A 57,671-nucleotide genomic window follows, 5' to 3' on the forward strand; every position below is an offset into this window, starting at 1 on the left:
TTGCTGCGCATCGAATATTTTTTGATATCCTTCATATTCAACCATATTAAGCATCTCACGCGACTCCTTGTACGATGAGGGGTAGGCACTAAATTGCCCGTACCATCGTCCAATGCCGACATTGGCATTCAACTCCAAATAGGTTCCGATGCTCCCGATTAGCTCTTCTGCAATTTGCTTTGCCCTATAGAGTGTCTCCTCCTGTCCTCCGAACAGTAAGATAGGCAATCGATCTTCCATATAGCGAAGTACATATCCTTTTCCCGATTTCATCACAATCTCATGAGCCACATTATAGGCAGCAAATTTATACAATTGCCAGTCCTTCTCCAACTCAGTTTTCTCTTTATCCTCGCGATGGATAATTAAACTCATCACTAATCCGCCGTTAAAAACAAGATCCTCCAAATGAAGAAATCGAATTCTGCTGTCTATAAGGTCCCTTTCCTTCATTCCTACTGTAAGCATGTCATATAAAAATTGCTCACGTAAAATCGGCAAGCTCTGCTCCAATTGACTTATGACCCCGTCGAAATATTGGCTCTTTCTGTTGGCAACCGCTTTTTCATTTAAAACATCCTTCAAAACAGTTTCAATTTCCGTAAAAACCGCCGGTTTCAATATGTATTGCGCTACATCTAAATGAATCGCTTCCTTGGCATAATCGAATTCGCCATATCCGCTTAAGATAACCACGGGCAATTCCGTATCTACTTTTCTAATATTTTTAATCAGCTCAAGTCCGTTCATTCTTGGCATGTACACGTCGGTAATCAATAGGTCGGGCTTGCGGTTTTGGAATTTATCCCACGCTTCCACTCCGTCCTGTGCAATCATGACCTCGTCTATGCCCAACTGGTCCCATGCAATCATACTTTTTAATCCATTCACCACATAATTATCATCATCCACCAATAATACTTTCACTCCAATCCCCCCTTATATCAATTTATTAAAGTCGTTTATTTTATCAAGAGAATCCAAATAAGGTAGTTTAATGATGACCCTTACGCCTCCGCCTTCTCTATTCTCGATTTGCAATCCGTATTGGGAACCCAGATACAATTCCAAACGTTCCCTTACATTTTTAATACCGTATCCACCAGATCCCGATACATAAAGCGAGCTTTTTTTCTGACGGTCGCTTTCATTTTCCGATTGATGAAGCCCGATTCCATTATCATCAATGACAATTTGAAATCTGTTCTCATCTATCCTTTCGGTGGAGATCACAACCTCAGCTTGCTTGTCTTGTAAAACTGAAAAGCCGTGGATGATCGAATTTTCGATAAAAGGCTGCAAAATAATTTTCGGCACATAGCATTGTTTAAAATAAGGATCGATATGTTCACTGTATAAAAACCGGTCCTGTAACCGGGTTTGTTGAATTTGTGCATACAACCGGGCATGCTCCAATTCTTCATTAAGGAGAATAAACGTACTGCCTCCGCTTAAGCTGATTCTGAATAGCTTGGCCAATCTGGACACCATGAAACTGACCTCCGTGTTGCCTTTCATCGCAGCAGCCCAATTGATCATATCCAGCGTATTATAGAGAAAATGGGGGTTGATCTGGCTTTGCAAAACCATTAACTCCAAATCTCTTTTCAAGCGATTTTTCTTATCCAGCTCTTCCATCATCTGCTGAAGCCGCTGTGCCATGAAATTAAAACCAATGATTAATTTATTAAATTCAACGATAAAATGATTTTCCACGCTTGCGTCAAAATTCCCGCTTTCTATTTTTTGAAATCCTTTTAACAAGGAAGGAACAGGTCGTATAATTCGACTTGATAAATAAGAGGCGACCGGAAAAATGAAAATAAGCACAAACACTCCGATCATGATTACGATGTTTCGAATCGTATTGACATCCTGATACAACTCGTTGGTATCCAAGAACTCGACAATTCTCCATTTCTCCTGATGTTGAGTCGTATAAATAAGGAGATATTTGCTGCCGAAAAAGTCGATATGCTTAAATCCAGCCTGCTCGCTTATGGTGCTTGCGTAAGTTTGAAAGGAATCTGTTAGCTGGGAATTGACTTGTGCAGCCATTCTTGACATGACTCTGTTATTGGCATCAAGAAAGAGCAGAGATCGATTCGTTGGAGAGGACTTCACATTATCACTGAAAAACATACGGACTAAGGAGTCTTCCTCCAAATTGATAGCGACAAAACCGGCTGTGCCTCCCTTTCGGTTATACATCTTTAATACATAAGTGAGCACTGACTTTTCGGTATCCGCATTCTGGTCTTTGTGAGAGGGTAACCATAACGCGTCCACATCTGCGAATTGGCTCATGTCTACAGGCAGCTTCGACATGGGTAAAATCGTGTTTTTACCTACCTGTCCAATTTTCTGATAATCGACATACTGATCCGTGAAAATTTGGATACTATTGATAAATGGTTTAACAAATGTGAACGTGCTTAACCACTCATTTGCTGTACGTTGGATGAGAATATAATCGTATAAATCAATACGGTTATTGTCTTCCAATACTGTTTTCATCGTTTGATGAGTGGAAATCGATAGCGCCGTGCCTTCAATATCCTTCAATCGTTCAATCAGCTGCAGTTGATTACTGTAAAGGACCTGAAGACGCGCTTCACTAATTTGTTTTGTGAAAAAATAGCTCACGCTGAAATAAATCGCTACCGTAATCACGATCAAGAAAAATATATTTGACAGCACTAAAGAAAAAAATAAAAACGGTTTCAATTTCCATTGCTTCATTGTCTTAAATGACCGCCTTTGGGGGAACTGTTTACGTGAATTCGTTTTTCATACAAAACAGGAGGCGATACCCGGTTGTTCACCCGATATCACCTCCGTTGCACGTATCACTATGATATAAAACATATGAAAGAAACACAATTACTATTATGACTTCAGTGTGACTGCTTGTTGTTCATGATCCGCGTCTTGGATAGCTGTAATCACTTCAAGCCAATGACCCGGAATAACTCCCTGAAATTTTTCCTTCAAATTGAAGGAAGACACCAGCTTCAGCTTCTCCCGAATCGCTTCGGACATAACAGAGTTGATATTGGATTCCTGCAGCATTTCAATGGAACCTTCCAACTCAATGATCCTCCTTTGAGCATGAATAGAGGTGCCTGTTACCATCCGATTCAACGACCATTCGAAGCTTTTACCGTCCAGCGAATCGCCAATGCCGCTGATAACCAGATCTTCCACATTAAATGTATGGGCAGCGTCCAGCAGCTCAATCCCAAGAGCGGCATAGCCTTTCATGAAAATGCTGCGAATTAATTTAATAGCGCTGGCGTCTCCGGGAGTTTCGCTCACCTTTGTAATATTCATATGGAGTGGAGCCGTCAGCTCGATGAACCGATCCGTTCCGTTACCGCTCGCCAGAATCGGAACCTTATGTTTATCAACCAATAAAGCTCCTACCATGGCGGCATCAACCATCAAGACTCCCGCATCTTGTATCGTTTCCCAAATCGCCTTTTTCACTTTGGGGCTGGCCGCAGACACATCCACATAAAGGTCCCCTGGTTTTAAGTACGGTTTCAACATTTCGCTGACTCCAAGTGCTTTATCGGCAGGTACTGCGACAATAACAACATTAGCATGCTGAAGTACCTCTTCTGGTGTCTTCATCAGCTCCACCTGCGCTTGTGCAGCTCTACCTTGAACTAGAGCACCGTAGGTAGGGTGGTCCCAAACTGGATCGTATGCCCATATGGTTTCAAAACCTTGTTCCTTCAATCCGCTCGATATAGCAAAAGCCGCTTCTCCAAATCCAATAAATCCTAATTGCATAATAAGTCATCCCCAGTCCTATCGACTATATTTCGTTTTATCCTTTGACCCCACCTGACGTGAGTCCTTCTATTAAAAACTTTTGGAGGAATACGAAGATCGCAAATACGGGAACAAGCGATAAGACCGACATCGCAAACAGCGAGCCAAAGCTTGATTCTCCACTGGAATCCAAAAATACACGTAGTCCCAACGAAACGGTGAATTTTTGGGTTTGGCTCAAGTAAATGATCTGACTGAAAAAATCGTTCCATGTCCATATAAAAGTGAAAATCGCCGTAGTCACCAGAGCTGGGAGAGCCAAGGGCAGAATAATTCTCCAATAAATTTGAATCGGTCCACATCCATCGACAATTGCCGCTTTATCCAGCTCCCGAGGAATATTCCGAATAAACTGCACCATCAGGAAAACAAAGAAGCCTTCGGCTGCGGTAAACTTAGGAACGATCAGAGGTAAATAAGTATTGATCCAATCGAGCTTATTGAAAATAATGTACTGTGGAATAATCGTCACATGATGCGGCAGCATCATAGTCATAAGCATGACGGCGAACAAAGGAGTCTTAAAGCGAAAATCCAATCGAGCAAATGCATACGCCGCTAACGAACACGAGATGATGTTTCCGATTATCGACATTCCGCTAACAATAAATGAATTTTTGAAAAATAATGCGAAGGTTTGGGACCCTAAGCCCTTCCAGCCTACGATATAATTGTTAAGCGTAAAATGCTCTGACCAGAGTCCTGTATCCGTAAAAATACGTTCCGGCAGCTTAAAAGAACTGAATAACATCCATATCAATGGATAAAGCATAATAAGCGATACCGCTATATTTATGAAGTGTCTGATGTTTTGCCATTTTCTAGAACCGATCTGAGCTGAATGATTACTCATAATGCACCCACTTTTTCGATGAAAGGAACGTTAAGCTAGTGAATATGGCAATGATAACAAGCAATATCCATGCCAAAGCTGAAGCATAGCCCATCTGAAAGCTGACAAACCCTTTTTGATATAAATATAACGTATAGAATAAGGTAGAATTCAGAGGTCCGCCTGTTCCCCCGCTGATCACATAGGCAGGTGTAAACGCTTGAAATGCGTGTATAATTTGCATAACCAAGTTGAAGAAAATAATAGGTGTCAGCATCGGAATCGTTACCCGCATGAATTGAGACGTTTTTCCAGCGCCATCGATCGAAGCGGCTTCATATAATTCGTTCGGTATTTGCTGCAATCCAGCCAGAAAAATAATCATCGGTGATCCGAATTGCCAAATTTTCAATATAATTAGCGTATATAGAGCATACTCCGGAGTGGCAATCCAGCTGACGCCATCAATCCCAAAGTAGCCCAATACATGATTAAAAAGTCCTTTTGCGCCAAACACCTGCCGCCATAATAAGGCAATAGCTACGCTTCCCCCAAACAACGAGGGCACATAATAAATGGCACGATAAATCCGTAATCCGGACAGCCCCTTATTGAGCATCAGTGCAACCAAGAGAGCAAAGGCAAGCTCGAAGGGAACCGCCAGAAACACATATCGAAACGTAACGCTTAAAGATTCGAGAAATTGTTCATCATTCGTAAAAATATTTTTGTAATTTTCAAGCCCAACCCACTTCGGTGTATTAAACATCTCGTAATTCGTAAATGAAAAATATAAAGAAAGAACCATGGGAATGAGTGTAAATGCTAAAATACCGATAATCCATGGGCTAAGAAACAAATAGCCGATCCCGTTTTTTCTAAAAAAATGGCTTATGCGCATGTCGTTCACTCCTGTTTTGAAGCGGACAGAATGCGGCGACCACATTCTGCCCTTATCTATTTCTTGGATTACATTACTTTAAAATTTTGTTCGCCTCATTAAAGAAATCTTCCACAGCCTTCTCAATCGGTTTCTTTCCAAACGCAATGGCCTCGCTAGTTGTCGTCAGCTGTTTGAATATTTCGTTATTACCAGCTGGAGGAATATTCGGAACGTTAAAATACTCATTGGCTTTTTGCTGGAACTCAATCATTTTCACACCGGACGGTTCAAGAACCGACTTAACGGCTTCATTTATTTTTTTAGAAGGACTAGGGCCTACATCAATTTTGAAAATCTTGGCCCCTTCCACATCATTGATGAGATAGTTGACAAAAAGCGCTGATTCCTTCGGATATTTTGATTTTGCTCCGATGGCCAAAAATAAACCTCCAATATCTTCCCCATTTTTGCCTTTAGGATCTGTAGGCACTCTTCCAAACTCCAGTTGATCCTTCATATACGTTTGATAAATCGGTAAATTACTGCTGCCACCTGCTGAAAGAGTTGCCGCTACCTGTCCTTTGACAAGCATCGATTCCTGCTGCGATTTCCCTTTGTACTCTGCAGTCAGTGCTGCCGGTGGAATAATCCCCTCTTTACGCAGCTTGTCCCAATATTGGAACCATTCGATCATATCCTGCTTCTCAAAACCCAGTTTGCCGTCTTTGGTATAAACATCTTTGCCTTTTTGGCGAAGGAAGAATCCGAAGATTTCTTTCCCTGCATCGATGCCTGAAGGATCTTCTACAAAATACAGATCCGGGTTTTTCGCCGCTTTTTTATATTCAGCACCTAAAGCAGCAAACTCTTCCCAAGATATATCGAATTTGGGCAGCTGTACATTCGCTCTTTTTAATAGATCTGAATTGTAAAACAAGCTTTTGGATGTGTTGCCATTTGCAACCATGACGACCTTCCCATTCGCTTTACCTGCATCTATCATCTTCTGATTAAAATCAGAGACATCGATTGCTTTCGATTGAATCATTTCATCCAGCTGGAGCAATTGATTACGGTTCGCGTAATCCATAAACCTCGTAACTTGCAAACTCATTACGTCCGGTAAGTTGCCTCCGGCTGCTTGGATCGCCAGTTTATCATAATAAGGATTACTGTCTGCAAATTCCTGCTCAATCTTAATATGGGGATATTTTTTCTCGAAATCGGCAATCGTTTGTGTATATTTTTTATTACGAAGTTCTCCGCCCCAATAAGCAAATCGCAGTGTTACTTTCTCTTTAACCGAATTTGCGGAATCACCATTTGCAGGTTGTTTTTGCCCGCTATCGCTACCCCCACAAGCCGATAAAGCAGCTACAAGCAGAACATTAACCGCAATTGTAAGCCCTTTCTTAAAAAACATTGTTTGTCCTCCCTTAATTCGGTAATTTGTAATTTGTTTTTTTCTTACACTTAATATAACGGCGACGGTTTTTTTTGTGAATGGAGAAAGTACCACTTTTCTTGTAAAATTGTTAAGTCACAGGACAAATGACAGCTTAATTCGTAATAAGTAAAAGCGGGCTTTCGCCCGCAGGTCTGCGTAAGTAACTTTTTTAAGTGAGTTCTGTCTCATCTTCGATGTACACCACATTCTCTTTAATCAGCGTTTCTCTTAACCCATAAAAATCGAGACTCAGCTCTCCGCGAGATATTTTTTCCTTCGTTCCTTCCTCTTTCAGGAGCCTTTGTTTGGAAGCTTCCAGCGATGCCTGCAGGTCATCTTTCCTAACCACGACTACACCATCATCGTCTGCAATAATGAGATCCCCGGGAGAAACCAGCGCCCCACCGCATACTGCAGGCGCGTTCACCCAACCGCCTCTGTTTTTCGTCGTGCCTTGCGAATAAATCGCTTTCGTCCAAACAGGAAACTCCAGCTCTCTGAGCCTTGCCGCATCCCTAATGCCCGCACTCATGATCACACCTTGTACCCCGCGCTTTATAAGCGCTTTGACGATGAGCTCGCCTATCATTCCACACTCGCTTTCACCGATTGTCGTGATGACAAGCACATCTCCCGGTTGGCACATTTCGATGGCTGCATGGATCATTAAATTGTCGCCTGCTGGACAAGTTACGGTCACTGCAGGTCCGCAAATCATCTTGTTCTGTTGAATTGGTTTAAGGTCTGCGCTCATCAGGCCAATTTTCCCCTGGGCTTCGTATACCGTGGAAGTATCGAGTTGTGCATATTGCTCCAACATTTCTTGAGAGGGTCTTGCGATATTACGAACTATGTACTTCTGCATTAAACCAATTCACCTCCAACATAAGGGAAAAATCTACTGAAAGCTTCGGCATACTTGTAATCATTATTTCCAGAGCAGCGACGGGCGTGATTCCCTCTTAGACTCGCCTTGGCTCCATAATAGTCAATCAAATGCTGCTGGGCTTTGAAGCAATTCATCGCTGCTTCTTTTTGCTCATACACATCGGTAATATCGATAATGACCTCAGGCTTGAAGTCACTGATTTCGGACTGATGGGGCTCAAATCCAAACAAACGCGCTTGCTTCGCTGTCGGAGAACCTTCCAATTGAACACCATTCGATGTGGATAGGACGCTCGCTTTGAAGACATAGTCGGAGACCATTTCGTGATCGGGATTAAAAGCGTCTTTCGGGCCATGAGTAATAATATGATGAGGCTTCACCTCGCGAATTTTCCGAGTCAAACGTTCCATGCGATCTTCCGTAATTTGCATGTGGTAATCATCGAAATCCCAAATCTCCATATTGGTCACACCTAAGTGATTAGCTGCTGCTTCAACCTCGCTCTTCCGAATTCGCTTCACATTATCCACGGTTTGCCCTTCGACATTCCACAAATCGTTGGATTCTCCTCTAACGCCATAGCTCAAAATGACCAAAGAGACGTTGGCACCTTGTTTCACATACTTCGCAATCGTTCCGCCAGACCTCCATACAAAATCGGCTGCATGCGCGCTTACTACAAGAACATTGACATGGTGATCAATCATTTCACTAACCTCCAGATTTAGTTTTCAACTATATAAGATGAACCAAATATTCGGACATCAGGGAGACGCTGCGAAAGCAGAAAAATCCGTCTGCAAAGGCGAACATTTTGTTTCTCCAGAAGGGTCCGCTTTCTCCTCTTCGGCTGTATGTTTCTTTGGTTCATCTTATATAGACATGCTTTGATGTCATTGTTTTGATTTCAGACATAGAAAAGTCTTTGTTCATCAAATTGGTGACAAGAACCTGAAGCCCTTCATCAGGGTACGGACCGTTTGTTGACAGTCATTTTCAAGTTGTCCACTTTTCTGTCCAAAATATCGGGCCACAAATGAACATAAAAATCATAAGCTCCTTGCAGCATTTCCACCGCTTCCATTGTTAATCCTTTCTCCATGTATGAAAACCGCGAAATTAAATGATCAATATTGTTGAACAATTTTGATCATTTTTTTAGATTATACTTAGCTTTTATATTTATTGTCAACACTTATTGCCTTTCCTTAGTAAAATAGAATGCAAAAAAGACCGCTGCTTGCAGCCACATTGGAAGATATACCGCACATCTCTTTATTTGGAGAATAGGTTTCGCGACATTATACAACATGAAAAAAAAACCGACAGCGGTAATGACTGCTCTAACACAGTCAATCACTCTGTCGGTTCTTCTAAATTATCGAAACCACTCATCATCATAATAGATACTGATAATTTTCTTGGATGGTTCGCCTTACGTTAGCGACATGCTCCTTAATCACTTTTTCCGCTGCCAATTCATTACGCGACATAAGCGCATTATAAATTTCATTGTGCTCGGCGAAAGATTCGTGGTTTCTTCCGGGAACTAAAATTGTCTTAAAATGGAAGCGATTCAGTTGTGTTTTAATCATATTAATCATCTCTACAGCTTGCCGATTATGAGAAGCCGAATAAATGATATTGTGAAAGATTTTGTTTAAATTGGAGTATGCGTCAAACTTATTGTTCTGCAGCAGTGAGCTCATTTCGCCTAGTATTTGTTCCATACTGCCCAATTGCTCTTCCGTTATGCTGCTAACGGCTGACCTAATGGCTAGACCCTCTAGAACTTCCCTGATCTCCAAGTAATTAATTACTTCCTGCAAGTTAAAGGCCTTTATTGTTGCTCCTTTATTTTTTTCTATTGAAATTAGATTTTCTTGCTCCAGCTTTAACAAAGCCTTAATAACGGTATTTCTACTAACGCCGATTTCCTCTGATAATTGAACTTCGGTTAATTTTTGAGAAGGTCCATAGGTGCCGTCTAATATTTTACTTCTAATAAATGCATACGCGGTTTCAAGTGGCTTATTCATGTAGGTTACCTCTCCACAATATTGTTGAACTAAATAGCTCATCATTATCAATAAAGCTATATTATTTTTTTTGTTATGTCAATCCTATTAACTATCCATTTGTTGGCAGGATTGTCTAACTAGCCCTCGAATTACTTAACCATCCCTTCTCGAGACAGGAGTTCACCACTATGCAACTGGAAATGAGTCCATCCACACACGGCTTTGATGAACTTAATCAGTATATGCGAACCACCCAGCATGTAATCTCAGCTACTGCCGCAGCAGTTGTTGTCATACAAAATGGACATATCGTTAACGAGTGGTATTCCGGCTACCATGGAAGCTCAAGCAGCAGTCGACCGGTCGATGCCAAATCCAGGTTTAATGTGGCCTCCGTTCGCAAAACTTACCTCGGTGCGGCCATTAGTCTAGCTATATACGAAGGAAAAATAAACAGCATCGATGACCCCGTAACCGATTATATAACGGATTGCGCCCCCGACATTTTAAGTCATACTACCATCCGTCATTTGTTAACTCATACCCATGGCCTTCAGGGGCACAGTAAACGAATATTTCCTCCCGGTACCGAATGGAAATACAATAATGCAGGTGTCAATCTGCTCATCCAAATGGTCAAAAACCTGTTTGGTCGGCCGCTCGCTCAAGTTATGCAGGAGCGTTTTTTTGGTCCTTATGGATTTACAAAGACGGGCTGGATACAAGAAGAACTTGAAGAGTTGGTTTGGCTTCATGAAGCTTACTCAAACGATCAGGGTAGTGAAGGGAATCTTTTTGCCAGTACGCGGGAATTAGCCTATTGGGGGTATCTGCACTTAACACAAGGATTGTACAAAGGCAAACAAATTATGCCAAGTGCCGTATTCGATACTTGTAGTACCATTGCTACGCCAGTAGCACTCGATCCGGCAATGCCCAGAAACGGCTTCTTTTGGTGGGTGCAGGACGCACCGCGGCCGTTATCCGAGCTCGGGACTCAACTTCCTGAAGGCTCCTATCAATCTCTGGGGTTGTATGGGAACGCCATTCTGGTTATTCCTGTCTATCAAATCGTGGCTGTCCGCATGCTGAATCAAACGGAGCCGAACCCACCGACATATGATTATATCCAGGGCATCCAAACCTTCGGCAATCTCGTTGGTCAGTATGGTGCTGCAAATAACCAAAAACCATCTTGATGTTTCAAGATGGTTTTTGGCAAGCTTGAGCTATTTTAATTGAAAAAGCATATACATAGCGCTGTGTTATTCCCGCTGGTTACGGCTTCCATCCCTGCTGGTCTGCATGAGTAATGACCTCGTCAATCTACATGCATACCCCGGTCTGTATTTATCGCATCTCACAGCTAATCATAAGCTGCTGCTTCTTCATTTACACAACGTGAGCTGATCCCGCATCCGCCGCTGCAATTTTCAGTGCAACTTCCCCTGCCTGTAAGGGTTCCAGCACACGAAGCTGCAGACGATATAACGTGTCCCCCCATATCGACTGCATTCTGGCATCACTGACTGTAATCGTCTCGACCGCAGCTTCCAGCCGGTTCGCTTCATATTGAATCCAGATACGCTCTCCGTGCTCATTCGCAAGCTCAATACGTCCATCCTCTAACAGCTGTGGCATCGGCAGTGTCAAGCAGTTAAACACCAAATCGGTCGATACCCCATTCAATTCAAAAGCATCCTTGATCTCAACATAAGCCTGTTCTCCCTCCTTGCGATGCAGGGCCATGCTTCGTCTCCACAGTTCGATCCCTGCCGCCTCGGGATATGCAGCTGCCAGATTTAAGGAAAAACTAGCCGCTGCATCCGTAAGTACGTATGCAATGTCTGATGCCCTGTATGCCTCACCATTCTGCTGCTCCACGCCATTCACGGTTGGCAAGCTATGATAACCGGATTGCATCGTCCAGATCTCGTACCTCCGCTCGCTGAAGGTTTTGGCTGTATAATTTTCCGTGCCTGCATCAATGAAAAACGGATGTCCATTGTAGTAAACGATATAATGGCCGACATCATTATGGTTATGACTCTCTTCGTTATGCCCGCCCTTCGCTGCGAGATACAGTCCGTCCGAGCTCCCCTCTTGCTCTCTTGCTACAAAAATATGGGTATCCTTCAACCATACATCCCGTTCGTAAGGAGCCTCTGCCTGCTGCTCAGTTAGCTCAGCGTAATTCGCGAACTCCCCTAGGATTCTTGCACATGAAAAAATCCGATCACGCGTAATGCCATTAGCCTGGAAGGTGTACGTGCCCAGCGTGCTCATTTGCGAATCGTCGATTCGCTTTCCATAACGGTACACCACATCAGCAGACAGGCTAAGCCGTGCATCGCCGTCCGCGAAGTTAACAAAATCATTGCCGGCAATGTGCACCCGATAAATGTACTTGCCCATTTCCTGCACAAGCGGCTCCTTGTAAAAATCGATGTGTCCTTCTGACCCTGCATAAAGAAGCTCCAGACAATCGAACAAAGATGCGCCTGCCCGTCCCCAATAACCCGGTCCTTCGTCACAGCCGCCGTCAGGATGATAAATCCCCATAAAGCTATCAAGACTTTGCATGGCTTTCGCTACCGCCCGGCTCCTGACTGACGCATCCTCCTCCAATATTAGAAAAGCTGCCAGACAATTGGAATGAATCCATGGATTCCAGTTGTTAACGCGCTTCGGTGTATAGCCCATCCACCAGAAATCCCTGCGTTCCAAATAAGGTTCAAAAATACGCCTCTTCATCTCATAACGAATACGCTTCAGAATCATTGGGCTTTCCGTCTGCAGTTTATCTTCGAACAAGTAAGCTGTCCAAGCCAACAAGCCGCCGGTGTCCGCTGCAAATAAGTCGATTACCTGCTCCGTGATATCAGGCAGCGAATAACCATCGCTTTGCGTGGACAGCGTCATGTGGGCAGGAATCACCCAATACGATTCCTCACAAATGCACCACAGTCCATTGATGATTTGCTCTAAGAATCGGCCCTGCCCCTCGACACATTCACCGAACAGCAGATCACCCAATACTCTTCTTCTTTCAAAATAAGCCTCTTCATAGCGCGTACGGTTGCCATTGCGTACATAATCCATATAACGAACGGCCGGCAGTGCCGGCCATGTATAATCAAGTCTTTCCTCCGCCCAACCGATCCAGGTCGAACGTGCCGCCTCGGGAAGCTTTTCCCAAAAATCACGCTCTGAAGCTTTCGGATACGGGTGGAACTGCTGCGCTGAAACCAACAGCTCACTTAAATTATGCTCGGTTGCAAATTGATTAAACATCCAATGTCATCTCCTTCAAAGGGTATAGTTGGACTTGCTTTCAGCCTCATCATACACCTTTCAAGAGAGAAGAACTACAACCATCTATATCTAGGGTGAATAAGTGGCACTGCTGGGCGGAGCTGTTCCTCCACGTTATATTCACTGCACTTCTAGCCGCAGCAATCCGATGCATCCCATCAGACGCCCGCCAATCCTTCCGGTCCCGGAGTGCTTGCACTTTGGGCTTGAATCAGATAATAAAAGCCGATCGTTTTCAACCCTTGTTCACTGCGGTGCAGATCAAACTGGCTGCGTATTCTTTCCAGACAATTCTCTTTTACGTATTGAATAAATCCCTCGGTTTGCCCAAATCCGATGATTTGAAGCACATCCTCAACAGCAGGCAGGTACGACGTTTCCCGCAGTCTGCGAATAGAGAACGCCTCAAGACCGCTTTGCGAGAGCAATCGATTAATTTTATCCAGAATGGGCGTACCCTGCTGCGGTGGCGCAAAAAGTCTGGGGAAGTAGCTCCCAAGCTCAATGCCTTCCCCATTTGCATCGCCAGGATGCAGAGAACATAGATGACCTCCCGGCTTGAGAATCCGGTTCGCTTCAGGATACCAGCTGGTCGGGCCTTTTTTCGTATAAATGAGATCAAACTCATGGTCCTTGAAAGGTAGACCCTCTTTCGTATTACCCAGCACAAAACGAACATTCGGTTTACGGTTCTGTTCTGCTGTAAGCAAAAAGCCTTCCGTCATATCATAACCAACGACTTCCTCAGCCTGGCTCGCCCAACGATTCGCAAAAACTCCATGTCCGCAGCCTACCTCAAGAGCTTTACCGCGCACCACCTTCGCCAGCTCCTCACAGAAGATATCTTCCGCTGCCGCCCCTTCAATGATCGCATTCCACGGGTACTCATATTTTCCGGTCTGCTCAGCAAGTCGATTGCACCATTCTATCGTTTGTCCCCGCAGCCATTCTGGGTGCTGTGTTAAATCAGGAAACATATGCTATGCCACCTCTCCAGTTTTGGTTATTGATTTCATGCACCAGTTAATTCGATGTATCCACGCGCCCCGATTTCTATGCATCCATTTCATATTACAGTTGAAGTACCTTGGCTTTCTTTACTCCGTCAGCATAACGTTTGTCCTATCCATTCGGTAGGCATTATCCGTACACCCGATGGATAACCTCCTCAAAATCCGGCTCCTCCATATGTACGTCCTCAATAATTCCCCAAGCGCTCATCGTCTGCAGCACCTCCATCGCTGTCGTTTCCTGCCGATTGCAGGCCACAGACATCATACGCGAATCAATCATTTGAATCTCATAAGGAGCTGTATGGATGGCAGGCTGTTGAATAGCTTCGCGAAACGTTATTTTCATCCTCGTTGGAAGTCCAATTCTTCCCCGCAGCTGCTGCAGCGTGCCATCATAAATCGCCTGACCCTGATTAATAACAATGACTCGGCTGCATAACTGCTCGATATCGTCCATATCGTGAGTAGTTAGCAAAATCGTTTTGTTCAACTCTCGGTTTAACAGCCGCAAATGCTCACGGATTTGCTTTTTGGCGAGCACATCCAGCCCGATCGTCGGTTCATCAAGAAACAGCAAATCGGGATCATGGAGCAGAGACGCAGCCAGATCGGCTCGCATTCGCTGACCAAGTGACAGCTTCCGCACCGGGGTGTCGAGAAATTCCTGCAAATTCAATACCTCACTCAGCTTCGCCAGTTGGCGTGCATAAGCCGGCTTTCCGATCTTGTACATCGCAGCGAGAATCTCGAACGAATCCTTGACCGGAAGGTCCCACCACAGCTGTGTACGTTGACCAAACACTACACCCAGCTGCCTGACCAGCTCCATCCGATTCTTTTGCGGACTACGCCCATTAATTGTCACTTCTCCAGAGGTGGGGTGCAAAATGCCGCAGAGCATCTTGATCGTAGTCGATTTACCCGCTCCGTTCGGCCCAATATAACCAACAAATTCGCCTTTTGGTATCTCAAAGCTGATATCCTTTACGGCTTCAACCAAGCGGTAATCTCGCGCAAGTAAAGTTCTCAGCCCCTGCAATCGACCTTGTTTGACGATAGGAATTCGAAATGTCTTATGCAAGCTTTTGGCAATAATCATACGTTTCCTCCTTTTAGACGCCCAATGAATGAGTCTCGCTGCGGTCGTGGCATAGCTTGCGTACCCTAATTACGTTCCCGTGCTCTGATAATGCGAAATCCCGTACCGCCAGAAACGCAGCGCCGCGAGCAGGAGCAGGAGCGCTACCGTTAAGGTGGCAAACACCACCCAGGGTCCCAGCTCACCGCGAATCACATACAGCGACGGCACATAGGCGGTAAAGCCCATCGGCACAATCGTCAGTAAAACGACCCGCATCCACTGTGGATAAATAGTCAAAGGGTACTGCCCCGCAATAGTGGCTGCATTATCCGTGATCCGCTGCAAATCATCGATCCGATGTGTCCAGAAGCCTACCGCTGCTGTTGCCAATCCAATTGAAAAGGTGATTGCCGTCCCACTCACCACAATCACGCAGGTAAGTGGGATCACCCACCAAGACACCTGCCCGCTCGCGATCAAATGCTGGAGACATATACTAACCAGGATCAAACCAAGAATGAGCTCCCCTAGCATCGGACGAAAATTCCGCGTCATTAACACGAGCAGCACTGGCGCCGGACGAATTAGCAGGCCGTCCAGCAGGCCTTGCACCAGGTATTTTTCAAAATTGTTGACTTCCGAAGCCAACATCCTATAGAAGGCTCGGGTGAACATCATGATCGTAAACAGGTACCCAACCTCATACACACTCCAACCCTGAATACCATTGAAACGATAAATAACTGTTGCCACAGTCAGGAATTCCAGCGAGAACATGAATAAAGCCATCATTGTAGAAAAAATAAAATTGAATTTGTACTGCATCTGTCCGCGAAGGCTAGCTCCCGCCATACGGGCATACAGCTGTATCCAGCTCATCCGCCCTGCACCTCCACCTTGCGACGCATCGTATGGGTCAGCAGCAAAGCCGCGGTTGTCAGTCCGAAGCACCAAATCAGAGAATGACCGAGAACCGTAACAGCATCTAATTCAAGATAAATTCGTGTCGGATAATATTGCAGACAAGGATAAGGAGAGAACAGACTAATGGTCTTAAGCCACCCGGGCAGCCAGGTTATAGGAATAAAAAATCCGGAGAGCAGCATATTCAGCGCATGATGCACATGCCATAACCAACGTGACTCCGTGGTCCATAAGGCAGTGATTCCAACCAGGTAGGATATACAGAGTGAGAGATAAGCGGATAAAATGAGGGCTATGAAGGTCCACAGCCAGGTTAGCGGATGCTGAGGTGTTTGAATTTGCAGGAAAATAACATAGATGAGATAGATGGGTATAGTACTGTACAGGAACTGATAGACCAACTGTCCCCATTCCCGGCTGAGTAAGTACCAGAAGAACGGCATCGGCTTCATCAGTTCGTGAGCGATTTGTCCGGTTCGAACCATGCCGTCAATCCCTAATCCCCCTGACGGAAATAAAATCCAGATACAGGCTTGATTGAACGCAATATAACTGATCATTCCATGCAGTCCGTATTCACCAAGCGACTGATCATGGCTGATACCCGCCCAGATCGACATGTATACATATCCGATCGCGACACTGGCGAGCATCCGAAGTAAGTGCGCTTTCCGGTACTGCAATTGATTCAGATACCCTTTGCGGGCTAACGTTAAGGAAAACATGAGCACCTCCAGCTCTTTCCACTCTGAGATCTGCTTTCAAACGGTGACATAATCGAAGCAACATGTAAAATATAAAGTAAATTGGAAAAAAAGACTAGACTGTTTCTTTTCCGTGTGTTATTCTATTATTATAGAGAGCGGTTACATTTCTATTTCTAGTTGAACTTTGAAAAAATCAACTCTAGTTAAAATTTACCTACGGGGCCTATGCGCGTCGTTTATTTTTGTTTATATGGATTCTAACTACAAATTGAAGAGCAATGCTTTTCAATTCCTATCCACCTTTGGACACTCGTTCCAAAGGTTTTTTTGTACGTTTACCAATCATTCTTTCATTCTTATACTGCCTACTTTCCACGCGCGAGTAATGGGATCCAGATGCGCTGCATCCTACAAAGGGGCTACTCTCTTCAAAACCGTATGATGAGGTTATTGCGTTCATTGTAACGGTAAATAATTATTTCTCTTGAGACACAGTGAATCACTTCGGTCGATCCGTTATAATGGTTAACAAGAGGAGGAGATAGATAGTGGGAGAACCTTTAAAGGCGATGTACAATGAACATTTTTTGCGCAGCTTTGGCGAAAAAGTACGTGCTGCTTACGGAGCTTTCCAAACGGAGAGTTTCATTGCAGCGTCAATGGATGATACGTGGGAGGGGCTGGAATTGAAGGCCCGGATGCGGCGGATTACCCAGACGTTAGGGGCGCATCTGCCGAACCGATATGAAGAAGCAATAGACATCCTGTTTGCCATCGACGAGACTTGTGTTGGCTTTCCTTACCTGTTCTTTCCTGATTTCGTGGAGACATTTGGCCAAGCGGATGAACATTGGGCGCTTTCCATGAAAGCTCTGGAACGCTTCACACCGAAGTCCTCAGCGGAATTTGCCGTAAGGCCGTTCCTGCTGAGCGAGCCGGAGCGAATGATGTCTCAAATGGAGATCTGGTCCACTCATCCGGATGAGCATGTCCGAAGGCTGGCGAGTGAGGGCTGCCGACCACGGCTGCCGTGGGGACAAGCACTCCCTATGTTTAAAAAGAACCCGGCTCCAGTGCTGCAGGTGTTGGAGCGGTTAAAGGAAGATGCTTCGCTTTATGTACGCAAAAGTGTTGCCAACAACCTGAATGACATCGCGAAGGATCACCCCTCGGTTGTGCTGGATACTGCTCGTCGCTGGAAAGGCATCCATCCACATACAGACTGGATTGTACGACACGGCTGCAGAACCATGATCCGCAAGGCTTATCCTGAGGTGATGACGCTTTTTGGCTATGCGGAAGCGACAGAGTCTGCGGCTCTTACTAGCGGCGAGATATGGTCGGCCATGCCTTCTGTGCTGCCAATTGGCGGAATCTGCGAGCTGCGGTACGAGCTGCGCATTCGGGAAGGCGAACCGGCTCATGTCCGCATTGAATACGGAATCGAATTTATAAAATCCGGAGGACGTACATCACGCAAGTTGTTCCTGCTATCCGACAAAACTGTGCCTGGCGGCACCTCTCTAAACGGCACTCGAACTCATCGCTGGTCGGATCTCACCACCCGTCGTCATTATCCGGGCGAGCACCGAATAGCCTTGCTGGTAAATGGACACGAGGTTGCTTTTACGATGATCCAGCTTGAAGAGACGCCTACAGCTTGACCTCAGAAGAAGCACAGAAATAATAGGGCTGTTGATTTCATGCACCTTTCATTCATAGGGAATCCAGCCTTTGGCACCTATTTGATTGGAAAGCATGAACAACAGCAGTATAATAAAACGATAATGTCCCATTGTGCTTAGGCTTTGATCAGATTAATACGTTAGAGGGGTTGCGTAGTGGACGAGAAAGACTGTAAGGTTTTACTCATCATATTTGAGGAACAAAATTTGTCCAAGGCAGCGGAACGCCTTTACATTACCCAACCGGCCCTAACGTATAGAATCCGGCAGCTGGAAAAGCAGTATCAATTGCAAATTGTTCAAAAGGTAGGCAAGAACATCAAGTTCACAACAGAAGGCAAGCATCTTGTCGACTATGCAAGGAAATCACTGCAAGAGGACCAGCGGTTTAAAGAATTCATTATTAACTTAAAGAGCGAGATTCAAGGGACGCTGCGGCTTGGAGTTTCCAGCCATTTTACGCAATATAGGCTTGCCCCTGTTCTTCAACAGTTTCTTGAGCTGTATCCCAAAACAGAAATATACCTGAACACGAGCACGAACCAGGAGATCTTTCAGGCTCTCGAAAATGGCGGCCTTCATGTCGGGATTGTTAGAGGGGAATTCAACTGGATTGATCAAAAATATTTGATGAGTGAGGACCCTTTTTATATCATTTCCAAAAATGAAATTGATCTGGAGCAGCTCCCATTACTGCCTCGGATTAGCTATCGAACGAATACGCCTCCACTTAATAAGTTCGGCTATAAACCCGACACGCTTCTTTTGGAAGCGATCGATGGGTGGTGGAAGGATCGGTATAACGCTCCTCCACATATTACAATGAACGTCAGCAACTATGAAACGTGCAAGCAGCTTGTCACGCATGGGCTCGGCTATTCTATCGTTCCCCAGCTCTGCTTGCATCCGCAGGACACCTTTTACAAATATCTCATGACCTTCCGAAGCGGACAGCCCTTGGTCAGAAAAACATGGCTCATTTACAAGGAGCCTTCTTTGGAAATCAATCTGGTCAATGAATTTATTAACCATATCAAATCCTTAAACCTTCAAGAATTAATAGGACGAAATCATGAAAAAGAGACTCAAGGATGATTAACATCTCTTCAGTCTCTTTTGGGTTTATGTTATAAGCTGCTCATAAATGCACTTTTGGCTTTATCGAATTCTTCTTTCACTTCAAGAAGCAGATTAGGTACCGTAATTAAATCATAAGCGGAGCACGCAAGAGCTTTCGAAGCCAAGATTACAGCCTGATGCCCTTCTTCACTCGTTCCAGCTTCAACCCATTCGGTAGAATGACTGGCCGTACCGAAAGGAACAAAAGCGACCCGCAGACAGGCACCGGGAACAATATATGTCACATTGCCAAAATCAGTAGAGCCTGTACTCGATCTTGGAGGAGATATTTCCTTAATCCCTGCTTCTTCGGCGTTTTTCAATAAGACTTGATTCAGTCTGTCCACGTTGACTTTATTTTCACATCTTTTTACTTCTTTAATCGTTAATTTGCTTCCTGTGGCAAGAGCCGCCCCACGTGCCGCATTATACACCCGCTCCAATACCGTGTCCAAATAGGGACGGTCTGCTGCCCGCACATAAAACTGAGCTGTAGCCAAATCAGGAACAATATTCGCTGCAATGCCCCCGTTGGTAATCACTCCATGCATTTTAACGTCTGAGCGGACATGCTCACGTAAATATTCTATGGCGTTAAACGTCATAAGAACCCCGTCAAGTGCACTAATCCCTTTCTCCGGGGCTACGGCAGCATGCGCAGCTTTTCCTTCGAATATAAAATCGATCAAATTCATAGCGAGCGATTTGCCGTCTACTGTCGTGCGGTCGCCTCCATGCATCATTAAGGCTACGTCTATGTCATCAAAAACACCGGCTTTGATCATAGGTAATTTACCACTGGTTGTTTCTTCTGCAGGAGTCCCATAAACAACGATCGTTGCCGGCACATCTCCCAGATTTTGCGAAAGCGCAATGGCTGCCCCTACTATAGAAGAGGCTTGCAGGTTATGTCCGCATCCGTGCCCCAATCCTTCCAAAGCATCGTATTCGCACAGTAATCCAATTATCGGACCGCCTGCTTGATTGGCATATGTGGCCTTAAAAGCTGTCGGCAAGCCGGCAAGCCCCTGCTCCACTTGAAAATGATGGGCAGCTAAGGTACGGGTCAATAATTCCACTGCTTGAAACTCATTATTGCCTAATTCCGGGTGATCGTGTATAAAATCGTTAATTCCGATTATGGTATCCCGAAGGCTATCCACCGAAGCATATATGTTCTGTTTGGACTTACTCACACGCTCTACCTCCAGATGACATTCTCATTAATTATACAAATGGCATGCGACAAATTGGCCGTTGACTTCCTTAAGCTCCGGCTTTTCTGTCCGGCAAATTGCCATACACTCGCTGCAACGGGGATGAAATGTACAGCCTGAGGGCGGATTGGCAGGACTTGGAACGTCCCCTTGCAGTACAATTCTTTCTTTCTTAATTAAAGGATTCGGGATCGGCACGGCAGACAACAAAGCTTTCGTATACGGATGTTTAGGCGCATTAAATAACTCGTTTTTATCGGAAAGCTCCACAATTCTGCCTAAATACATCACGCCGATCCGATCACTGATATGCTTAACGACGCTCAAATCATGGGCAATGAATAAGTACGTTAATTGAAACTGCTCCTGCAAATCCTGAAGCAAATTGATTACCTGGGATTGAATGGATACATCCAGCGCAGAGACAGGCTCATCCGCAACGATCAGCTTGGGATTCAAGGCCAAAGCCCGTGCAATCCCGATCCGCTGACGCTGCCCACCGCTGAATTCATGTGCATACCGTTTGGCATGATAGCTGCTTAAACCGACGACATTCAACAATTCCTCGACGCGACGGTCCATCTCTTTTCCTGAAGCGATGTTATGAATCTGCAGCGGCTCTGCGATAATGTCGCCTACCGTCAAACGCGGGTCCAGAGAGGCATAAGGATCCTGAAAAATAATTTGCAAATCTTTGCGAAGTTTTCTTAGCTCTTGCGGCTTCATGCCAACCAGATTTTGCCCTTCGTATAGGACTTCACCCTCGGTAGGCTCCAGTAATTGGAGTATCGTTCGCCCGGTAGTCGACTTGCCACAGCCGCTTTCCCCTACCAAACCCAGCGTTTCCCCTTTGTAGATGGTAAAGTTCAATCCATCCACAGCTTTAACGTGATTAACGGTTTTACTGAAAATCCCTTTTTTGATCGGGAAGTATTTTTTTAAATTATGGACCTCAATTAGCGGTTTTTTCATCTCGGGTCTCCCCCTGACTGTATGAATGAAGCCAGCAGCGGCTATAATGTCCTGGTTCGACTTCCTCCAGCAGTGGTGCATTTGTGCGGCACATGTCCATGGCAAATTCACATCGAGGAGCAAACGAACAGCCTTTGCGTAAGCTGCCAGGAACCGGCACGTTGCCCTGAATGGAATACAATCTTTTTTCATCGCCATCCAATGTAGGTATGGATTTCATTAATCCTTGCGTGTAAGGGTGCTTGGGGTTCGTAAAGATTGCGATAACATCCCCTTCTTCCACGACTTTACCGCTGTACATGACCACGACACGATCGCACATTTCGGCTACTACACCCAAATCATGCGTGATCATCATAATCGCCGTATTTTGCTCAGCTCTTAATTTTCTCATCAAATCCAAGATTTGCGCCTGAATCGTTACGTCCAGTGCAGTAGTCGGCTCATCGGCAATGAGCAGCTTGGGCTGGCACGACATCGCTATCGCAATCATGACACGCTGCCTCATCCCACCAGAGAGCTGATGCGGATAGTCATCTACGATTTGCTCAGGCCTCGCCATACCTACCAATTTGAGCATCTCGATCGCATGTTCTCTTGCCTTTTGCTTACTATATTTCAAATGGATTTCCACAGATTCACCGATCTGCTGACCTATCGTGAACACCGGATTTAATGAAGTCATCGGTTCCTGAAAGATCATAGCCATTTCATTGCCGCGAATGCCTCTCATTTCCGCTTCCGTAAGAGCCAATAGATCCTTACCATTGAATTCGATGGAGCCCCCGACCACTTTGCCCGGTGTAAGCCTCATTGTGGTTAATGAGGTTACACTTTTTCCACAGCCGGATTCACCAACGATTCCTACCGTTTCTCCCTCATAAATCGTGATGTCCACACCATCTACAGCCGGAACTACACCTTCATCGGAATAAAAGTACGTTTTGAGCTCTTTAATATCCAGCAGCTTTTTCTTCAATGTTTGACCTCCCACATCACAGATTCATTTCATTACACCTTGAAGCGAGTCGATTATAGCTTCATTTTAGGATCTAGAGCGTCGCGCAGACCGTCGCCCAGCATGTTAAATGCTAGCACCATAAACATGATAGCCAGCCCTGGTATCGTGCTGACGTGGGGTGCTGTCCGCAAATATTCGCGGCCTGTACTTAGCATAGCTCCCCATTCCGGTGAAGGAGGTTGTGCGCCCATGCCCAGAAAGCTAAGCCCTGAGGCTGTCAAAATCGCCGTGGCGATGCGCAGTGTAGATAAAACAATAATAGGTGCAATGCTGTTGGGAATGACGTGTTTAAATATAATGAGCGCATTCGTGGCACCCATCGCTTTGGCAGCTTCAATGTATTCTTTGTTTTTTACAGAAATGACAGCGCTTCTTGAAATCCGTGAGAAGGTCGGCACAGAAAAAATACCGATCGCGATCATTACATTGACCATGCTTGGTCCCAAGACACTAACGATGGCAAGCGCCAGCAGGAAGCTCGGGAAAGCCATGAAAATATCCATAATACGCATAACTATAGAATCAACGAACCCGCCAAAATAACCGGAGATCGTCCCGAGTGCTACGCCGAAAACTACAGAAATCAATACGCCGACAATACCGATCATTAGCGAAATTTGGGCACCGTAAATGACTCTCGATAAAATATCCCGTCCAAACTCGTCATTCCCAAACGGATGACTCCATGTCGGAGGCTCCAGCATCAAATCCATGTTTTGAACGAACGGATCATAAGGAGCAATAAAACGCGCAAAAAGAGCTACGATGACGAAGATCACAACCATCCACAGTCCGACCATGGCCCTTTTATTTTTTTTGAATCGGCTTACCATCATCTGTACAGGTGAGCGCGGCGTATAGGATTGCTCAAATGGATTGCTTTCAGCTTGTGATGCCGATGCTGACTGACTCATGAAATGGCTCCTTTCTTAATCATATCTCACCCTCGGGTCTACAAGACTGTAGCATAGATCAACAATCAGGTTGACAATGACAAATATCGTGGCGATAAACAGCACGGTGCCTTGAATCGCCGGATAATCGCGAAATTGAATCGATTGAATCACATATCGTCCTAGCCCGTTCATGGAAAATACGGTTTCCGCGAGTACCGCTCCGCCCAATAAATGGCCAAATTCCAAGCCGATGATCGTAATAATCGGGATAAGCGCATTTTTCAAGGTATGCTTATAAATGACCAGGTTTTCCTTGACGCCCTTCGCGCGGGCCGTACGCACAAAGTCCTGATGAATGACCTCCAGCACGGAAGATCGGGTAAGGCGAGCCAAAATAGCGGAAGAAGAAAGTCCGATGGCCAGCGCAGGAAGAATAAAATACTTAAAGCTGTCGCTGCCGCCTGAAGGCAGAATACGAAGATAATATGAGAAAATTAAGATCAGCATAAGACCCAGCCAGAACACAGGCATGGAAATCCCGAATAACGAAAACATCATAGTCGCATTATCTCTCAAGCTGTTAGGCTTCGTAGCAGAGAAAATTCCGGCAAAAAGCCCTACAATAATCATAATGACAATAGCCATTAGGGTTAGCATAATCGTCGTTGGAAAACGGGTTAAAATTTCCGTCATTACAGGCCTGTTGGAGCGCAGCGACGTACCCAGATCTCCTTTTGCCAGGTTGACCAGATACGTTCCGTATTGCGCATACAAAGGCTCATTTAATCCCAAGCGATCACGAACTAGCGCAACATCCTCTTCAGTGGCATCATTTCCCGCAACCAGTCGGGCAGGATCTCCCGGGACGGCGTGAATCAGGATAAATACAAGAATGGATACACCAATCAAGGTAGGAATCATCTGGAGCACACGCTTTATGATATAACTAAACAACTGGATGCCTCCTTTACAAAAATAGGGGGATATGCTCCCCCTGATCCGCTAAACCTTATTATTTTTTGACAACATCACGAAGGATGAGTCGCTCATTGTTCCAGTTATACACATTGTCAAGATTGCTTCTATATCCTGTGGTTTGTTTGTAATCCAGCAGGAAAATCCATGGAGCTTGATCTTTGATCAGCTTGAGCGCATCATTATAAATCTTTTTACGTTCATCCGGATTGGCCGATTTCATCCCTTTGTCGATTAAAGCATCCACATCGGGATTTGCCAGTTTGGAATAGTTGCTTGCGCCTTTGGTTGCCAAGATCGGTCTTAGGCCCCAATCTGCATCGTTCGTAGAAGTACCCCAGCTGTTCAAGGCTAAGTTAAATTCTGCTTTTGGATCGCGTGTCGCTTCCTGGAAAGCACCGAATTCCCATTTACGGTATTCGACTTTCAGTCCTACAGCTTGAAGATTGCCTTGAATGTACTCAGCAATTTGACGGTCCATCAAGTAACGTCCGTCCGGTGTCCATAATTTAATCGTGGTTCCCGGTGCCACTCCCGCTTCGGCCAACAACTGTTTTGCTTTCTCCGGATCATAAGGATAAGCGCCAACAGAAGAATAACCCCACACCATGTCCCCAATTGCCGCATCGGCTACTTTTGCCTGGCCGGACATGATTTTCTTAACTATCGTTTCTTTATCCACCGCATAGTTCAACGCTTGACGAGCCTTCACGTTATCAAATGGTGCGCGTGTCGTATTAATCGACATATATAAGTTTCTGGAGCTTGGCTCCACATTGATTTTAATTTTATCGTTAGTTTTAAGACGTTCCACATCGGTAGTTACAACCGGTACGATGATATCCGCTTCACCGGTTTCCAGCATGATGGAACGCGCGGAATTTTCAGCTACAGTTTTAAACGTAATGGTTTTCATCTTGGGCTTGTCGCCCCAATAATCGGCGTTAGCCTCAAATACGACTTTGTTGCCCGGGACCCATTCCTTAAGTTTATAAGGACCGGAGCCAACTGGCGATTTGCCTACATCTTTACCTTTTTCTTTAACATTCTTAGGGCTATGAATTCCGCCGTTTGTATGGGCAAAGGTAATCAGTGCAGGTCCAAAAGGGAATTTCAAATCAAAGCTCACCTTGTATTCACTGTCTACGGTAACTTTATCGATAAACTCTGCGTACAACGAGTAGCGATTCAGCTTATTATCTTTGTTGATAACCCGGTCAAATGTGAACTTTACCGCTTCCGCATTGACAGGTGTGCCATCCTGAAATTTCGCTCCTTCACGAAGCGTAAACGTAATTTTCTTGCCATCTGGCGATACAATCCAATCTTTAGCCAGCTGCGGGACAATATTGTTCGTTTTATCCAAGGTAACCAGCTTATCGAATAAAAGCTCGTTGGCATTATTGGATATACCGTCGCTTGTATCTTGAGGGTCCAAGGTAACCGGTTCAGAGCCTAGAGCAACAATCAGATCCTTTGGCACGTTGGCACTATCTCCCGCGGACGGAGCGCCGCTGCTACAGGCAGATAGGAGAAGAACGAACGCTAAAACAAGTAGTAATGATGTCTTTTTCAAAACAATTTCCCCCTTTTAAAATATAAATGACTCTTATATATGGTCTAAAAGTCCGGTGGATAATGAGCGGATCGACCAAATGATCTTGGAAAAGCGTCAGCGATCGGAAGGATATTCGGCCGTGCAGCGGGACTTATTCATCGGACTTTTAAGCAAACTCGTGAATAACCGCAGCAACCATCTTTATACCATAAATATAGTCACTGACCAAAATATTTTCATTAGGAGCATGCTTCCTGGAATCTCCATTTCCCACTCCAAAGCCAATCGTCGGAATACCAAACTGCTGACAAAGCTGGTACATCGGTCCTGAACCGGGATTCATCAAAACCTTCTGGGGCGCTTTACCGCTTACTTTCTCCGCTGCCTGCATCACTTTCTGAACAAGCGGATGGGTGGGATCGGTTTTGGCCGCTCGTGTTCCTTTTCTGGCAATAATCTCAATGTCCTCAAAGCCGTGACAGTCCAAATGCTCTCTTAGCAGCTGCACAATCTCCTCGGGATCTTGATCAGGAACAAGACGAAAATCAAGCTTGGCCCTCGCCTCTGAAGGTAGAACCGTTTTGGAGCCTTCCCCTGAATACCCGGAGTATATCCCGCAAATGTTGCATGTGGGCTGAAAAATCAGCTTTTCCTTCAAGGACTTGCCGGTTAGATTCAATAAAAATTGATCGATTCCGTATCTTTGCAGCGTTTCCTCCTCGGGATAATCCATCGTTTCGAGAATTTCACTCTCTGCCTCCGACATCGGCAATACCCGATCATAAAACTTATCTATCTGTATTTGTTCTTCCTGATTTTTTAAGGTACTGAGCGCCCATACCAATCGCCATGCAGGATTCACGACTACTGCGGCATTCAGGGAGTGCATATCCGAGCTAGCGCCTTTTACGACCAATTCAATATAAAGAATACCCTTGGTCCCCAATTTGAGTTCAATGCTTTTATCTGCATAAATGATCCCATTTTCCCAAATGCACAAATCAGCTTTCACTTTATTCGGATGATTCTCTATAAAATCAGGTAAATTGAGGCTGCCCTTCTCTTCCTCCCCTTCCACAATAAATTTGATATTAATGGGAAGTTCACCGTACACTTGCTGATAGGCATGAATAGCACAAATACGTGCCATAAGCGCACCCTTATTATCAGCGGAGCCTCTGGCCGTCAGCACATCACCCTGAATGTCAGCCGCAAAAGGATCACACCGCCACAATTCAATCGGATCCTCAGGCTGGACATCATAATGGTTATAAAATGAAATCGTTTTCTTGTTACCGGAAAAAAAATGCCCATACACAACCGGGTGACCTTTGGTTTCAATAATTTCAGTGGAACCGCCCATTTGCTGCAAGTAGTCCTCTACCATCCGAGACGCTTCCTCAATCCCTCTATTCTGGGTCGAGACACTCGGAATCTTACATAAATCCTGCAGCCATTTCACGTACATGTCTTGATGTTGTTCGATATAGCGATATACAAGCTCCATAGGGTGTCCTCATCTCCGTATTTCTTGGAAGAAGCATATACGCGCAGTCTGCTTAACGTGATCCCCCTCCATGTAATGATTCGTAACATGATATTTGTACCCTAGTATAACACCCCACTTTTTGAATGTATAATTTATAATTTTATCAATAATCGATAAAAATTTTTTTAATTATTTACTTTTGCTTGCTTTATCGCACGAATAAATGTAGTGATTCTTATTGAATATAACAGCCTCTTCTTCCTTGCTAAAACCAATCTTCTCTGCCACACGTATAGATGCCATGTTTCTTGGGTCTATAATGCTAACTAATTTACTCAAGCCTACTTGATAAAATCCATACTCCTTGCAAGCTAAGGCTGCCTCCGATGCATAGCCTTTGGACCAATGCTGTTTACTAATGTGGTACCCGACCTCAATTTCTGTTTTGCCGTTTATTTGCTGTTTAATCAGACCACAATCGCCAATACATACATGGGTATCCTTCAAACAGACAGCCCAAAGCCCAAATCCATCCTTATCGTACCTTGCTATATTTCTTTGAATCCATTGTTCTGTTTGCTGGAAACTGAAAGGAGATGGATAAAATTGCATCGTTTCCGGATCGGAAAAAAGGTGATACAAAGCATCGATATCCTCATTGATATAGTGTCTTAAATACAGTCTGGGCGTTTCAAGTATCATCATTTGGCTTTCTCCTCAATATAGGAATAGTTTACTGCTGTTTATTGTTCATTGTCTAAATCTTCAGCTTCCGATTAACTTGCACTTGAACAGAAAAAAACCGCAGTTATTGCGGCAGCCTTTACATGGATAGCGTCCTCACCATTGTCGATATTCTCCTCTTCGGAGCTTAATTGGGGTCAGCCCCCGCTTCATACAACTTACTCTTTTACTTCAACTGCTGCAGCATAGCTTCCGCGATCATCACCAGACCATTTGCCCCCCACAGTAAGTACGTATATGCCCGGCTTAGATGGAAGACGGATCATGTTTTTCTCTTTAAGTAAGGGTGTGTAGTTTTGGTTTTCCCAAAGCCCGCCCCATATTTCCTTTGGTTCTTCACCTTTAAAGGTCAAAGTTAATTCTGCATTTGGTTTTACGACATAAATGGCTGCGTTTTTTACCAAGTTATCTGGACTTGGGGCGTCTGCAATAGCTTGATGCCACTGGTAGGAGCCTTTAATAAACAGAATCTCTTTCTTTTCTACAAATCCCACAGCGTTAGGCGGTTCTGACTCGTTAACAGATGGTGTATTCCCGCATCCTGCCATCAAATATATCAAGATCAGGAGAAGTAACCATGACGAACCCTTTATTTTTTTCATTAGAAACCACCCTCCTATAGATGGACCCATAACCCGCAGAACTCAAAATATATACGGATTTTCATAAAGGAATGTTGCGGATACCTGTCTGGCTATAAGGCAACCTATGAGCTCGATTTCAGCATTTCAATAAAGTCCAGTAACGAGTGTGACATCCATTTTTTGGGGTGAATGATCATTTGTAGGTCCAATCGAATGTCGGGATGCGCAAATGGAAGGACTACTAGCTCGCCTCTTTGTATCTCGTCTTCAGCTGCCATTCTCGGCAAAAGAGAAATCCCTGAACCGACCCTAACACATCTTTTAATAGCTTCGGGGTTACCTAATTCCAAGCCGATATGATACGATACCCCTTCTGCTCTCAGTACCTTTTCCAGCATTATTCGGTAGTTACAGCTATCCTCTGCCATAATCCATTCAACGCCATTTAGATGTTCGAACTCTATTTGATCGTGTATGGTTAAGGAGTGATTCGGATTGGCGATGAGCACCAGAGGTTCTTCTCTTAAATGCATCCAGCTTAGAGTTGGGTCCGAGGGTTTATTTTGCAGGATGAGCCCCATATCGATTTCGCCTTCTCTGACTTTGTTGACAATGAGTGCTTCACGATCAGGTTGAAGCCGGATAGCAAGATCGGGATATTGGTGCCGAATTTGCTGAATCCAGGGTGGAAGAAAGTATGAAGCTAAGGAATCAATCGTCCCAATGGAAAGGGTTCCTCCCCCTTGTTTGGTCAGCTTTTCCTTAGACTGCTGATAAAGATCAAGCATCTGTATCGTAATCTTCAGCAGCTCGTCTCCAGCCGAAGTAAGGCGCAGTCCTCTGCCATATCGTTCAAACAGCTTTACGCTATAGGCCTTCTCCAATTTCTGAATCTGCATGGTCACACTGGACTGTGCATACCCGAGCTCCTCAGCTGCCCGTGTAAAGCTTTGTCGTACAGCGACTTCTCTGAATGTTTGGAAATAGATAAGCTCCATCCTGACCTCCACATCAATATTATTGATACTCTCCATCACTTATTATAGATAACTGTGATGTAATAATCCATGTTAAAGTAAAGTTACTAAAGCAGTATGGGAGGAAAAAGTATGCTGAATGAACAGGATTTAAAGGGCATATATGTACCAGTTGTGACCCCCTTCGCTCCAAATGAAGAATTGGATCTGGATGCGTATCAGAACTATATAGGGAAGCTGCTGGCCAAGGATATTCAAGGACTGGTCATTAATGGGACTACGGGTGAGGCTCCGACAGTTTCCTGGGAAGAGGTGGTAGAGCTCGTACAGACGACAAAAGCAAGCATGCAGCAGAGACGAATCCCCGTTATCATAGGCACAGGAACGAATAGCACTGTTTCTACAGTAAAACGGACAGAAATGGCTGGACAAATCGGCGCGGATGCGGCTCTTGTAGTAACGCCCTACTATAGTCGACCATCGCAGGAGGGCATTCTTGAACATTATCGGCGTGCAGCACAGATTGGAATTCCGATTATAGCCTACGAGGTCCCTTCTCGCACGGGGGTCCGCTTAAGCTCGGATATGATAAGAAGAATTATGGATCTGGACGGGGTTATTGGTTTAAAAGATAGCTCAGGTGGCTTGGAGCTTATCTCCGAATTGACACGACACGATACAAAACCTATTCTTTGCGGGGATGACATTTATTTTCAAGCCATGTTAAGCCAAGGGGCCTGCGGTGGGATGCTGGCATCAGCTAATGTCATTCCAGAAGCTTTACTCGATGTTTTTCGACTTACCTGTAATGGTGCCTTTATTCAAGCTAAGCAGGCATTCGATCTGCTGGTTCCATTAATTCAAAAGCTTTTCCAGGAATCCAATCCTGCCCCTCTCAAATGGTTGCTTGCCCGGCAAGGTAAGATCTCGTCCGACACCCTGCGTTTACCGATGGGGCCGATTACCGCACCCTTACAGCTGGAATTGGATCAGCTATTTAACTCATCGAACTATTCATAAGGTTAACGATTGTGAAACTTTACTACGTGCTCCATTCTTCTCACGTCACCATTATAAGCTGCCTCTCGGCAGCTTATTTATAAATGATATTCCAGATCGCCGCATTTGATATTCATTCATGGGCAACACATCACAAGTCTTGGGATAATCGCACCATATCTACGCAGGGTATACCGTTTTCAATAATTTCTTCTGCATAGTGTCTGACAAAAAAATCCCTATCTATCCCAACCATCCTAAACCCGCATTTTTGATATAGAGCGAGCTGTCCGATCCCTGAGTTGCCCGTGCCGACCTCGATGGTTTTGTAACTCTGGAACTTCGCGTTGTTAATAGCGTGGTGGACTAACTGCTTACCTATCCCTTTGCCTTGGTGATTCTCGTGGACAGCTATATTCACCAACTCCACGGTCTCAGGTCTTGTAGGCAATAACACATAAACGGCAATAATAGCTTCGCTCTGCTCTACTACATAACATTGCCCTCGTTGGAGATATTCTTTAACTATTTGTTCAGAGGGATCTGCTAATAGTAACAGTTCCATCGGGGGCGATTCATTAGATCGTAACTTGCGGATTTCCATGGTTATACTCCTTTACAAATGATTGAGTACAATATGCTTTAATGCTATACCATCCATCATCATAAGGCAATCAGAGTCAATAAACGTTAACCTGCACAAACCAATCATCCGTCCACAACCGCTTAAAGTGGTTGGAAGCCTTCACCTGCGTCTGCTCCACCAGCTGTCATCACGAATGACCCTGATACATGTAGAGCAGGTCAAACCCTGAGGTTCGACTGCTCTTGAAATTTATTATAGCTGCCCACACACAGACAGGCTAGAAAACTAATTGATCTCATCAATTCCCATTGTTCTACCTTCAAGGCGTGAACGTTCTGCAGCAAAGCCAATCTGGTGTCCGTAAATGGATTTCTCAAGAGAAGTAGAAGAAAGGGACGGTTCTTCTCCGCGCATTATTCTCACAAAATCAGCAACAAGCAGCAAATCTCCGCCACCGTGACTGTCATCAGTAACATCAACCGTTATCCGCTTTTCCGAGTACTCGTGGCCTTTCCGCGGATCGGGATGTCTGATCACAAAGCTGCCGTCTTCCAAGATACCTGTTATTTCCCCTTTCGTACCGACAATGTGAATAGTACGGCATGGCCTCGAAGTCGCCCCAACCATATTATGGGTCGCCGTACAGCCATTGTTGAATTCGATGATGACGGACTGATGATCCACCACATCATTATCGCAATGCCATACGCATCGACCATACGGACTGTCTGAACGAAGCGCCTCGATTTTTTGATTCGTGTTTTGCTCCATGCCCAGATGTGAATTGTCCCATACATAGAAGCCCCAGCGTCCCTGCTCAATGTAATGCTTTCGTGCGGAGTAAGCGCAGTTCTCCTCTATTTGACAATCCACCATACATCGTTTTCCTGCACCTAGCGGTGCATTTTCCGGCTTAAATTGCATTAAACTGCCAAAGCTGCTCACTTTTTTCGGTTGATTCCCTACCATCCAGGTTACAATATCCAAGTCATGACAGCATTTGGCCATCAGCATCGATGATTTACACTTCTCTTCAGAATTCCATTTCCCCCGAATGAAGGATACCGCCATATGATGATAGCTTACATGTTCAGTGGTTTGAATGTTGACAATGTCCCCGATATCGCCGGACGCAACTACTTCGCGAATCGCTTTGTAGAACGGTGCATAACGCAGCACATGACAAACCATCACGGTTCTCTTATACTCTCTAGCGGTTTGATACAGCTTCAGCATGTTTTCTTCCGACGTTGCAATCGGTTTTTCAAGAAGGACATCATAACCCACTTGTAGAAGGGGGATTGTCGTTTCTACATGCAGATCATCCATAGTCCCGTTAATGACGGCATCCGCAATTTTGGGTGCTTTTGCAAGCTGTTCTACGGTTTCGAAGCAGCAGTTGTCATCCAAATCAAACTGTTCGGCTGTCAGCTTCCTGCGAATGGGGTTCGGCTCCACCACACCTACGATTTGAAGCTGGTCTGGATGCTTTTCGGCATAAGAAGCATAAAGCAAGCTGCGGTGCCCCGCTCCTACGATGACAACCGTGACCGGCTTGTTGCTCTCTATTTCTTCGATATGACTAATATTCATCGTTGTAATTCCCCCTCGCTGCTCTATCCGGCTTATTTTTTATTTACCGAGTTGTACCAATCCGTAGCATCTTTAATGATTTGATCACCGCCCCGTTTTTTCCAATCTTCCACGAACTTGTCAAAGCTGTCGATTGGGTCCTTGCCGGTAATAATTTTGGCTGCTGTCTCCATCCACAAACCGTTTTTGCCTAGTTCTGGCTTCGTCTGCATAGTCGGCGATAACTCCATGCCAAGACCGTCATTTTTACGGCCTTCACTATTGGCCACTTTGAGCGCATTTAAGATTAAATCGGAGTCCTTGCGGCCCTTCATAAACTCCTCGTTGGCTAAATAGGAAGGTCCGACAAACCGCATAAACATTAAATGCATGTTTTCTTTGTTGATATCATCCACGGTTGTTGCGTATTTATATTTGATTTTTCCGTTTTCAACTGTGTAATCTTCACCTTCCAGACCGTAATCAAGGAACTTTTGAGCTTCATCGGAATAAAACCAATTTAAAAACTTAATCGCCTCTTCAGGATTTTTGTTTGATTTGGGTATCGACCATACATTTCCAATAGCAGAGCCTAACCCCGAACCGCCTTTACCGTCTGGACCTGTAGGAGACGGAATATTGATGAGCTCGGCTTTCGGTTCGCTTTGTCTGACTTCTGACTGCCATTTATCCGGGTAGCTTGGGTCATGGAGCCACATGCCAACTCTTGCTGCACCTTTAATTTTTGCATCCCAGTCTTTGCCCTGCTGTACAAAAATCTCATTATCCATCAGCTGTTCTTTGTACATCATGCGATGAAGCTCAAGCGCCTGTTTCATTTGAGGCCGTATAAAGTTGGGTACCAACTGATTATTCTCGTATTTCCATCCGTCGGGAATCACGTCATACGCTCCAAAAAATACATCGGAGAAAGCGAAATTTTGCCGACCCGAGAAAGGAATTTCATCAGGCTTGCCGTTTCCATTCGGGTCCTTTTCTTTGAAAGCTTTCAGCATCGCTACGTATTCGTCGATCGTTTTGGGGACTGCTATATTCAATTTCTCGAGCCAATCTTTACGCACGTATACGACGGAATTCCGTACATAGTTTTCGCTTGGAATTGCATATATTTTACCATTTTTGCTAATTGCGGAAGAATCCCAGGATTCCTTAGGTATTCTCTTTAACAAATTAGGGCCGAATTTTTGAAGCAAATCGTTCAGCTCATAAAATGCTCCATTGTTTACGGCAGGCGCCACTTCTGGAGTGTTAATCCCGTTATGCTGGAGAATATCCGGGAGATCCCCGCCGGCTAGCAGCAGCGTAAGCTTTTGATTAAATTCCCGGTGTGGAATGAGCTCTAATTTCAAATCCGTCTTGGATAGTTCACGGAGCTTCTTTACATACTTGTCTTCATTAATGTTAGATGACCCTTCCACATAGGGAATCCCTCTTGTGCCAAGCGCGACTTTGATTGTTGGGTTCTTTGCAGGCTCTGCAGCTTTTCCGTTAGCGCCAGGCTCCGATTGATTGGAACAGCCGATGATCATACCGATGGCCGCAACCATACAAATAGCCGTTTTCAGCTTTGTGTTCTTCATTGTGCAATTCTCCTTTGTTTATAATAATGGAATACTATGTGAATTACCCTTTGACGGATCCAAGCATTGCCCCTTTTATGAAATGCTTCTGGATCATCGGGTAAATCAACAACACAGGTACAGTGGCAACAATAATCGTCGCCATTTTGATCCCTTCCACCGATTGCATCATCATCTGCACACTTTGCATAACATTGGCCGCATCGCTGTCGACTATGAGTTGGCGCAGCTTGACCTGCATCGGATAAAGACCCGGATCTCTTAAATACATCATGGCGGAAAAATATCCGTTCCAATGGCCAACTGCATAAAACAGGCCAATCGTGGTCAGTGATGGCAGAGACAAAGGCAACACAATGCTCCAATATGTACGGTAATCGCTGCAGCCGTCGATTTTTGCAGCATCCGTTAATCCATCCGGAATTGTTTGAAAAAAAGATATCATGATGATCAAGTTAAATGCACCTATTAAACCAGGAATGATTAGCGCCCATAACGTATTCAACATGCCCATATACTTGATTATCAAATAGGAAGGAATGAGCGGAGCTGGGAAGATCATCGCAAACAGGACGATCAGAATAAAGAAAGAACGGCCCTTCAATTCTTTTTTTGCCAGGCCATAGGCCATCAAAGAAGTAAATAGGAGATTTAGCAGCGTTCCCAGTACCGTAATATAGACGGTAACGCCGAATGACTTCCACATGGCAGCATTGTTCAGAACGGCCCCATAGTTCGCCAATGTAAAATCTACGGGAAATACAGTAACCCTTCCTTGCAGAATAGCTGTTCCACCGCTGAAGGAACCTGCCAATATGTTGATGAATGGCAGCAGCATAACTATTCCAGCAAGTGTCAGAAACATATAATTAAACGAAACAAACCACTTTCTCGGCGTATCCATCCGAAACATGTGTTATACCTCATTTCTTAATCAGTAGAGTGAATTGCCGGTTAGTTTTTTACTGAGCTGGTTCGCACCCACGATGAGAATCAAACCTATGACCGATTTGAATATGCCGATTGCCGTTGTATAGCTGTATTGGAAACCGAGCAGCCCCACCTCATAGATGTAAGTGTCGATGATTTCCCCTGTTTCCTTGATTAGCGGGTTAAGCAGGATATATATTTGTTCGAAGCCCAAATCAAGAATATTGCCAATTCTAAGAAGCAGCAGCACCATGATTGTTGGCAATAAGGCTGGTAAGGTTATGCTGAACACCTGCCGAAGCTTGCTAGCTCCATCTACATCAGCAGCCTCATAAAGCTCCGGATTTATACCTGCAAGAGCCGCCAGGTAAATGATCGTTCCCCAACCAACTTCCTTCCAAATTCCCGAAACAACGACTATACTGCGAAAATATTCCGGCTGTTGTAAGAAAAAGATTTTCTCGTATCCGAAATAGCTCAGCAATTCATTGACGATTCCATAGTTTGGGGACAACACATTAATAACCAAACCGCCAACGATAACCCATGAAAGAAAATGCGGCAAATAAATGACCGTTTGGATAACTCGTTTAAATACCATTTTCCGTACTTCGTTTAAAAGCAGAGACAAAATAATCGGTGCGGAAAATCCAAAAATGAGCTGGTACAAACTAATTAAGAGCGTATTGCTCAGAATTCGCAAAAATTCGGGATACATAAACAAATTCTCAAAATGTTTGAAACCAACAAACTTACTGCCCCATATCCCTGAAAATACATTATAATCTTGGAAAGCGATTAAACTTCCAATAATTGGAATGTATCTGAATATAACAAAGAACAATAAACCTGGCACAATCATTGAGTAAATTTGCCAATGCTTCACTATATAATTTTTCCCAAACACGTGACACCTCCCAGTCTTGATTACTTATGACAACTAAATCATAAGCGCTTTCATAAAAATCGTATATGAGCTTTCTTTAGAAAACTTGTGTTTTTTTCTGCAACACTACAGCCTACAGCAGCTTAACAAAATGAAAGAACCTTGAAGTTACTCAAGGTTCTAATCAAAGCCCATTCTTTTTCTGTATTCTCTTGGCGTGTATCCAAAATACTTTTTAAACGTTTTCGTAAAATGCGGATAATCGTTATATCCTACCGCTTGAGCTGCTTCGTACGTTTTACAGTTCGAGTTATGAAGAAGCTCCTTTGCTTTTTCCATGCGCAGGCCGGTCAAAAATTGCACAAAACTTACGCCTGCTGTTTCTTTAAAAGACTGGCTCGCATAAGATAACGACATATTCATCTGTTCAGCAATGCTTTGCAGGGACAGATCCTCGTCCATGTAATGCTGCTCGATGTAAGCTACGGCTTGCTTGATGCCTTGAAAGGCTCCGTGGTTTCGTTTAGTTCGTACATCCCGCACATAATTCATAAGGTTTGCTTCGAGCAAACGCCATGCTTCAAGCGGATCGGATACCGTCTGAAAAAGAGAGAAATCAGCGCCTCGAACCTCTTTTCCAGCGCATTGCTCCAATTCTTTCTGAATAAACATTAGCAGTTCAAAGCACAGATGCTTGAATTGAACAATGTCCGACGTTTGTTCTATATATCGGAAATAGGCGCTGGCCATCTCAGCCTGAATTTGTTTTTCGTCAAGGTCCCATATCAAGCATGCCCAACGTTGTCCGATCGTTTTACAGTACCACAACCATACGCTTCGATCTGATACCATTTTCCTCTTGCTATCAAGCTTGTTGCGAATTGCTCGCAGAACGTTATCCAGTTGCTCCGTTCGAACTGGCTTCAGCAAGTAATCTGTAACCTCAGACTGCAGGGCTTGCCTAGCATACTCGAATTCCCCATAGCCGGAAAGAATCACAAACTCACACGGTAGTTGACGGTCTCTACATTCCCTGATAAATTCAAGTCCATCCATAATCGGCATGCTGATATCGGTAATGATCAAATCAGGTAACTTCTGTATAGCCAGCTCCAACGCTTCCTGCCCATCCTCTGCCTCTCCAACGATTTCAAAGCCATGCTCGCTTTCCGTAATCAATTTATACAAGCTCCTCTTAATCATGTACTCATCATCAACAATTATGACTTTATATTTCATACACCTTCTCCTATCTCATATATTTTCTCTTTATCACTCGGAAGCATGATTTGGATAACACTCCCCTGCTCATCGGACTGCAGCACTTGCAGACCGTATGGAATACCGAACAAAAGACGAATTCGCTGATGCACGTTACGCAGCCCAATTCTTGTCAATGCTTCATCTTCCTCTTCTTCCCTGATCGGTCGGCTTCCGTCATTCAGAAAAAAACAGTTATATTGGTTCATCGTTTCCGAGTCCATTCCTCTACCCTTGTCAATGATCCGCAATAGATAATGACCATTGCCCGATTCGCCGGTAATTCCTACATAAATCGGCTTAAGCCGATGCTTTTCATAACCATGGCGAAAGCTGTTCTCGACGAGCGGCTGGAGCGATAACCGTACCGCATTTATATGCAAGATCGCATTTTCGTCCATATCAATCTCGATTTGCAAATAGGGAAACCGTTCCTTTTGAATTTCCAAATACCTTCGAACATGCATTAATTCATCCTTGAGAGAAATAATCTGCATCGAGTCACTGATGCTGAAGCGGAACAAATCTGCTAGCGCAGTAGCCATTCGGCTGATCGGCGTAACGCCTTCCACGATGGCATAGGAATTGATCATTTCTAATGTATTGTACAAAAAATGCGGGTTTATCTGTGATTGAAGCGCTTGCAGTGTAGATTCCCTCTGCTTGATGATCAATTCTCTCTCTCTTATTTGCGACGTATGCACTTCCTCGATTAATCTGCGCAATTCACGAACCATTGTGTTGAATCCACGATATAAATTACCAACTTCATATCCTTGATGCACAGGTGCCGTGATGTTGAAATTGCCATTTTCCGCCTGTCTCATCAATCGCTGCAGTTTGGTAAGCGCATTCGTAAGTGAAAGGGAAAAGCCACCGATAACTAGGATGACAAGCAGGACAAGCGCCAATCCACCCCATATGGATATATTACGCAAAGACAACATTTCTGCTGTTATTTCATGAATCGGCACCTGCGAGATAATTGTCCAACCCGTATAAGGAGATTTATGAAAAACGACCAAGTCTTTCACTTCCTTCTCGGAATGTATAAAAGTCCCGCTCTCCCGATTTTGAATTTGCTCGGAATACCAATCAGGAACGTTTGTGCCCCACTTTGCATGATCTGGATGATAGATCACTTGCCCCTTAGCATCCGCAATCCACAAAAATCCGGTTTTACCGATCTCAATCTGGCCTACAATTTGGGATATTTCATTTAAACGCAGATCGATGATCAATACACCGGACGTTAGGTACGTGGATGCATCCTTAAACTTGCGTGTAATCGTTAACAGCGGAATATTATCGTTCCAACGAATCCCTACCACAGAATAGTTTTTACTGCCAGGCAGGTTCAAATAAGTCTCATAATGCTTCTCCACCAAAGATGAGCCCAAACTGGAAACCGAGAACCCCTCATTTGAAAATATCGTAAACGAATACATTTCCGGTCTTCCAAAAACCAACTGCTGCAAAACCTCGTCTTGAATTTTTTTTGTAATCATAATCCGTTCATACATTTGCTCTGGAGTCAGCAGCATAAAATCCCGGATTAATGGATGAGTAATGAGCGGAAACGTTGTCCGTTCCAGATCGAGGAAATATGAATTCAAGTGCTCGTTTGCTTGTTTGACTATTTGTTCATTGAAATCGGCTGCCGAGCGCTCTATCGACAAAGTGGACTTATCATACCATAGCTTTCCGAATACGAGCAAAGGCATACATACGAAAACTATGAACAATACAATCAATTTGGTGCGTATGGATAAGTTTATTTTTATCATGCTCTTAATCCCTTTCCCCTGTTGTGTAATGAAGCATACTTATTCATCGGAATGGATCTGGATAGAAACAAGGATATACACGCTATGTATTCTCCAAGCAGAACGAAGCAACCTTACTCGAATTAGATCGATTTGAAAAAGCTTGGGCATCGTGTATAAGACATTCCCGCGATTCGGCCCGCTAGCGAAAAAGGCTGCCTTTGTAGCGGCAGCCCCTTTGTATTTTACTATTGTTCTCTGCCAATAACAATCCATGTCCACTCGTAACGGATAGTAGTGACACCTTATTCAATAATATAATGACTTAAAATATTTTCTACAGAAGAAGCAAAATCGTCTGCAGCACCCCAATCGAAATTGAAAATGAAGCCTTCTGAGCTCCCCGTGGCGATAGCCCTTACGTTAGTTGCGCCATTAATATTATCGATAATAACAATTAGCGCTGCGCGATTTTTCGATCTGAAGTAATATTTTTCATATATCTGCGTGCCAATAAGTTGATCCTGACCCACAATATGATATTCTTCATGTACCAGATCAGCGTTTTGATTATGTTTAACTAGATCCAAAGCCGCCGATGGTGCGATGCTGACATTAAAACTAATTTTACTCATTTATCCATCTCTCCTTAATGAAAGATTGTTTATCCTCCATACGATGTAAAGGCAATGAATGTTGCACCCTGCTCATCTAAAGTTAAATGTCCTTTTTTAAATAATAATGGTGATGTCCGCCAGCATTTTGAATAGTTCCAAACACGACAAAACCTTGCTTTATATAAAAATCCAACGCTTGAAAGCTTAATGTATCAAGCTTAATGAAATTGCAGTCTTTCTTTTTAGCTATTTGTTCAGCTTCAGCTAATAGCTTCTTTCCATACCCTAAATGTCGAAGCTCTTCCTCCACAAACAAATAGTGTACCTCCATCCAGTTCCAACAGATTTCGCCAACAATTCCACCAAATAATTGACCATCGGTATTTTTTAAAAATAGGTTTACCTCCTGATACCTACCTTTTAAGTGATCCGGGAAATGCCTCAAATTATACGCAACCATCATATTTTTTATATAGGTTTTGTTATCACTATTGGATTCATCAGATAGGTATATGTCCATACTTTATTCGTTCCCTCTTCTCATTTGCAATCACTATATAAGATGAACTAAACATCATGACAGCAAAAAAGTGCTGCGAAAGCAGACCCTTCTTCCAATCGCTGTTGACTAAAAAAGAATTTAATAAAATAAATTTACCATATGTATCCTAATCCTCGACAGTGCAGAATCGTTTATACTTAAACTTTACGTATCGCTAGCGAAATAAGGCTGCACGCGGCAGCCTCTAAAGATTACATTCAACTCTTGTTTTCATTTGTACTACAATTTTTTAATCATCTTGAAATTAACCAGTTGAACGTCCTTGCGTTCTACAATCTGTGATTGTATGGTTCGGTACCCTTGACGTTCAAAAAAAGGTTTCGCTGTGATGCTTGCTTCCGTATCGATTTCAGTGAGACCTAATCTTCTTGCCTCCGATTCGATTGTATTCACCAGAGCAGAAGCTATTCCTTGTCGCTGAACATCTTTGTGAATATAAAGTCGATCTAAGTGACCCTCTTGGGTCATGTCAGAAAAACCGATGATTTCACCATCAAGTTCCATAACGTATGCAATATTGTGGCTCAAAGCAGCTTTCCAACTGATTATTTTAGCGTCTATTTCGTCCTTTGGCGCCCACGCATCAAGTTGATCTTGTGAATAATCCTTTGCGTTAATGGTATGTACGGTATCGTAGAATAGTGAAACGATCTGATTGATATCGGAATCTTCAAATTTTCTTATTTTCCTCAACGAGTCTACTCCTCGCTATTTTCACCTTTGATATAGACCTTCTCGCCAACATGAATCTGCCCCGTCTTGACAACAGAAGCATACACGCCAAAGTTCAAATTCATCTCCTCGTTTACTTTCCTCAAAAGCGTAGTATCAAGTTTAAGCGTGTCAGGATCAATCGTAATCATAGAACAACGACGACAAAACAAATCTACTTGTAATTCCGTATTGCCAACTACTAATCGCTTCCCTATCCAATCGCTTTCATTAAAAGAATCATCATCTAAAGAAACAATTAAATTCGCTCTAAATCGGCGTAAATCCAACCTTTTCCCCCACATCTCTTCAAGTTTACGCAGTGAAGTGGTTGTGATAATCAGGATACTGCTCGTATCGACAGCCATGAGCTCAGATTTCTGGGGTTCGTAACTCCTCATTGTTATCTTTTTTTTGAAATGCCTTTGTATTTCATCTAATAAATCTTCATTCCATATAAAATTTTGTCCAGTGGGTGATGTTACTTGTATTTGTGGCAGCTCACTTTCTAAACTCTCACCTATAAACTCGGCCTTATAACCAAGCATCTCAGGGATATTTCTCGCGGTAATATAGCTATCCCATCCTTCCTTAGTTTCATCTATAAAAGCATAAGAGCGGTCACCATACAACCCATAGGTCTCCACTTTGCTAATCTGTACACGCTCACCCGCAAATGACTTTACAGGATATCGATTGATTTCAATGATTTCACCAATACAAGCTGCTGACAACATGACCGCCTCTTTTCAATGATTACATGATACCTACAAAATACTAAGCATTAATCAAATAGTAATTTTCAGCTTGAATCCTGTCAAAGGAAATATTGTTTGTACCTATTAACAAGGTAGTCTCCACACCCCTGCAGGCAATCTATGATGTTTAACTCATTCAAAATTGTATTGCATAAGATATGGATATTGTTTATGATCAAGGTTGATAATTGAATATTTGTGGGAACAGGTGCTTCAGCAAGCTGAAGCTTAAAAGGGAAGTTCGGTGCAATGCCGACGCGGTCCCGCCACTGTAACGGAGGAGTCATCAGCGACAATGCCACTGATCTTTGGAGTTCAAAGATTGGGAAGGCCGCTGATGATAAAGATCCCGAAGCCAGGAGACCTGCCAGTTCTGACAACACTGCTTTTACCTACGAAGGATAGGGAGGTGTTAAGGACGGCCGTCGTTTCACACAATAAAACTATGGGCATCTTTACCTTTTTCTTAATTAAAGGTAACGATGTCTTTTTTGCGTTGCATACGATGTTCTGACTTTAACAAAGTGGTACATGAAATACAATTATGAGATGGATACCAGAAGGAGACAGAAAAGATGTTGATGTATGTAAAGAAAAGCAGTTGGTTCACTTTAGTATTGACCTTAGTCATTGCGTTATCCGCTTGCAGCACTTCCAAAAATTCAAGTGCAGGTGCAGGCGACTCTTCGGCTAGTACAAGCTCAGCCATGGCGGAGCAGCAGGTGCTAAAATATGTCACCTTGAATATGCCCCGCTCGTTAGATCCAACTAATGTGGATGCACAGCGGATTACGTCGGATGGGATTGCCGAGCCTTTGGTTATGCTCAATGACGACGCGACATTACGCCCATGGCTGGCTAAGTCTTGGAAGAATGTAGAACCTACCCTATGGGAAATGGAGCTGCAGCCTAATGTGAAGTTTTGGAGTGGTGCCGTCATGGATGCAGCAGCAGTCAAAGCGGCGCTTGAACGTCATCAAAAGCTGAACAAACGGGCTTCCTCACAAATCGGCGGTGTGGAATTTATCGTCAAGGATGCGCTGCACATTCAATTCAAAACCCCTAAACCCGACCCAGCTTTTATGTTTAAGCTTACCGGATTTGCGATTCATAATGCCGCTGAAGCGGATCGTCTTGGCGATAAATTTAATAAAGAAGCCGATTTAACCGGATTTATGAAGCCCACACAATTTATTCCGGGTGAGCTGCTGATTGCCAAAGCTGTACCTACTTATTGGGGTACGAAACCAAAGCTTGCACGTATTGAGGCAAGACTTGGATCGGATGGACAAGGTCGGTTATTGGCTATGAAAAGTGGAGATACCGACGCGGATATGAATGTAGAAGTCGAACAACGGATTGCCTATGAAAAGGATAAAAAATTCAATGTGCTGTATCCACCAGGCTCAACTCGCAATTTATGGCTGAACATTAGAAAGGTTCCGGCTTTTCAGGACCCTAAGGTTCGTTTGGCTATAAGTCTCGCTTTGGACCGCAAAGAGCTTATTGACGGGGTAAGTCGTGGTTTTGCTGAACCTGTAACAGGCCACTTCCCAAAAGGGCTTCCTTATGCACTGGACAAAGGACCGGAATCCGACCGTGCCAAGGCAGCACAGCTGCTTGACGAAGCAGGCTGGAAAGCTGGAGCAGATGGCATCCGCACCAAAGATGGTCAAAAGCTGCAGTTCAAATTGCTGACTTACTCGTTCTTTCAACCTACTGCAGTCGCCCTGCAAAGCCAATTAAAGGCTGTTGGCATTAATATTGAAATCGCCCCTGTAGAAACAACGGCTTCGAATCAATTGATGCTGGACGGCAACTTCGAGATGGCAACCTACTGCTCCTGCGGCAGTGTAACTGGAGATATTGGAGGCCAATTGAAATCGTATTACCGCAGCGGCATTGTCAGCAATTACGGCGGATACAGCAATCCTGAGGTAGACAAGCTGATCGATCAGCTATCAGCAGAGTTTGATTCCAACAAGCAAAATGAGCTGGCAAAACAAGTTCAAAAAATCGTGCTGGACGAAACCGCAATCGTTTATATGTATAATTCGGCAAGCTGGGGTTCGGCCTATAACAACAAGGTGAAGGGCATCGATGAGAACTTAAGAACGAAGATTGTACCAGAAATGTATATTAGCAAATGAACATCTTCAAATACTTACTCATTCGAATAGCGATCACGGTTCCTGTGCTGCTCGGCGTCACGCTGCTGATTTTTTCGTTATTGCGATTTATTCCAGGCGACCCAGCACAAATGATTTTGTTGACGATGTTTGACCCTGGGGCAACGGTAACCGATTTGGATGTGGATGCAGCTATACTGCGCAAGCAGCTGGGGCTTGATCAGCCCTTTGTGATTCAATATGTGACTTGGCTGAAGGAGATTGTTTCCGGTAATCTGGGAACCTCCTTTCGCAGCCGTTCACCAATTACGGAGGAGCTGTGGGTACGAATCCCGGCAACCTTGGAGCTGGCGGGTGCGGCATTGGTCGTTATGCTAGTTATAGCTATACCTTCAGGCCTAGCCGGGGCTGTATTTCATCGGCGACCTACCGACCATATCACCCGTTTTATTGCGTTGATGGGAGTATCGGTCCCTAATTTTTTTCTCGGATTGGTATTGGTGTATTGCCTTTCTTATCTGCTTGGCTGGTTTCCGACACTCGGAAGAGGCTCTTGGCAGCATTTGGTCCTCCCTGCTTTAACGCTGGGAACAGGACTAGCCGCAACGACCTCTCGGCTGCTTCGCACCTCATTATTAGAGGTGTTTTCCAAACGCTACATGGTGCTGGCCGAAGCCAAAGGGCTGCCGCGGTCTGTCATCGTATATAAGCATGCCTTGCGGAATGCACTAATTCCCGTCATTACCTCGTTCGGCATGATCGTAGGTGGTCTGCTCGGAGGAGCGGTTATTATCGAAACGGTATTTTCCTGGCCAGGCGTCGGTCGTTATGTTGTCGATGCGATTAATGGCAGAGATTATCCCGTCATCCAAGCGTTTGCCTTATTAATGGCTGTGGTGTATGTCCTGATTAATGTGCTGATAGATGTAATTTACCGCTGGGTCGATCCCAGAGTGCGCGTAGAGGAGGGAACCCATGGATAAACGAATGCTCAAGCAGCTGCGCTCCACGATAGTAAAAGACCCGATTGCCTTAATTCTGCTGCTATTCATCGTTATCGTGATCATTCTCTCGCTGGGTGCACCCTTGTTTACAACCCACGATCCGGTCAAGGTCGATTACGCACAGGTGCTTTTACCGCCCTCAGGAGAGCATCTTCTGGGTACTGATAATTTCGGCAGAGATGTGTACACCCGCTTGATTTATGGAGGCTCCGCTTCATTAACCGCATCCTTCATAGCTGTAGGACTGATCATATCACTGAGTCTACTGATTGGCGTGGCGGCAGGCTACTTGGGCGGATGGGTCGATCATGTATTGACCCGTTTGATGGATGTGCTGCTTTCATTTCCAACCTTGGTACTAGCGATAGCCATTGCCGCGCTGATGGGTCCCGGATTAACAGGCTTGATGATTGCTGTAGCTGCTGTATCGTGGCCCTCTTATGCACGGATTTTTCGCAGCTATGTGCTGATGGTCAAGCAGGATGGCTATATTCAAGCGGCGCGTTGTGCGGGAACTCCCGCATGGAAAATTATGCTGACACATATATGTGGAGCAATTGTTGGACCGATTCTGGTGCTGATAACGCTGGACATAGGACATGTCATTCTGAGTATCGCCTCCTTATCCTTTCTAGGCTTGGGGATTCGTCCTCCGCAGCCGGAATGGGGAGCGATGCTGAATGAAGGCAGAGCTTATCTGGAGGAAGCACCTTGGTTATTTCTAGCTCCGGGTACGATTATTTTTGCTATGGTGCTGGCGACTAATTATTTGGGAGACACGCTTAAGGATGCATTGGAGCCGAGAACACTTCATGTCCCTCTACTGTTCAAGAAGAGATCGGGTATAAGCAGGAAGCTTGCCCAAGCTTTACGAGCACAAAGAGCAGCGAATATGGAGACGACTGCAGCTGCAGCATTACCGTATGATCACCATACAGCGGTTAAGGAGCCGCTGCTTGTCGTCAGTCATATTAGCGTGGATGCGGTCAGCACACGTAAAAGCGAACAGCCTCTGCCGATCCTGCAATCGATCGACCTTGAGCTGTTTCCAGGTGAGTGTTTAGGCTTGGTCGGAGAAAGTGGTTCTGGGAAAAGCACACTGGCGTTAACCATTATGGGACTTCTGAGACACCCCCTGCAGCAAACGGAAGGCAGCCTCTCCATTCTCGGAGAAAGTACGTCTGACTGGCAATGGGAGGATTGGCGCATGATCCGCGGCAAGAGGCTGTCTTATATTACACAAGACCCAATGGATACCCTCAATCCAACATTGACTATCGGTGATCAGCTGCAGGAATGTCTGATTTATCACAAGCAGAACCCTGTATTGGGAAAAGCCGAGCGCAAGAGTAAAGTACTCCATATACTGTCAAAAACAGAGCTCGCAGCCGAGGTTTATGGGATGTATCCCCATCAGCTTAGTGGTGGCATGCGGCAGCGGGTAGTCATAGCGATGGCTATGATCAATGATCCTCAAATCATTATAGCTGATGAACCTACAACAGCATTAGATGTAAGTACTCAAGCCACGATCATGGCGCTGCTCAAAAAGCTTCAGCAAAGCAGCGGTGCCGCAATGATCTTCGTATCCCACGATCTTAGGCTTGTTGCTCAGGTCGCAGACCGTATTGGTGTCATGCATCAGGGCCGTCTAATTGAAATCAATGATGTGAAATCGATTTTCACGCAGCCGAGTGAAGCCTATACCAAGCAGCTGCTTACCTCAATTCCTCGTCTGTTTATCCCGCAGCACAACCGGACTGTGGTGAAAGGAGATCATTCATGCTGCAAGTGAAAGATTTGAAAATGGCCTACCGCGACAAGCATGTGCTGCATGCCATCGATTTCTCGATAGCACCGGGGGAGATAGTTGGATTGATCGGCATGTCCGGTTCGGGGAAAAGCACGATTGCCAAGTGCATCATGGGACTTGAAAAACCTACAGGTGGTGATATTCTCTGGAATCATCAATCCTTGCTGAAATGGAGTGCAAGAAGCTCATGGAGACAAGACATTCAGATCGTGTTTCAAGATCCCCGAACAAGCCTGAACCCGCGTTGGACGGTGCGGCGCAGCATAGCCGAGCCCTTACGAAATTATGGCTCCGCTTCAGACGAGATAATCGTGCAGCTTCTTCTGGAAGTTGGGCTTAATGAACAGTTTTTGAGCCGCTATCCGGATGAGATGAGCACCGGACAATGCCAGCGGGTATGCATTGCCCGTGCACTTGCATTGAAGCCGAAGCTGCTGATTTTGGATGAACCTTTATCGGCTTTGGATGTCTCGATTCAAGCACAAATGATCGAATTACTCCAACAGCTTCACCAATCACAGCAAGTCAGTTACTTATTTATATCCCATGATATAGCTGTTGTATCCGAGCTGTGCGAACGTGTCATGGTTATTGAAAAGGGTCTAATTGTTGAGGATAATACAGCTATAGGATTGATCAACGAACCTCAGCATGCCTATACACGCAAGCTGCTCGCAGATACGCCTTGCTTTCCTCAATTTGAGAACTAGATTTTATTAGAAAGTGGTGATAGCATGGCAACCTGGAATTTATCAGAAACGCAGCATCATGTGCTGATCTGCAACGGCGGAAGCTGTATGAAGCAGCAGGGCGAAGAGGTAACACAAGCAATCCGGGCAGAAATCGCCGAACAAGGTGCGGACAGATTCATCCATACGACAAGAACACGCTGCAACGGACGCTGCCAGGATGCCTGTGTGGTCACAGTATATCCCGAGGGAATATGGTACAAGGACATGACGCCGGAGAGTGGTAGAGCGATGGTACGCGAGCATTTGCTGCAAGGCAACCCTCTGCAGGCGCATATGGTATATAGCTTTAAAGATCGTTTTATCCCGACAGGACTTGGTCCTGAAGGTGTGCAAAGAGATTAATATAGTAGATCGTAATTAAATCGCGGTGCATGTGTTCGTGTATCTTCCGCATATAGGAATCAAACTCTATTAAAATGTAATATTTTTCTAGTTAAATCTAATGCCATTTTATAATGAATTTAAGTTTGAATTAAGATTTGAGGTCCAATATAGATAACAGAAGGAAGCACACCTCATTCTTATCCAATATTTTAAATTTATAAAATGGAGGTTTTAACAATGGAAAACAACCACAAAGATACTCGTACTAACATACAGCCGTCCAACGATCATGAGAACCGGAACGATCAGGAAACATTATTATACAATGAGCAATCCGATGACTACAGAGTCACTCAACCCCGGTTATTCGGTGAACCACGCTCAAAGGACAAGCATTCTTCTGAACCGAATTGGCAGGAGAATAACAAATACCGCAGCAGTAAAAAAAGCGTTTTTGCCGCCTTTATGGCAGGTGTGCTTGTTGTTGGAGGCATGATGTTTGCTTCAGACCGAATGAATATGTTTACCGGAGGTACTCTTGCTTCTCCTCCAAGCGTCTCCGCAGCTGCTTCCAAAGCCGTCAGTAATGGCACTGCGCAAAAAGCTTCTCTGGATATAACGAGACCCAACAATATTGCTGATATTGCTCAACAGGCAAGCTCGGCTGTAGTTAAGATTGAAACTAAAGTGAAAGCCCAAAGCTCCAAGAACCAAAATAATCCGCTTTACAGCGATCCATTCTTCCGCCAATTTTTTGGAGACAACAACGGAGGTAACCAAGAACAAGATCAAAACGGTCAGCTGCAACCTTCGGGGCTTGGCACTGGCTTCATCTTTGAATCATCGGGTTATATTATAACCAATGAACATGTCATTGATGGTGCGGATGAAATTAATGTAACCATCGAAGGTCAAGATAAACCATACAAAGCCAAACTTCTTGGCAACAGCTATGATCTCGATCTGGCCGTTCTGAAAATTGAGGGAAGCACTCCCTTCTCAACACTGCCAATTGGCAATTCGGACGATTCCCGGGTAGGCGATTGGGTTGTGGCCATTGGTAATCCATACGACTTTGACTACACGGTAACAGCGGGTCTATTGAGTGCGAAAGAGCGTCCAATCAGTATTCCGGATGAAAATGGAACTAGAGAATACAAGCATTTGCTTCAAACCGACGCCGCTATTAATCCCGGCAACTCAGGCGGTCCTCTGTTAAATATGGACGGAGAAGTCATTGGTATCAATACAGCTGTGAACTCGCAAGCTCAAGGGATTGGATTTGCTATTCCGTCCAGTACGATTAGCTCTGTTTTACAACAGCTTAAGGATAACGTAACGATTCCCAAAGAACCGGTTCCCTTCATCGGTGTGAGCGTTCAAGATCTGACATCGGATATGTTGAGTGAGCTGAAAGTCGATACTACAGACGGGGCTTTGGTCGCCGATGTACAGCGGAAATCCCCGGCATTCGAAGCAGGCATACGCCCTTATGATGTAATCGTCGCTGTCAACGGCGCGAAAATTACAACCTCCACCGAATTAACTACAAAAGTACAGGCGCTAAAAACCGGAGATAAAGCAACGGTCACCATTATGAGCAATGGCGTTAAGAAGGACCTGACTGTTACAGTCGGCGATAAAACGACAATCAATAGCACGCAAAAACAAAATCAAGGTTAAAAACATCCCCAATTCCATGTGAATACAAATAACCCCCTTTAAGCATACCGTGCTGCAACATCAGAGCGCGGAATTACTTAAAGGGGGATTTTTTTAGGCTAGCGAGTTCCAGACTTTGTTATCTACATACTATATGTCAACGTTTCATACAAAATTCTGTCCAAAATCCTGTGGAAAACCTTATTCAATGACTTACTTTGTGCTCCAGCAAACTTAATCCTCACCGCTTACTTCATATAGCGCTTGTTCGTTCATATCCCAACGCCATCTCGGGAAATTCCCTTGCAGATGCACACCGCCATACCACTGATCTATTCCTTTCTTCGCGATCCAGTCCTCTTCCCCATTCAAAACCTTATTCCCCAGCTCTGTCAAAACAGCTTCACAGTCACGAAGTGCTACCGAGGATTCGTTATAGGCAGGAAAAGCCTTTAATCCGTGAATTTGCAGCAAGGGGTAAGGAGCTTGTGATATTTTCATTAGAATATGCCAGTATTCCAGATCCCCCATACCTAAAGCGTTCAGCTTATTTCCCACATCCTGAAACAATTCTATTGGGCTGCTTATTTCAGCTTGAATCATCTCCAGCGTTGTCTGCTCCACGATGCCAAGTCCATTGACTGTAGAAGGAAACCGCGATAAATGCATTTGAAATGCATCATTCGCGAATGGCAGCGCGGAGGTATCTTTACTTAGCAATTGCTGCAGCAAGCTTGGATCTGGAGACGTGTAAGCCTGCCAAAATGCTTTGCCTAACTCCAATTCTTTTGTCCCAATAGTCTTCCATGTTCCCGACAAAGTTTCCATTTGCTCCAATGATAGCTGCCCTAGCCCTCGAAACAGCTCGATTCCCGGATATTCCCCTATGCACAATAAGCTCAGCTTCGTTTTTATCAAAGACTGTCCCGAGAACCAATGCAGCAAATAACATAACATCGTCTGATCGAATAAATCATGCTCAAACCATAACACAATCTCCTCATATTTATGAAAATCAGCTAAGGATTTCTCTTGTGCCTCGCTGCCTTGGATAAATTCAGCTTGAGGAATTCCCATCGTTTGCTCCAGATATTGTGCCCTGACAGAGCGATTGTTCCAATCAGCAGGGTATAAACTTACAGGACCATGAGGGTATACTTCCCTCCACACTAGAACATCTCCGTGCACGATTCCTTGCCGCAGCTTCTTCGCCACTGAATCCCCGTTTACAATGTGCAGCATTCCTTTTCCTCCTTCGTACAAATGGTTAAAAACTGATATCAAATCAGCTACAGGCAGCGATCCCTTCAGCTTACGGCGAGCATTAAAAAGGCGCTTTTTCAACACCGGAATCGAAGTACCGACAAGATTGGAGATTTCCTGGAGAGAATTCCCTTGAAAATAAAATAATTGCACAACAATTCGCAGATTGGACGCTAATCCCTTACTGAAGTCGGATCACTTGTAAAGAAGATCTAATTAAATCCTCACAGTCCAGATAGGCTTGTTCACTTAAAATAGCTAAAGCTGTAATTCCAATAAAAAGATGATTGGGGAAGTTTCCGCCGATATAGATATAACCATAAGAAGCAGACACCAAAAAATCGCTACTTGATGCATCTCTTTTACTCAACCCATCATCTAGTCAATTTGCCTTATCAACGCGATTATAACATATAACTTGATCGGCACAATGAACTGAACGACTTAGGAATGAAGCAAATAAGTAAAAAATAAATTGAGATGAGGATGGTTTCATCACATCATAATTGATTACTTTGGCTTTCTTTTCGCTACTTTGTCTTACTTGTGGTACGGCTCAGCGTATCACGTATCCTACATAAACCAAAAAATTCAGGGCACACAATAGACGTGTCCTGAATTCTTGAGATTGGTACTTTGAAGCTTGGTGAAACGTTAGTCTACATATGTTGACGCATAGGTCCGCTGCTCATGTTGTATAATTAATTCTGAGCTGCAGGCACAGGTGCCGCAGTAGCTCTTGGTCCAGCGTCCTGTACCTTTGTCTTCACAGTATCGATTTCTGCTTGCGTAACCGGTTTGCCTGTCTCTAAGCTATCGATTATTTTACCCAGTGTCATAGTATCAAAATCATCTTGTGAGTACAACTCAATTCTGTATCCCTTATGTTCCCAAATGACAATTCCGTTTGCAAAATAGATCTGTGTACCGTTAATTGTTTCTGTTTTGACTTCACCGGTGGTGCTGATGCCATTTACATCACCCTTAGAAATCAATAAACCGACTTGTTTATCACCTTGTTTATAGGTTACTTCAACCATTTTGTCACCATGAATGACACTGTTCACGTACTCATAGTTCGACAACCAGGAGGGTGCAGGAAAATTCATACCCGTTGCCGAACGTGCCTCCTGCAAGGAGAGCTTTAAAGGGGGTGGTAATTGGACTTCCTCGCCATTCCTTTCTTGATGGCTAGACGACGTATTTACTGCAGGAGAAGGTATTTCCTTATCATATTGTGTGATTACCATTCCCCCAACTTGAAAATGAGCTATGATCGATTGAAACCATTCTTGTGCGTAAGAAGTAGCCGAAAATGCGCCGCTAAGACAGATAACAGCACTCGCAATCACAACAGCGGCTCTCCATTTATTTTTTTTCATAGATATTCCATCCTTTTCGTCATAATCGGGTTGTAGGGTTCCTGTTTCCATTTTGTATATCACTCGATTGAAGATCTGGTCCTTCGATGAGGATGGGGTCAACTCTACATTTGCTAGCAGATCTATTACATTCCTAAATTGTTCCGGATCCTGTTTTTTACTCATTTTTGAACCCTCCTTCCACTAAGGTTTTATGCAGCTTCTTTAAGCTCCTGTACACGACAACACCGATGTTGGATTCACTTACGCCCATTAATTGAGCGATTTCCGAATTTTTCAACCCCGCTGCATATTTCATCGCGAGAATATTGCGTTCCTTGTCGCGCAGCTTCGCCAGAGCTTTGAAAAGCTCCTGATTATTGTCATCGCGGATGGCCAACTCCTCGGGGGACGACTTGATAAAAACCATATTCAGCAAATTGTTCAGTGAAAAATGGGTCCCTTTCTTCTGTGCGCGATAGTAGTCCGTCACAGAGTTTCTCACGATAGCAAACAGCCATACTTCGAACTTTGATTTTTCTTGTGAGAAGCTATGATATTTCGTAATGACCTTTTCGAATACGTGGCTGCAGATATCTTCCGCCGCGTAGTGATTGTTGATCCGGTAACAGATATATTTATAGACACGTTTACTATACATCTCATAAATCCGAGAAAATTCTTCCTTGGATATGATTTGATCATGGACGTCGTCTTTTTGATTATAGTGAGTTCCCATATTTACTTGGGTGATCTCCACAACCTTTCCTCCCTCCTAATTGTTGGTCTGTAAGTATGAGGCTTAAACAAATTGCGCAATTTGTTCTTGTTCTTGCATAAGTTAATACGCAGAAACAACAATAGTATTAACATTCTAATAACAAATTGCTTGAAAATCGAGAAGAAACGGACCCAACGGAGATCTATTTCATTCAATCGTGATCAATATAAATTTTATAAATACAAATGAGCCTAGAACTAAAAATAAAGTTCTAGACTCCACATATTACATTCAAGGGTTATCATACGGTTTACTTACTTTCGTATCGCTTCATATACAAATTTCTGCTTGCCATTAGTTGGTGCTTTTCCATAGTCGTAATCAGCTGACACAACCACATCCGAAAAGCCGACACTTTCTAAAACGAGCTTAAATTCTTCGATGCCATACCAACGTAATGCAAAACGTTGCAATTCGGTCTGGATCAGTTCACCGTTACGCCATTTTTCATATTTTAAATATGATACTTTGTATTGATTGTATAAATCTGCTTCAACAAGCTTGCTTTCCATTGTGATGATGTCCCCATTCGATAAATTGAATGTCGACGTACCTCCAAATTTACCACAATCAAAGTTATTGTCAGGCAGAAAAAGATCAAGTATAAGCCGTCCACCTGGCTGAAGATGTTCGTATAGGCACTTTAAGGCGTTAAGTGACTCCTCTCGCTTTTCGATTAACAAGAATGAACCACCTGGAATAATTATAGCCTCATATTGATCAGGTAAAGAAAGCTCTTGGAGATTTGACTCATACAAATTGGTGGTTAACTCTCGTTCTTCACAACGTTGACGGCAAGAAGCCAACATTTCGGGAGAATAGTCAATACCATCTACAGTAAGACCTGATTCGAGAAGGGGAATAATTACACGCCCAGTCCCCACCATTGCTTCAAGAATACGCCCTTTACAAGGTTTCAGCCTATCCAGGTAATATTCTAAATCGCCACCGAAGGAATGACCAAATCCCTTAGTAATGTCATAGACCTCTGTACACAGTTTTCCATAATAACTAAAAGACATTCACATATCCCTCCATGAATTGAGTTTACCACAGAAGGGAACTGTCTTAATTTATCCCTTCCGCACCTTTTTATTTATTGACGTGTCCGGTTTTAGCATTTGCATAATAATCACTCACCTTCATGTATAGTTAACTCCAATATAGGCGATAGGTTAATTTTATAAAGGGTACAAAACAATTAAAACAAAACTTGCCTTTTTTAGCTTTTGATTAAACTTGAGAAACAAGATGACTCCCCATGGCCTGGTTCCCTTATTTCTTCATAGTTATACGTTCATTTCTATATTTTTTCCAAACGGTCCATCTGCTGAAGATGATTTCCATTGAAATCATGGGGAGTTTTTTTTATAATATACATATCGTATAAGCGAGGGAAGTGGTATGGATGGCAATAAAAGATTGTCGGAATGGCACAGTCTCATGCAAAGCCTGTTTTAGAGGCGATACTTTGCATGGGCGTCCAAACTAAAATCGCCCTAATAAGCATTCATCGTTTCTAATACTTGGCTTTGCCACTTATTTCATTATTAAAAAATAAGGGGCTGAACCTATATGTGTAAACCATTTATTAGAAACCATCAATATAACGTTATTAAAAAGCAAGCAGGTATTCTGCAAAATGCTCTGAGAACTATAGCGGATCCGAAAGTATTGGAATCGGTCAGATATAGCACAGAATCCAAAATAGTAGAACTTTTTCCGGATGTTACTGATTTTCAGAAACAAATGTTGGAAAAAATTTCTGCATTAGAAACGTCTGACGATTTTCAGAAGTATCTGAAAGAGTTTGAGCCGTATTTGGATGAATTGCCGCAAGTTACAGCCAAACAGATTCAGAAACTATTCCCTAAGAATAAAAAATTAAAGATTCCTGACTTATCCGCAGTAGACAATCGTTATGTAACCTATCTGAGCTGGACCGATATTTCTACGAATAAATTGTTCATGGTCTATCATTTAAATGGGCAACTCATTGGTGTAGAAGGCAAATATACGCCCACAAATAAGAAAAGTTTTTGCTTTTTATGTAATCGATATGAAGAACTTGCTTTATTTTCGGCGATATCCAAAAAAAGACCGGCCCATTCTTCGCCTGATTATTACAAAGCGGTTGGTAACTATTTATGCATGAATGGTCATGAATGTAATAAGAACATTACAGATATTACTTCTTTAGAAAGATTTATTGACACTGTTATAAAATAGAGACTAAAACCATTGAATCTATTGATTCAATGGTTTTTTAACTGTATGTAGGATTAGGTAATATTCAAAATTGCTCAAGCAGCTCGCGGTGAGTTCCAGGTAAAATTTTAAATATGCTATTTTTCCTATACTTGTTCAACACAATAAGTCGCTAAATACACATTTTCATTCGCAAACGCTCTACTTCTGCATATAGAAAAACTGCACCTCCAATGGTTAGTTGTATCTAACCATTGGGGTGCAGTTCATCATGAAAAATGATTTTTTTATACAATTATTTGGATTGAGAGATTCCGTTAACAATTTGGGTCAGAGCCTCTTTAATTGGTGTGACTGGACGACCGAGCAGCTTTTCCAAATCGTTGCTTTTGATCTCTAGAACACCTTCTCGGATACCTTGCTGTATACCTACGAGAATAGGGATGACGAAATCGGGTACACCCGCGCCTTTTATGATTTCGGCAAATTTGGCATCATCGACTTGTTGCACGGGTACTTCTTTGCCTAATACCGTTCCAAGAATTGACACTAGTTCTTCTTGAGTCATCAGTTCGCCCGAAAGCTCGTAGATCGTATTCTCGTGTCCATTTCCCGCCAATACGGCTGCTGCTGCCTCCGCGTAATCTTTTTGCAATGCCCAGCCTGCCTTGCCATTTGCAGCAGACGTAACCCACGGCGCTCCTGCTATTGCACCTTGAATATGGCCCATCTCATTCTCCAGGTACCAGTTGTTTCGTAAGAAGGAGTACGGGATGCCCGTTTTAATGATCGCTTCTTCCGTTACACGGTGTACTACGGCAAGAAACAACTTGCTTTCACTTGCATTCGTTGCACTGGTATAGGCAATAAATCCAACTCGTGCGCGTTGTGCCGCTGCTACTGCATTTGTATGCTGACGAATTCTTGTCTCGTTGTCACCATCTGTAGATATAATTAACAACCGATCTATACCAGCAAAGGCGGAATCCAGTGTTTCTGGACGATCAAAATCACCATGCCGAACTTCTACTCCACGAGCTTGCAGTCCTTCTGCTTTTTCTGGATTGCGAACGCTAATTGCTAATTGACCTGAGGGTATAGATTTCAGTAACGTTTCTACCACTTTCATTCCTAATTTACCAGTTGCACCTGTGACTAAGATCTTCATCTTTTATTCCTCCTAATATAGTTTGATGTAATCGTTTTTGTTATAACAATATAAGTTACAACAAGTTGTATAATAAAAGCTCTACAAAGAGCTCTCATTTATTCGAATCTAGATATGAGATTACTTAAATTGGTTTGTGCCAACCTGAGTTCCATAGCGGATTGAGCCTCGCTTAATTCGGATTGCAGAACCATCTCAATGTTACGGCCGACTTGGCAGTTCTCATTCGGATCTTCATGAACTCGGAATAATTGGCTATCATCGATTACATTTACGGCTCGATAAACATCAAGAAGCGTAATATCTTCGGGTGTTTTGAGTAAAGCAGCGCCTCCTACCCCTGGACGTACCTCCAATAATCCTGCCTTTTTTAACATTCCCATGATTCTTCGAATTACTACAGGATTTGTGTTTACGCTGCCCGCAATAAAATCCCCAGTCAATTCGTTCGAACTAACAGCAATCAAGGAAAGTATATGAACAGCCATTGAAAAACGCGTGCTTATTTGTTTCAAGCTTATCACCACCGTTGTAACCATTATAGTTATATCTAAGTATTATGTCAATAACGTATCCTGTTAGAAGCATTCTACGACCATAAAAAAGGTAGCAATTCCTACACTATTGTGTCCCTTTGAGTAATTTCAAAACGCTTCCCCAACAGCAAGGTTTTAGCGAAAAAACATAGGATCTTAGTCCAATGCTTTTATTCCACATGAGCTTTTAAAAATTAGTATTAGACTGTTTATCAAAAAAAATGGCAGAGCAA

General features: G+C 43.9%; 52 protein-coding genes and 1 riboswitch (1 of these 53 running past the window's edge). Of the genes, 11 read left to right on the forward strand and 41 right to left on the reverse strand.

All coding sequences use genetic code 11. From position 1 onward, the window contains the following. The 9 genes from BM210_RS20570 to BM210_RS20610 form a co-directional block, all read right to left on the reverse strand. Positions 1–927, reverse strand: the 5' portion of a protein-coding gene (locus BM210_RS20570) for a response regulator (protein WP_091172880.1). It extends 687 nt beyond the left edge of the window; only the first 927 of its 1,614 coding nucleotides appear in the window; the start codon lies at positions 925–927; the stop codon falls past the left edge of the window. Positions 928–939: 12 nt separating this feature from the next. Continuing rightward, a complete protein-coding gene (locus BM210_RS20575; protein WP_091172882.1) occupies positions 940–2,742 on the reverse strand; it encodes a sensor histidine kinase in 1,803 nt (600 codons plus the stop codon). A 147-nt stretch (positions 2,743–2,889) separates the two neighbouring features. Next, positions 2,890–3,798 carry an NAD(P)-binding domain-containing protein gene (locus BM210_RS20580; protein WP_091172884.1) on the reverse strand — a complete coding sequence of 303 codons (909 nt, stop codon included), beginning with the start codon at positions 3,796–3,798 and terminating at the stop codon, positions 2,890–2,892. A 37-nt stretch (positions 3,799–3,835) separates the two neighbouring features. Continuing rightward, on the reverse strand, positions 3,836–4,693 hold the full coding sequence (locus tag BM210_RS20585) for a carbohydrate ABC transporter permease (RefSeq protein ID WP_091172887.1): 858 nt from the start codon (positions 4,691–4,693) through the stop codon (positions 3,836–3,838). Beyond that, positions 4,686–5,573, reverse strand: coding sequence for a carbohydrate ABC transporter permease (locus BM210_RS20590; protein WP_218184955.1), 888 nt, complete (start codon positions 5,571–5,573; stop codon positions 4,686–4,688). Before BM210_RS20590 ends, BM210_RS20585 begins: the two co-directional genes overlap by 8 nt. A 73-nt stretch (positions 5,574–5,646) precedes the next feature. After that, a complete protein-coding gene (locus BM210_RS20595; RefSeq protein WP_091172890.1) occupies positions 5,647–6,978 on the reverse strand; it encodes an ABC transporter substrate-binding protein in 1,332 nt (443 codons plus the stop codon). Between the two features lie 193 nt (positions 6,979–7,171). Then, a complete protein-coding gene (locus BM210_RS20600) occupies positions 7,172–7,867 on the reverse strand; it encodes a 4-carboxy-4-hydroxy-2-oxoadipate aldolase/oxaloacetate decarboxylase (protein WP_091172891.1) in 696 nt (231 codons plus the stop codon). Continuing rightward, positions 7,867–8,598, reverse strand: a complete 732-nt coding sequence (locus BM210_RS20605; protein ID WP_177237921.1) for a PIG-L deacetylase family protein — start codon at positions 8,596–8,598, stop codon at positions 7,867–7,869. The genes BM210_RS20600 and BM210_RS20605 overlap by 1 nt, the downstream gene beginning before the upstream one ends. Before the next feature lie 690 nt (positions 8,599–9,288). Next, positions 9,289–9,930, reverse strand: a complete 642-nt coding sequence (locus BM210_RS20610; RefSeq protein WP_091172894.1) for a GntR family transcriptional regulator — start codon at positions 9,928–9,930, stop codon at positions 9,289–9,291. Between the two features lie 170 nt (positions 9,931–10,100). Here BM210_RS20610 and BM210_RS20615 point away from each other — a divergent pair, with 170 nt between their 5' ends. Further along, the gene (locus BM210_RS20615; RefSeq protein ID WP_091172897.1) at positions 10,101–11,111 is read left to right on the forward strand and encodes a serine hydrolase domain-containing protein; all 1,011 of its coding nucleotides are present in this window, start codon (positions 10,101–10,103) and stop codon (positions 11,109–11,111) included. 193 nt (positions 11,112–11,304) lie between these two features. On the opposite strand, the gene BM210_RS20620 is transcribed toward BM210_RS20615, so the two are convergent. From BM210_RS20620 to BM210_RS20640, 5 genes are all read right to left on the reverse strand, one after another. Next, complete coding sequence (locus tag BM210_RS20620) at positions 11,305–13,206, reverse strand: heparinase II/III domain-containing protein (RefSeq protein WP_091172900.1); 1,902 nt, start codon at positions 13,204–13,206, stop codon at positions 11,305–11,307. Positions 13,207–13,385: 179 nt separating this feature from the next. Beyond that, positions 13,386–14,204: a class I SAM-dependent methyltransferase gene (locus tag BM210_RS20625; protein ID WP_091172903.1), complete on the reverse strand. Its 819-nt coding sequence runs from the start codon at positions 14,202–14,204 to the stop codon at positions 13,386–13,388. A 163-nt stretch (positions 14,205–14,367) separates the two neighbouring features. Continuing rightward, positions 14,368–15,339 (reverse strand): ABC transporter ATP-binding protein, encoded by a 972-nt coding sequence (locus tag BM210_RS20630; protein WP_091172905.1) that lies wholly within the window; start codon positions 15,337–15,339, stop codon positions 14,368–14,370. Between the two features lie 69 nt (positions 15,340–15,408). Then, positions 15,409–16,200 (reverse strand): ABC transporter permease, encoded by a 792-nt coding sequence (locus BM210_RS20635; RefSeq protein ID WP_091172907.1) that lies wholly within the window; start codon positions 16,198–16,200, stop codon positions 15,409–15,411. Beyond that, entirely contained in the window at positions 16,197–16,970 is a 774-nt protein-coding gene (locus BM210_RS20640) for an ABC transporter permease (protein WP_091172909.1), read from the reverse strand. Before BM210_RS20640 ends, BM210_RS20635 begins: the two co-directional genes overlap by 4 nt. A gap of 530 nt (positions 16,971–17,500) precedes the next feature. Here BM210_RS20640 and BM210_RS20645 point away from each other — a divergent pair. Then, complete coding sequence (locus BM210_RS20645) at positions 17,501–18,616, forward strand: DNA alkylation repair protein (RefSeq protein ID WP_091172912.1); 1,116 nt, start codon at positions 17,501–17,503, stop codon at positions 18,614–18,616. Between the two features lie 177 nt (positions 18,617–18,793). Continuing rightward, on the forward strand, positions 18,794–19,732 hold the full coding sequence (locus tag BM210_RS20650; RefSeq protein ID WP_091172914.1) for a LysR family transcriptional regulator: 939 nt from the start codon (positions 18,794–18,796) through the stop codon (positions 19,730–19,732). A 32-nt stretch (positions 19,733–19,764) separates the two neighbouring features. Here the strand turns inward: BM210_RS20650 and BM210_RS20655 are convergent, their stop codons facing one another. The 10 genes from BM210_RS20655 to BM210_RS20700 all read right to left on the reverse strand — a co-directional run bounded on the left by BM210_RS20655 (position 19,765) and on the right by BM210_RS20700 (position 30,210). Then, positions 19,765–20,952: a M20 family metallopeptidase gene (locus tag BM210_RS20655; protein ID WP_091172916.1), complete on the reverse strand. Its 1,188-nt coding sequence runs from the start codon at positions 20,950–20,952 to the stop codon at positions 19,765–19,767. A gap of 27 nt (positions 20,953–20,979) precedes the next feature. Further along, entirely contained in the window at positions 20,980–21,945 is a 966-nt protein-coding gene (locus BM210_RS20660) for an ABC transporter ATP-binding protein (protein WP_091172919.1), read from the reverse strand. Next, the gene (locus BM210_RS20665) at positions 21,926–22,924 is read right to left on the reverse strand and encodes an ABC transporter ATP-binding protein (RefSeq protein ID WP_091172921.1); all 999 of its coding nucleotides are present in this window, start codon (positions 22,922–22,924) and stop codon (positions 21,926–21,928) included. The genes BM210_RS20660 and BM210_RS20665 overlap by 20 nt, the downstream gene beginning before the upstream one ends. A gap of 53 nt (positions 22,925–22,977) precedes the next feature. Then, positions 22,978–23,880, reverse strand: a complete 903-nt coding sequence (gene nikC / locus BM210_RS20670) for a nickel transporter permease (protein ID WP_091172924.1) — start codon at positions 23,878–23,880, stop codon at positions 22,978–22,980. Positions 23,881–23,895: 15 nt separating this feature from the next. Continuing rightward, complete coding sequence (nikB, locus tag BM210_RS20675) at positions 23,896–24,816, reverse strand: nickel ABC transporter permease (RefSeq protein WP_091172927.1); 921 nt, start codon at positions 24,814–24,816, stop codon at positions 23,896–23,898. 58 nt (positions 24,817–24,874) lie between these two features. Next, positions 24,875–26,413, reverse strand: a complete 1,539-nt coding sequence (locus BM210_RS20680; RefSeq protein WP_177237923.1) for a glutathione ABC transporter substrate-binding protein — start codon at positions 26,411–26,413, stop codon at positions 24,875–24,877. 148 nt (positions 26,414–26,561) lie between these two features. After that, complete coding sequence (locus tag BM210_RS20685) at positions 26,562–27,902, reverse strand: M20/M25/M40 family metallo-hydrolase (RefSeq protein ID WP_091172932.1); 1,341 nt, start codon at positions 27,900–27,902, stop codon at positions 26,562–26,564. Positions 27,903–28,073: 171 nt separating this feature from the next. Then, on the reverse strand, positions 28,074–28,589 hold the full coding sequence (locus BM210_RS20690; RefSeq protein ID WP_091172935.1) for a GNAT family N-acetyltransferase: 516 nt from the start codon (positions 28,587–28,589) through the stop codon (positions 28,074–28,076). Positions 28,590–28,786: 197 nt separating this feature from the next. Next, entirely contained in the window at positions 28,787–29,230 is a 444-nt protein-coding gene (locus tag BM210_RS20695; RefSeq protein ID WP_091172937.1) for a hypothetical protein, read from the reverse strand. Between the two features lie 104 nt (positions 29,231–29,334). Beyond that, the gene (locus BM210_RS20700) at positions 29,335–30,210 is read right to left on the reverse strand and encodes a LysR family transcriptional regulator (protein ID WP_091172940.1); all 876 of its coding nucleotides are present in this window, start codon (positions 30,208–30,210) and stop codon (positions 29,335–29,337) included. 111 nt (positions 30,211–30,321) lie between these two features. On the opposite strand from BM210_RS20700, the gene dapA reads away from it, so the two are divergent. Then, entirely contained in the window at positions 30,322–31,209 is an 888-nt protein-coding gene (gene dapA, locus BM210_RS20705) for a 4-hydroxy-tetrahydrodipicolinate synthase (protein ID WP_091172942.1), read from the forward strand. Between the two features lie 130 nt (positions 31,210–31,339). On the opposite strand, the gene BM210_RS20710 is transcribed toward dapA, so the two are convergent. From BM210_RS20710 to BM210_RS20760, 11 genes are all read right to left on the reverse strand, one after another. Beyond that, the gene (locus BM210_RS20710; RefSeq protein WP_091172944.1) at positions 31,340–31,792 is read right to left on the reverse strand and encodes a GNAT family N-acetyltransferase; all 453 of its coding nucleotides are present in this window, start codon (positions 31,790–31,792) and stop codon (positions 31,340–31,342) included. A gap of 267 nt (positions 31,793–32,059) precedes the next feature. After that, on the reverse strand, positions 32,060–33,367 hold the full coding sequence (locus BM210_RS20715; RefSeq protein ID WP_091172946.1) for a Gfo/Idh/MocA family protein: 1,308 nt from the start codon (positions 33,365–33,367) through the stop codon (positions 32,060–32,062). A 32-nt stretch (positions 33,368–33,399) separates the two neighbouring features. Further along, positions 33,400–34,947 (reverse strand): extracellular solute-binding protein, encoded by a 1,548-nt coding sequence (locus BM210_RS20720; protein ID WP_091172948.1) that lies wholly within the window; start codon positions 34,945–34,947, stop codon positions 33,400–33,402. 43 nt (positions 34,948–34,990) lie between these two features. Then, positions 34,991–35,860, reverse strand: coding sequence for a carbohydrate ABC transporter permease (locus BM210_RS20725; protein ID WP_256223871.1), 870 nt, complete (start codon positions 35,858–35,860; stop codon positions 34,991–34,993). Between the two features lie 21 nt (positions 35,861–35,881). Continuing rightward, entirely contained in the window at positions 35,882–36,739 is an 858-nt protein-coding gene (locus tag BM210_RS20730; protein WP_091173056.1) for an ABC transporter permease, read from the reverse strand. Between the two features lie 204 nt (positions 36,740–36,943). Then, positions 36,944–38,002, reverse strand: coding sequence for a response regulator transcription factor (locus BM210_RS20735; RefSeq protein ID WP_091172951.1), 1,059 nt, complete (start codon positions 38,000–38,002; stop codon positions 36,944–36,946). Then, a complete protein-coding gene (locus BM210_RS20740) occupies positions 37,999–39,810 on the reverse strand; it encodes a sensor histidine kinase (RefSeq protein WP_091172953.1) in 1,812 nt (603 codons plus the stop codon). The genes BM210_RS20735 and BM210_RS20740 overlap by 4 nt, the downstream gene beginning before the upstream one ends. Before the next feature lie 284 nt (positions 39,811–40,094). After that, on the reverse strand, positions 40,095–40,424 hold the full coding sequence (locus BM210_RS20745) for a DUF6054 family protein (RefSeq protein ID WP_091172955.1): 330 nt from the start codon (positions 40,422–40,424) through the stop codon (positions 40,095–40,097). A gap of 82 nt (positions 40,425–40,506) precedes the next feature. Continuing rightward, positions 40,507–40,926: a GNAT family N-acetyltransferase gene (locus BM210_RS20750; protein WP_091172956.1), complete on the reverse strand. Its 420-nt coding sequence runs from the start codon at positions 40,924–40,926 to the stop codon at positions 40,507–40,509. A 261-nt stretch (positions 40,927–41,187) separates the two neighbouring features. After that, positions 41,188–41,661: a GNAT family N-acetyltransferase gene (locus tag BM210_RS20755; protein WP_091172959.1), complete on the reverse strand. Its 474-nt coding sequence runs from the start codon at positions 41,659–41,661 to the stop codon at positions 41,188–41,190. Between the two features lie 5 nt (positions 41,662–41,666). Next, a complete protein-coding gene (locus tag BM210_RS20760) occupies positions 41,667–42,416 on the reverse strand; it encodes an MOSC domain-containing protein (RefSeq protein WP_091172961.1) in 750 nt (249 codons plus the stop codon). 210 nt (positions 42,417–42,626) lie between these two features. Further along, a riboswitch (cobalamin riboswitch) is annotated at positions 42,627–42,824 on the forward strand. Between the two features lie 188 nt (positions 42,825–43,012). Here BM210_RS20760 and BM210_RS20765 point away from each other — a divergent pair. The 6 genes from BM210_RS20765 to BM210_RS20790 all read left to right on the forward strand — a co-directional run bounded on the left by BM210_RS20765 (position 43,013) and on the right by BM210_RS20790 (position 50,142). Further along, the gene (locus BM210_RS20765; RefSeq protein ID WP_091172963.1) at positions 43,013–44,587 is read left to right on the forward strand and encodes an ABC transporter substrate-binding protein; all 1,575 of its coding nucleotides are present in this window, start codon (positions 43,013–43,015) and stop codon (positions 44,585–44,587) included. Further along, positions 44,584–45,549 (forward strand): nickel ABC transporter permease, encoded by a 966-nt coding sequence (gene nikB / locus BM210_RS20770; protein ID WP_218184956.1) that lies wholly within the window; start codon positions 44,584–44,586, stop codon positions 45,547–45,549. The genes BM210_RS20765 and nikB (BM210_RS20770) overlap by 4 nt, the downstream gene beginning before the upstream one ends. Beyond that, complete coding sequence (gene nikC, locus BM210_RS20775) at positions 45,542–47,365, forward strand: nickel transporter permease (protein ID WP_091172965.1); 1,824 nt, start codon at positions 45,542–45,544, stop codon at positions 47,363–47,365. Before nikB (BM210_RS20770) ends, nikC (BM210_RS20775) begins: the two co-directional genes overlap by 8 nt. Next, positions 47,353–48,093 carry an ABC transporter ATP-binding protein gene (locus BM210_RS20780; RefSeq protein WP_091172968.1) on the forward strand — a complete coding sequence of 247 codons (741 nt, stop codon included), beginning with the start codon at positions 47,353–47,355 and terminating at the stop codon, positions 48,091–48,093. Before nikC (BM210_RS20775) ends, BM210_RS20780 begins: the two co-directional genes overlap by 13 nt. Before the next feature lie 24 nt (positions 48,094–48,117). Further along, positions 48,118–48,477 (forward strand): (2Fe-2S) ferredoxin domain-containing protein, encoded by a 360-nt coding sequence (locus BM210_RS20785; protein WP_091172970.1) that lies wholly within the window; start codon positions 48,118–48,120, stop codon positions 48,475–48,477. 219 nt (positions 48,478–48,696) lie between these two features. Continuing rightward, positions 48,697–50,142: a S1C family serine protease gene (locus tag BM210_RS20790; RefSeq protein ID WP_256223872.1), complete on the forward strand. Its 1,446-nt coding sequence runs from the start codon at positions 48,697–48,699 to the stop codon at positions 50,140–50,142. A 213-nt stretch (positions 50,143–50,355) separates the two neighbouring features. On the opposite strand, the gene BM210_RS20795 is transcribed toward BM210_RS20790, so the two are convergent. The 4 genes from BM210_RS20795 to BM210_RS20815 all read right to left on the reverse strand — a co-directional run bounded on the left by BM210_RS20795 (position 50,356) and on the right by BM210_RS20815 (position 54,548). After that, positions 50,356–51,363, reverse strand: coding sequence for a DUF1835 domain-containing protein (locus BM210_RS20795; RefSeq protein ID WP_091173060.1), 1,008 nt, complete (start codon positions 51,361–51,363; stop codon positions 50,356–50,358). A gap of 722 nt (positions 51,364–52,085) precedes the next feature. Next, the gene (locus BM210_RS20805; RefSeq protein WP_091172977.1) at positions 52,086–52,931 is read right to left on the reverse strand and encodes a hypothetical protein; all 846 of its coding nucleotides are present in this window, start codon (positions 52,929–52,931) and stop codon (positions 52,086–52,088) included. Beyond that, positions 52,924–53,505 (reverse strand): sigma-70 family RNA polymerase sigma factor, encoded by a 582-nt coding sequence (locus BM210_RS20810; RefSeq protein ID WP_091172980.1) that lies wholly within the window; start codon positions 53,503–53,505, stop codon positions 52,924–52,926. Before BM210_RS20810 ends, BM210_RS20805 begins: the two co-directional genes overlap by 8 nt. Positions 53,506–53,780: 275 nt before the next feature. Then, positions 53,781–54,548 (reverse strand): class I SAM-dependent methyltransferase, encoded by a 768-nt coding sequence (locus tag BM210_RS20815; RefSeq protein ID WP_091172982.1) that lies wholly within the window; start codon positions 54,546–54,548, stop codon positions 53,781–53,783. A 553-nt stretch (positions 54,549–55,101) separates the two neighbouring features. Between BM210_RS20815 and BM210_RS20820 the strand changes: the two genes are divergently transcribed. Further along, positions 55,102–55,755 (forward strand): FusB/FusC family EF-G-binding protein, encoded by a 654-nt coding sequence (locus BM210_RS20820; protein ID WP_091172985.1) that lies wholly within the window; start codon positions 55,102–55,104, stop codon positions 55,753–55,755. Between the two features lie 274 nt (positions 55,756–56,029). Here the strand turns inward: BM210_RS20820 and BM210_RS20825 are convergent, their stop codons facing one another. Further along, positions 56,030–56,902 carry an SDR family oxidoreductase gene (locus BM210_RS20825; RefSeq protein ID WP_091172986.1) on the reverse strand — a complete coding sequence of 291 codons (873 nt, stop codon included), beginning with the start codon at positions 56,900–56,902 and terminating at the stop codon, positions 56,030–56,032. A gap of 98 nt (positions 56,903–57,000) precedes the next feature. Next, a complete protein-coding gene (locus BM210_RS20830; RefSeq protein ID WP_091172988.1) occupies positions 57,001–57,417 on the reverse strand; it encodes an Rrf2 family transcriptional regulator in 417 nt (138 codons plus the stop codon). Between the last annotated feature and the right edge of the window lie 254 nt (positions 57,418–57,671).

The organism is Paenibacillus sp. 1_12 (assembly GCF_900114475.1).
GTDB lineage: Bacteria > Bacillota > Bacilli > Paenibacillales > NBRC-103111 > Paenibacillus_S.

Bases quoted from the DNA above. Each gene is read 5' to 3' on its own strand.
- BM210_RS20575 (WP_091172882.1), bottom strand. From the start codon at position 2,742: ATGAAGCAATGGAAATTGAAACCGTTTTTATTTTTTTCTTTAGTGCTG.
- BM210_RS20580 (WP_091172884.1), bottom strand. From the start codon at position 3,798: ATGCAATTAGGATTTATTGGATTTGGAGAAGCGGCTTTTGCTATATCG.
- BM210_RS20585 (WP_091172887.1), bottom strand. From the start codon at position 4,693: ATGAGTAATCATTCAGCTCAGATCGGTTCTAGAAAATGGCAAAACATC.
- BM210_RS20590 (WP_218184955.1), bottom strand. From the start codon at position 5,573: ATGCGCATAAGCCATTTTTTTAGAAAAAACGGGATCGGCTATTTGTTT.
- BM210_RS20595 (WP_091172890.1), bottom strand. From the start codon at position 6,978: ATGTTTTTTAAGAAAGGGCTTACAATTGCGGTTAATGTTCTGCTTGTA.
- BM210_RS20600 (WP_091172891.1), bottom strand. From the start codon at position 7,867: ATGCAGAAGTACATAGTTCGTAATATCGCAAGACCCTCTCAAGAAATG.
- BM210_RS20605 (WP_177237921.1), bottom strand. From the start codon at position 8,598: ATGATTGATCACCATGTCAATGTTCTTGTAGTAAGCGCGCATGCAGCC.
- BM210_RS20610 (WP_091172894.1), bottom strand. From the start codon at position 9,930: ATGAATAAGCCACTTGAAACCGCGTATGCATTTATTAGAAGTAAAATA.
- BM210_RS20615 (WP_091172897.1), top strand. From the start codon at position 10,101: ATGCAACTGGAAATGAGTCCATCCACACACGGCTTTGATGAACTTAAT.
- BM210_RS20620 (WP_091172900.1), bottom strand. From the start codon at position 13,206: ATGTTTAATCAATTTGCAACCGAGCATAATTTAAGTGAGCTGTTGGTT.
- BM210_RS20625 (WP_091172903.1), bottom strand. From the start codon at position 14,204: ATGTTTCCTGATTTAACACAGCACCCAGAATGGCTGCGGGGACAAACG.
- BM210_RS20630 (WP_091172905.1), bottom strand. From the start codon at position 15,339: ATGATTATTGCCAAAAGCTTGCATAAGACATTTCGAATTCCTATCGTC.
- BM210_RS20635 (WP_091172907.1), bottom strand. From the start codon at position 16,200: ATGAGCTGGATACAGCTGTATGCCCGTATGGCGGGAGCTAGCCTTCGC.
- BM210_RS20640 (WP_091172909.1), bottom strand. From the start codon at position 16,970: ATGTTTTCCTTAACGTTAGCCCGCAAAGGGTATCTGAATCAATTGCAG.
- BM210_RS20660 (WP_091172919.1), bottom strand. From the start codon at position 21,945: ATGAAAAAACCGCTAATTGAGGTCCATAATTTAAAAAAATACTTCCCG.
- nikC (WP_091172924.1), bottom strand. From the start codon at position 23,880: ATGAGTCAGTCAGCATCGGCATCACAAGCTGAAAGCAATCCATTTGAG.
- BM210_RS20685 (WP_091172932.1), bottom strand. From the start codon at position 27,902: ATGGAGCTTGTATATCGCTATATCGAACAACATCAAGACATGTACGTG.
- BM210_RS20690 (WP_091172935.1), bottom strand. From the start codon at position 28,589: ATGATGATACTTGAAACGCCCAGACTGTATTTAAGACACTATATCAAT.
- BM210_RS20695 (WP_091172937.1), bottom strand. From the start codon at position 29,230: ATGAAAAAAATAAAGGGTTCGTCATGGTTACTTCTCCTGATCTTGATA.
- BM210_RS20700 (WP_091172940.1), bottom strand. From the start codon at position 30,210: ATGGAGCTTATCTATTTCCAAACATTCAGAGAAGTCGCTGTACGACAA.
- dapA (WP_091172942.1), top strand. From the start codon at position 30,322: ATGCTGAATGAACAGGATTTAAAGGGCATATATGTACCAGTTGTGACC.
- BM210_RS20710 (WP_091172944.1), bottom strand. From the start codon at position 31,792: ATGGAAATCCGCAAGTTACGATCTAATGAATCGCCCCCGATGGAACTG.
- BM210_RS20715 (WP_091172946.1), bottom strand. From the start codon at position 33,367: ATGAATATTAGTCATATCGAAGAAATAGAGAGCAACAAGCCGGTCACG.
- BM210_RS20720 (WP_091172948.1), bottom strand. From the start codon at position 34,947: ATGAAGAACACAAAGCTGAAAACGGCTATTTGTATGGTTGCGGCCATC.
- BM210_RS20725 (WP_256223871.1), bottom strand. From the start codon at position 35,860: ATGTTTCGGATGGATACGCCGAGAAAGTGGTTTGTTTCGTTTAATTAT.
- BM210_RS20730 (WP_091173056.1), bottom strand. From the start codon at position 36,739: ATGATTGTGCCAGGTTTATTGTTCTTTGTTATATTCAGATACATTCCA.
- BM210_RS20735 (WP_091172951.1), bottom strand. From the start codon at position 38,002: ATGAAATATAAAGTCATAATTGTTGATGATGAGTACATGATTAAGAGG.
- BM210_RS20740 (WP_091172953.1), bottom strand. From the start codon at position 39,810: ATGATAAAAATAAACTTATCCATACGCACCAAATTGATTGTATTGTTC.
- BM210_RS20745 (WP_091172955.1), bottom strand. From the start codon at position 40,424: ATGAGTAAAATTAGTTTTAATGTCAGCATCGCACCATCGGCGGCTTTG.
- BM210_RS20750 (WP_091172956.1), bottom strand. From the start codon at position 40,926: ATGGACATATACCTATCTGATGAATCCAATAGTGATAACAAAACCTAT.
- BM210_RS20760 (WP_091172961.1), bottom strand. From the start codon at position 42,416: ATGTTGTCAGCAGCTTGTATTGGTGAAATCATTGAAATCAATCGATAT.
- BM210_RS20765 (WP_091172963.1), top strand. From the start codon at position 43,013: ATGTTGATGTATGTAAAGAAAAGCAGTTGGTTCACTTTAGTATTGACC.
- nikB (WP_218184956.1), top strand. From the start codon at position 44,584: ATGAACATCTTCAAATACTTACTCATTCGAATAGCGATCACGGTTCCT.
- nikC (WP_091172965.1), top strand. From the start codon at position 45,542: ATGGATAAACGAATGCTCAAGCAGCTGCGCTCCACGATAGTAAAAGAC.
- BM210_RS20780 (WP_091172968.1), top strand. From the start codon at position 47,353: ATGCTGCAAGTGAAAGATTTGAAAATGGCCTACCGCGACAAGCATGTG.
- BM210_RS20785 (WP_091172970.1), top strand. From the start codon at position 48,118: ATGGCAACCTGGAATTTATCAGAAACGCAGCATCATGTGCTGATCTGC.
- BM210_RS20790 (WP_256223872.1), top strand. From the start codon at position 48,697: ATGGAAAACAACCACAAAGATACTCGTACTAACATACAGCCGTCCAAC.
- BM210_RS20795 (WP_091173060.1), bottom strand. From the start codon at position 51,363: ATGCTGCACATTGTAAACGGGGATTCAGTGGCGAAGAAGCTGCGGCAA.
- BM210_RS20805 (WP_091172977.1), bottom strand. From the start codon at position 52,931: ATGAGTAAAAAACAGGATCCGGAACAATTTAGGAATGTAATAGATCTG.
- BM210_RS20815 (WP_091172982.1), bottom strand. From the start codon at position 54,548: ATGTCTTTTAGTTATTATGGAAAACTGTGTACAGAGGTCTATGACATT.
- BM210_RS20820 (WP_091172985.1), top strand. From the start codon at position 55,102: ATGTGTAAACCATTTATTAGAAACCATCAATATAACGTTATTAAAAAG.
- BM210_RS20825 (WP_091172986.1), bottom strand. From the start codon at position 56,902: ATGAAGATCTTAGTCACAGGTGCAACTGGTAAATTAGGAATGAAAGTG.